This window comes from Stenotrophomonas sp. RIT309 (assembly GCF_000632045.1).
Lineage (GTDB): Bacteria > Pseudomonadota > Gammaproteobacteria > Xanthomonadales > Xanthomonadaceae > Stenotrophomonas > Stenotrophomonas indicatrix.
This window is the reverse complement of the sequence record NZ_JFYS01000042.1, coordinates 112,478-168,033: the sequence shown is the minus strand read 5'-3', so window position 1 is coordinate 168,033 and position 55,556 is coordinate 112,478. Positions and strand designations below refer to the sequence as shown.

General features: G+C 65.8%; 55 protein-coding genes and 1 riboswitch (1 of these 56 cut by a window edge). Of the genes, 15 read left to right on the top strand and 40 right to left on the bottom strand.

What is annotated here, in order from left to right:
* The first annotated feature begins 12 nt into the window (after positions 1 to 12).
* Positions 13 to 591: a hypothetical protein gene (locus BW38_RS02065; RefSeq protein WP_032978221.1), complete on the top strand. Its 579-nt coding sequence runs from the start codon at positions 13 to 15 to the stop codon at positions 589 to 591.
* Positions 592 to 648: 57 nt separating this feature from the next.
* Here the strand turns inward: BW38_RS02065 and BW38_RS21890 are convergent, their stop codons facing one another.
* The 23 genes from BW38_RS21890 to BW38_RS02160 all read right to left on the bottom strand — a co-directional run bounded on the left by BW38_RS21890 (position 649) and on the right by BW38_RS02160 (position 22,946).
* Entirely contained in the window at positions 649 to 3,417 is a 2,769-nt protein-coding gene (locus tag BW38_RS21890) for a peptidoglycan-binding protein (RefSeq protein ID WP_152543336.1), read from the bottom strand.
* Positions 3,418 to 3,458: 41 nt separating this feature from the next.
* The gene (locus BW38_RS02070) at positions 3,459 to 3,869 is read right to left on the bottom strand and encodes a lysozyme inhibitor LprI family protein (RefSeq protein WP_032978220.1); all 411 of its coding nucleotides are present in this window, start codon (positions 3,867 to 3,869) and stop codon (positions 3,459 to 3,461) included.
* A gap of 54 nt (positions 3,870 to 3,923) precedes the next feature.
* A complete protein-coding gene (locus BW38_RS21295) occupies positions 3,924 to 4,793 on the bottom strand; it encodes a lysozyme inhibitor LprI family protein (protein ID WP_051585146.1) in 870 nt (289 codons plus the stop codon).
* Positions 4,794 to 4,983: 190 nt separating this feature from the next.
* Entirely contained in the window at positions 4,984 to 6,444 is a 1,461-nt protein-coding gene (locus tag BW38_RS02075) for a SulP family inorganic anion transporter (protein WP_032978219.1), read from the bottom strand.
* 205 nt (positions 6,445 to 6,649) lie between these two features.
* On the bottom strand, positions 6,650 to 7,360 hold the full coding sequence (locus tag BW38_RS02080) for a hypothetical protein (protein ID WP_032978217.1): 711 nt from the start codon (positions 7,358 to 7,360) through the stop codon (positions 6,650 to 6,652).
* On the bottom strand, positions 7,360 to 7,638 hold the full coding sequence (locus BW38_RS02085; RefSeq protein WP_235190001.1) for a hypothetical protein: 279 nt from the start codon (positions 7,636 to 7,638) through the stop codon (positions 7,360 to 7,362). Before BW38_RS02085 ends, BW38_RS02080 begins: the two co-directional genes overlap by 1 nt.
* A gap of 38 nt (positions 7,639 to 7,676) precedes the next feature.
* The gene (locus BW38_RS02090; protein WP_032978208.1) at positions 7,677 to 11,165 is read right to left on the bottom strand and encodes a phage tail protein; all 3,489 of its coding nucleotides are present in this window, start codon (positions 11,163 to 11,165) and stop codon (positions 7,677 to 7,679) included.
* Complete coding sequence (locus tag BW38_RS02095; RefSeq protein ID WP_032978205.1) at positions 11,162 to 11,767, bottom strand: tail assembly protein; 606 nt, start codon at positions 11,765 to 11,767, stop codon at positions 11,162 to 11,164. Before BW38_RS02095 ends, BW38_RS02090 begins: the two co-directional genes overlap by 4 nt.
* Positions 11,760 to 12,500: a C40 family peptidase gene (locus tag BW38_RS02100; RefSeq protein WP_032978202.1), complete on the bottom strand. Its 741-nt coding sequence runs from the start codon at positions 12,498 to 12,500 to the stop codon at positions 11,760 to 11,762. The genes BW38_RS02095 and BW38_RS02100 overlap by 8 nt, the downstream gene beginning before the upstream one ends.
* Positions 12,501 to 12,561: 61 nt before the next feature.
* Positions 12,562 to 13,257, bottom strand: coding sequence for a phage minor tail protein L (locus BW38_RS02105; RefSeq protein ID WP_025875707.1), 696 nt, complete (start codon positions 13,255 to 13,257; stop codon positions 12,562 to 12,564).
* A 149-nt stretch (positions 13,258 to 13,406) separates the two neighbouring features.
* A complete protein-coding gene (locus tag BW38_RS02110; protein WP_152543335.1) occupies positions 13,407 to 14,543 on the bottom strand; it encodes a hypothetical protein in 1,137 nt (378 codons plus the stop codon).
* A gap of 10 nt (positions 14,544 to 14,553) precedes the next feature.
* A complete protein-coding gene (locus BW38_RS21290) occupies positions 14,554 to 15,024 on the bottom strand; it encodes a hypothetical protein (RefSeq protein WP_133119368.1) in 471 nt (156 codons plus the stop codon).
* Between the two features lies 1 nt (position 15,025).
* Complete coding sequence (locus BW38_RS02115) at positions 15,026 to 16,180, bottom strand: carbohydrate binding domain-containing protein (RefSeq protein WP_152543334.1); 1,155 nt, start codon at positions 16,178 to 16,180, stop codon at positions 15,026 to 15,028.
* A gap of 38 nt (positions 16,181 to 16,218) precedes the next feature.
* Entirely contained in the window at positions 16,219 to 17,370 is a 1,152-nt protein-coding gene (locus BW38_RS21285; protein WP_051585143.1) for a hypothetical protein, read from the bottom strand.
* Positions 17,371 to 17,438: 68 nt separating this feature from the next.
* Complete coding sequence (locus BW38_RS02120) at positions 17,439 to 18,587, bottom strand: hypothetical protein (RefSeq protein ID WP_032978197.1); 1,149 nt, start codon at positions 18,585 to 18,587, stop codon at positions 17,439 to 17,441.
* Between the two features lie 8 nt (positions 18,588 to 18,595).
* Positions 18,596 to 18,925, bottom strand: coding sequence for a phage tail protein (locus tag BW38_RS02125; protein WP_025875719.1), 330 nt, complete (start codon positions 18,923 to 18,925; stop codon positions 18,596 to 18,598).
* Entirely contained in the window at positions 18,922 to 20,199 is a 1,278-nt protein-coding gene (locus tag BW38_RS02130) for a phage tail tape measure C-terminal domain-containing protein (protein WP_235190000.1), read from the bottom strand. The genes BW38_RS02125 and BW38_RS02130 overlap by 4 nt, the downstream gene beginning before the upstream one ends.
* A 162-nt stretch (positions 20,200 to 20,361) precedes the next feature.
* Positions 20,362 to 20,619 (bottom strand): DUF1799 domain-containing protein, encoded by a 258-nt coding sequence (locus BW38_RS02135; RefSeq protein WP_032978329.1) that lies wholly within the window; start codon positions 20,617 to 20,619, stop codon positions 20,362 to 20,364.
* A gap of 50 nt (positions 20,620 to 20,669) precedes the next feature.
* On the bottom strand, positions 20,670 to 20,978 hold the full coding sequence (locus tag BW38_RS02140) for a phage tail assembly chaperone (RefSeq protein ID WP_032978191.1): 309 nt from the start codon (positions 20,976 to 20,978) through the stop codon (positions 20,670 to 20,672).
* A complete protein-coding gene (locus BW38_RS02145; protein ID WP_025875728.1) occupies positions 20,978 to 21,637 on the bottom strand; it encodes a phage tail protein in 660 nt (219 codons plus the stop codon). Before BW38_RS02145 ends, BW38_RS02140 begins: the two co-directional genes overlap by 1 nt.
* A gap of 78 nt (positions 21,638 to 21,715) precedes the next feature.
* Positions 21,716 to 22,072, bottom strand: coding sequence for a DUF3168 domain-containing protein (locus tag BW38_RS02150; RefSeq protein WP_032978188.1), 357 nt, complete (start codon positions 22,070 to 22,072; stop codon positions 21,716 to 21,718).
* A 14-nt stretch (positions 22,073 to 22,086) separates the two neighbouring features.
* Positions 22,087 to 22,437, bottom strand: coding sequence for a head-tail adaptor protein (locus BW38_RS02155; protein ID WP_032978185.1), 351 nt, complete (start codon positions 22,435 to 22,437; stop codon positions 22,087 to 22,089).
* Positions 22,434 to 22,946: a head-tail connector protein gene (locus BW38_RS02160; RefSeq protein WP_032978182.1), complete on the bottom strand. Its 513-nt coding sequence runs from the start codon at positions 22,944 to 22,946 to the stop codon at positions 22,434 to 22,436. Before BW38_RS02160 ends, BW38_RS02155 begins: the two co-directional genes overlap by 4 nt.
* A gap of 382 nt (positions 22,947 to 23,328) precedes the next feature.
* Between BW38_RS02160 and BW38_RS02165 the strand changes: the two genes are divergently transcribed.
* Both BW38_RS02165 and BW38_RS02170 read left to right on the top strand, forming a co-directional pair.
* A complete protein-coding gene (locus BW38_RS02165; RefSeq protein ID WP_032978180.1) occupies positions 23,329 to 24,285 on the top strand; it encodes a cation transporter in 957 nt (318 codons plus the stop codon).
* A gap of 111 nt (positions 24,286 to 24,396) precedes the next feature.
* On the top strand, positions 24,397 to 24,822 hold the full coding sequence (locus BW38_RS02170; RefSeq protein WP_004153735.1) for an organic hydroperoxide resistance protein: 426 nt from the start codon (positions 24,397 to 24,399) through the stop codon (positions 24,820 to 24,822).
* Positions 24,823 to 24,970: 148 nt separating this feature from the next.
* Here the strand turns inward: BW38_RS02170 and mmsB are convergent, their stop codons facing one another.
* From mmsB to BW38_RS02195, 5 genes are read right to left on the bottom strand one after another with little or no spacing between them, the layout of a single operon-like run.
* The gene (gene mmsB / locus BW38_RS02175; protein WP_032978178.1) at positions 24,971 to 25,861 is read right to left on the bottom strand and encodes a 3-hydroxyisobutyrate dehydrogenase; all 891 of its coding nucleotides are present in this window, start codon (positions 25,859 to 25,861) and stop codon (positions 24,971 to 24,973) included.
* A complete protein-coding gene (locus BW38_RS02180) occupies positions 25,858 to 27,033 on the bottom strand; it encodes an enoyl-CoA hydratase/isomerase family protein (protein ID WP_032978176.1) in 1,176 nt (391 codons plus the stop codon). Before BW38_RS02180 ends, mmsB begins: the two co-directional genes overlap by 4 nt.
* Positions 27,030 to 27,827: an enoyl-CoA hydratase gene (locus tag BW38_RS02185; RefSeq protein ID WP_032978174.1), complete on the bottom strand. Its 798-nt coding sequence runs from the start codon at positions 27,825 to 27,827 to the stop codon at positions 27,030 to 27,032. Before BW38_RS02185 ends, BW38_RS02180 begins: the two co-directional genes overlap by 4 nt.
* Positions 27,824 to 28,990 (bottom strand): acyl-CoA dehydrogenase family protein, encoded by a 1,167-nt coding sequence (locus BW38_RS02190; RefSeq protein WP_032978173.1) that lies wholly within the window; start codon positions 28,988 to 28,990, stop codon positions 27,824 to 27,826. The genes BW38_RS02185 and BW38_RS02190 overlap by 4 nt, the downstream gene beginning before the upstream one ends.
* Positions 28,991 to 29,005: 15 nt before the next feature.
* Positions 29,006 to 30,511 carry a CoA-acylating methylmalonate-semialdehyde dehydrogenase gene (locus tag BW38_RS02195; RefSeq protein ID WP_025875748.1) on the bottom strand — a complete coding sequence of 502 codons (1,506 nt, stop codon included), beginning with the start codon at positions 30,509 to 30,511 and terminating at the stop codon, positions 29,006 to 29,008.
* An 87-nt stretch (positions 30,512 to 30,598) separates the two neighbouring features.
* Here BW38_RS02195 and BW38_RS02200 point away from each other — a divergent pair, with 87 nt between their 5' ends.
* Positions 30,599 to 31,993: a short-chain fatty acyl-CoA regulator family protein gene (locus BW38_RS02200; RefSeq protein ID WP_189487054.1), complete on the top strand. Its 1,395-nt coding sequence runs from the start codon at positions 30,599 to 30,601 to the stop codon at positions 31,991 to 31,993.
* A gap of 277 nt (positions 31,994 to 32,270) precedes the next feature.
* On the top strand, positions 32,271 to 33,224 hold the full coding sequence (locus tag BW38_RS02205; protein ID WP_032978171.1) for a DUF1028 domain-containing protein: 954 nt from the start codon (positions 32,271 to 32,273) through the stop codon (positions 33,222 to 33,224).
* Between the two features lie 49 nt (positions 33,225 to 33,273).
* Here BW38_RS02205 and BW38_RS02210 read toward each other — a convergent pair whose 3' ends face one another.
* Entirely contained in the window at positions 33,274 to 35,124 is a 1,851-nt protein-coding gene (locus tag BW38_RS02210; RefSeq protein ID WP_051585155.1) for a patatin-like phospholipase family protein, read from the bottom strand.
* A gap of 154 nt (positions 35,125 to 35,278) precedes the next feature.
* Positions 35,279 to 35,496: riboswitch (cobalamin riboswitch) on the top strand.
* Positions 35,497 to 35,636: 140 nt separating this feature from the next.
* On the opposite strand from BW38_RS02210, the gene BW38_RS02215 reads away from it, so the two are divergent.
* The 4 genes from BW38_RS02215 (at position 35,637) to BW38_RS22135 (ending at position 37,859) form a co-directional block, all read left to right on the top strand.
* Positions 35,637 to 36,308 carry an epoxyqueuosine reductase QueH gene (locus BW38_RS02215; RefSeq protein ID WP_025875757.1) on the top strand — a complete coding sequence of 224 codons (672 nt, stop codon included), beginning with the start codon at positions 35,637 to 35,639 and terminating at the stop codon, positions 36,306 to 36,308.
* A 57-nt stretch (positions 36,309 to 36,365) separates the two neighbouring features.
* Complete coding sequence (gene pncA / locus BW38_RS02220) at positions 36,366 to 36,992, top strand: bifunctional nicotinamidase/pyrazinamidase (protein WP_032978166.1); 627 nt, start codon at positions 36,366 to 36,368, stop codon at positions 36,990 to 36,992.
* A gap of 145 nt (positions 36,993 to 37,137) precedes the next feature.
* Positions 37,138 to 37,644, top strand: a complete 507-nt coding sequence (locus BW38_RS21125) for an NYN domain-containing protein (protein WP_235189999.1) — start codon at positions 37,138 to 37,140, stop codon at positions 37,642 to 37,644.
* Positions 37,644 to 37,859 (top strand): hypothetical protein, encoded by a 216-nt coding sequence (locus BW38_RS22135; protein ID WP_235189998.1) that lies wholly within the window; start codon positions 37,644 to 37,646, stop codon positions 37,857 to 37,859. Before BW38_RS21125 ends, BW38_RS22135 begins: the two co-directional genes overlap by 1 nt.
* On the opposite strand, the gene purU is transcribed toward BW38_RS22135, so the two are convergent.
* Entirely contained in the window at positions 37,852 to 38,703 is an 852-nt protein-coding gene (gene purU, locus BW38_RS02225) for a formyltetrahydrofolate deformylase (protein ID WP_032978326.1), read from the bottom strand. The genes BW38_RS22135 and purU overlap by 8 nt on opposite strands.
* Positions 38,704 to 38,816: 113 nt before the next feature.
* Here purU and BW38_RS02230 point away from each other — a divergent pair, with 113 nt between their 5' ends.
* Complete coding sequence (locus BW38_RS02230; RefSeq protein ID WP_032978161.1) at positions 38,817 to 39,728, top strand: LysR family transcriptional regulator; 912 nt, start codon at positions 38,817 to 38,819, stop codon at positions 39,726 to 39,728.
* A gap of 3 nt (positions 39,729 to 39,731) precedes the next feature.
* Here the strand turns inward: BW38_RS02230 and BW38_RS02235 are convergent, their stop codons facing one another.
* The 3 genes from BW38_RS02235 to BW38_RS02245 all read right to left on the bottom strand — a co-directional run bounded on the left by BW38_RS02235 (position 39,732) and on the right by BW38_RS02245 (position 42,263).
* Positions 39,732 to 40,835, bottom strand: a complete 1,104-nt coding sequence (locus BW38_RS02235) for an NADH:flavin oxidoreductase/NADH oxidase (RefSeq protein WP_032978159.1) — start codon at positions 40,833 to 40,835, stop codon at positions 39,732 to 39,734.
* A gap of 167 nt (positions 40,836 to 41,002) precedes the next feature.
* Positions 41,003 to 41,809 (bottom strand): NAD-dependent protein deacetylase, encoded by an 807-nt coding sequence (locus BW38_RS02240; RefSeq protein ID WP_032978324.1) that lies wholly within the window; start codon positions 41,807 to 41,809, stop codon positions 41,003 to 41,005.
* A 43-nt stretch (positions 41,810 to 41,852) separates the two neighbouring features.
* Entirely contained in the window at positions 41,853 to 42,263 is a 411-nt protein-coding gene (locus BW38_RS02245; RefSeq protein WP_025875773.1) for an acyl-CoA thioesterase, read from the bottom strand.
* Positions 42,264 to 42,356: 93 nt separating this feature from the next.
* On the opposite strand from BW38_RS02245, the gene BW38_RS02250 reads away from it, so the two are divergent.
* Positions 42,357 to 42,992, top strand: a complete 636-nt coding sequence (locus BW38_RS02250; RefSeq protein ID WP_032978156.1) for a LysE family translocator — start codon at positions 42,357 to 42,359, stop codon at positions 42,990 to 42,992.
* Between the two features lie 144 nt (positions 42,993 to 43,136).
* On the opposite strand, the gene BW38_RS02255 is transcribed toward BW38_RS02250, so the two are convergent.
* The 4 genes from BW38_RS02255 to BW38_RS02270 all read right to left on the bottom strand — a co-directional run bounded on the left by BW38_RS02255 (position 43,137) and on the right by BW38_RS02270 (position 49,059).
* A complete protein-coding gene (locus BW38_RS02255) occupies positions 43,137 to 44,156 on the bottom strand; it encodes a ribonucleotide-diphosphate reductase subunit beta (protein ID WP_025875781.1) in 1,020 nt (339 codons plus the stop codon).
* Positions 44,157 to 44,283: 127 nt separating this feature from the next.
* Positions 44,284 to 46,695 (bottom strand): ribonucleoside-diphosphate reductase subunit alpha, encoded by a 2,412-nt coding sequence (locus BW38_RS02260; RefSeq protein WP_032978153.1) that lies wholly within the window; start codon positions 46,693 to 46,695, stop codon positions 44,284 to 44,286.
* Between the two features lie 595 nt (positions 46,696 to 47,290).
* On the bottom strand, positions 47,291 to 48,391 hold the full coding sequence (zapE, locus tag BW38_RS02265) for a cell division protein ZapE (protein ID WP_032978151.1): 1,101 nt from the start codon (positions 48,389 to 48,391) through the stop codon (positions 47,291 to 47,293).
* The gene (locus BW38_RS02270; RefSeq protein WP_032978321.1) at positions 48,388 to 49,059 is read right to left on the bottom strand and encodes an alpha/beta fold hydrolase; all 672 of its coding nucleotides are present in this window, start codon (positions 49,057 to 49,059) and stop codon (positions 48,388 to 48,390) included. Before BW38_RS02270 ends, zapE begins: the two co-directional genes overlap by 4 nt.
* 43 nt (positions 49,060 to 49,102) lie before the next feature.
* Between BW38_RS02270 and BW38_RS02275 the strand changes: the two genes are divergently transcribed.
* Both BW38_RS02275 and BW38_RS21280 read left to right on the top strand, forming a co-directional pair.
* Entirely contained in the window at positions 49,103 to 49,960 is an 858-nt protein-coding gene (locus BW38_RS02275; protein WP_032978146.1) for a membrane protein, read from the top strand.
* A 156-nt stretch (positions 49,961 to 50,116) separates the two neighbouring features.
* The gene (locus BW38_RS21280) at positions 50,117 to 50,494 is read left to right on the top strand and encodes a DUF3011 domain-containing protein (RefSeq protein WP_080277675.1); all 378 of its coding nucleotides are present in this window, start codon (positions 50,117 to 50,119) and stop codon (positions 50,492 to 50,494) included.
* Positions 50,495 to 50,541: 47 nt separating this feature from the next.
* Here BW38_RS21280 and BW38_RS02280 read toward each other — a convergent pair whose 3' ends face one another.
* The 3 genes from BW38_RS02280 to BW38_RS02290 form a co-directional block, all read right to left on the bottom strand.
* Positions 50,542 to 51,981, bottom strand: a complete 1,440-nt coding sequence (locus BW38_RS02280; RefSeq protein WP_025875791.1) for an ExeM/NucH family extracellular endonuclease — start codon at positions 51,979 to 51,981, stop codon at positions 50,542 to 50,544.
* A 228-nt stretch (positions 51,982 to 52,209) separates the two neighbouring features.
* Complete coding sequence (locus BW38_RS02285) at positions 52,210 to 52,728, bottom strand: c-type cytochrome (protein WP_025875793.1); 519 nt, start codon at positions 52,726 to 52,728, stop codon at positions 52,210 to 52,212.
* A 205-nt stretch (positions 52,729 to 52,933) separates the two neighbouring features.
* Positions 52,934 to 53,542, bottom strand: coding sequence for a TetR/AcrR family transcriptional regulator (locus BW38_RS02290; protein WP_025875794.1), 609 nt, complete (start codon positions 53,540 to 53,542; stop codon positions 52,934 to 52,936).
* Between the two features lie 159 nt (positions 53,543 to 53,701).
* Here BW38_RS02290 and BW38_RS02295 point away from each other — a divergent pair, with 159 nt between their 5' ends.
* Entirely contained in the window at positions 53,702 to 54,865 is a 1,164-nt protein-coding gene (locus BW38_RS02295; RefSeq protein WP_025875795.1) for an isovaleryl-CoA dehydrogenase, read from the top strand.
* 8 nt (positions 54,866 to 54,873) lie between these two features.
* On the top strand, positions 54,874 to 55,556 hold the start of the coding sequence (locus BW38_RS02300) for a carboxyl transferase domain-containing protein (RefSeq protein WP_032978141.1). The gene runs 928 nt beyond the window's last position; only the first 683 of its 1,611 coding nucleotides appear in the window; the start codon lies at positions 54,874 to 54,876; its stop codon lies beyond the right edge, outside the window.

The window sequence follows — 55,556 nt, the reverse complement described above, 5'->3', positions numbered from 1 at the left end:
AGGGAAGCCACAATGAAACCGACTGCATCCTCGCTGGCGGGCTCTGGCCTCGCCTGCCTCACCCTGCTGACGGTGTTGGCTTTGGGCAGTGGTTGCAGCAGCGTCCGCGACGCATGCCTCGCCGAAATCAGGCCGGGCCCACGATGCGACTTCACCGAAGGCGCCACCTTCGACAACCGGGCGTCCTACCTGTCGGCAGGACAGGAAAATGCGCCCATCGGCGCGCTTTCCAGGCTCTTTGGCGTCTACAACAAGGACATCCACCAGGTCACGATCCGCCAGGAGGCGAGCCGGCTGGTGGCCCGCTTCCATGCCGCCGACGGCCCCGGCATCGAGGCTGCAGGCAGCGCTGCCAGCAAGAGCTACAGCGCCGAAGGAGAACAGCTGGTCATCAACCGGTGGTCATCGTGCAAACCGGGCGAGGCCGGCGCCGGCTGCGTCTGGTCACGCGTGGAACTGTCCTGCACGGTGGAAAACGATCTGGTGGTGAAGCAGGTGGACGGAGGCGCGGTCCTGCTGGCCCTGATCATCCCGATGGGCCAGCGCAGGACCCAGTTCGGGGTGTACCGGCGGGTCGACCCTGCAGAATGAATCGACAGAAGGCCCCGGGTCGTTGGGCCCGGAGCCTTCGGCCACAGTGCAGCAGGCTTACAGGCCGCGGTTGCGCACCTGCTCCTGCTGCTGTTCCTGCGCGCGCTGGTTGAACTGGACATCCAGTTCCTCGGTCTGGCGGGTGCTGGCCTCGACCGACTGCGACACGGCCTGTCGACTGTCGACGAAGGTGCGCTGCGCAGCCGGGTCGCCGACATTGCCCTGCACGGCGAACAAGCCGCTGCCATCCGGGCGTGCGACCACATGGTCGATCTGGCGCATGCCGGCGACCTTGCTCTCGTAGGCCAGCTGGCCGGCGGCGCGTTCGGTTTCCTGCGCATTGGCGAACAGCGGGCACAGGCCAGCCTGCACGCGCTGCTGCTGCAGCTCCTGCAGTTTCTCCAGGGCCTGGTTGAAGCGCGGATTCTCGGCATGCGAAGGATCGCGCATGCTGGGCGCTGCCGGTGCGGTCGGTTCGGTGCGTGCCGGGGCGGCGGCGGTCTGTGCGCCGGCCTTCACTGCCGCCGGGTCGTCCAGGCGCGCCAGGGTCTGGCGGCCGGCCTTGCCATCCTGCTCCAGGCCATTGTTGGCCTGGAACTGCTTGACCGCTGCCAGCGTGTCCTTGCCGAAGATGCCATCGGTGCCCAGCGCCTTGCCGTCGGCGGCGGTGTAACCCAGCGCGGCCAGCTTGCCCTGCAGCGCCTTGACCTCATCGCCGCGTTCGTCCTTCACCAGCATGCCGTCGGCCATCGGCGCCTGCTGCGTGACGCGTGCGGCCTGCGCTGCTTCCGGCCCCTGCGCGAGTACCTTGCCGCCGAGGGTTATGCGGTCGTTGAGCATGTCGCCGAGGTAGCGGCGGAACTGCGCCGGCTCCACTTCGATATGCGCATGCACCGCACCAGGCGACCCCACATCGGACTGGCGAACCAGCGGCGCACCGTACTCGACGAAATCGCCGGTCTTGTACGGGATGGAGCCAACCGCGCCATGCAATACCTGGCCCACAAGCTCGCGGCGGGCATCGCCGGCCGGGTGGCTGTAGATGCTGATGGAATTGGTGCCGTCCTTGTTGAGCTGGACGTAGCCGGCCACCGGACTGGGAATCATCAGGCTGCGCCCGCCCGACCGATCGGTCAGGATCAGGTCCTTCTGCACCAGCGGAATGCCGTTGGTGTCCCCACGCTTGCGCACGGCCTCCAGTTCGCCGTCGACCATGTCCGCGGTGCGGTCAACCTTGCTGGCATCGCCCGCGCGCACGGCTGCGGCGTTGGTGTTGGGATGGTGGATCTTCAACTCACGGAACGCGTCCTCGCCGCTGATGCCGTGGCGAAGGACGCGGTTGCTGCTGCCGTTGCCGAAGGGTTCCACCACGGAAATGCGCTCGCCACCGGGCGCTGCGGCGCCTGCAGGGCCAGTGTGCTGCTGCGCTGCGGCTGGCGCAGCCCTCGTCGGGGCTGCCGGCACAGCCGGCGTGGCAGGGGTAGCAGGCGAAGGCGCGGCAGGGCGATGCTGTGCGGCCTCGGCATCGATCGTGCGACGCGTCTGTGCGTCGGCCATGCCGGTGGCCGGCAGATGGTGCTGCTGCTGGAACACATTGATGGCGTGCTGGCTGCCCGCCCCAAGGTAGCCATCGGCGGTGATCGCTTTGCCATGCGCATCGGTCAGGCCCAGCGCGGCCATGTCACGCTGCAGCGCGCGCGCCTCGCGGTCGATCGCACCCAGCGTGGTCGGCCCGGCCTTGCCGTCGACCGGAGTCAGGCCATGGTCACGCTGGAAAGCTTCGACGGCCTGCCGGGTGCTGGCATCGAACTGGCGATCAGGATGGATCGCCTGGGCACCCGCGCCGCCATAACCCAGCGCGTGCAGGTTGTGTTCCAGCTTTTCCACCGCGCGGCCGGTAGAGCCCTCTTTCAGCACCTGCGGGCCACCGCCACCGTGCTTGTGCGAGCGCGCCTGTTCCAGCGCTATGCGGATGTCGGGATCGTTGCCTTCGGTGGCCGGCGCGAAGTCGCGGCGCCCCACTTTCAGATGTGCGCGATCCATCTCCGCCGAGTGGCGGGGATAGGCATCTTCATAAGCAGCGGCGACGTCGGCGGCCGCCAAGCCGGCATAGTATTTCTTGTCCTGGCGGATCTCGGCCGCCTTGTCGCGCAGGTCCTGGTAATCACCACCCCGCTTCAGTACGGCTTCCAGCTGCGGCAGTGTCCCCGGCAATTGGTTGGCGGACTTGGCGATCAGCGCGATCGCTTCGAAACGCTTGTCTTCTGCAATACCACCACCGTGCTTGTCCAGCATCGTCATGGCGATGCGGGTGGCGTTGCGCACCTGCGGGTAGTCCACGTGGGTGTGGATCCACTGCTTGCCTTCGGGCGAACCGGCCCAGGCGTTGATGCTGTCGCGGGTCGGGACATCGATGAAGCGGATCGAGGAGCGTTTGCCCTGGCCGTCGCCGTGACTGAGCAGGTCCGCGCGCAGATCGGCGCGGTCGCTGGTGAAGGGCAGATGGTGCGCTTTGGCGTAGCTGCTGGCCTGCTGGATGACTGCGTCCACGTAGGTCGTCTCGCCGGGCTTCAGCGCACGCTCTTCGGTGGCGCCCAGCGGCCATTTGCCGCGCTGGCCGAAGTCGACCTGGATGGTCCCCAGCGAATAGCCACTGTTGGCGGCCACCGCGCTGACCGTGCCCCACTTCGGCTCATCCAGTCCCTTGGTGATGCCGGCGATGCTGAGGTGGTACGACGATCCGCCACCTTCGGTGCCGCGTCCGACAGCGAAAAACACCGCGCCAGCGGTTGCGTCAAGGTTACGGGTATCGATGTTGTTCGGCATGGCTCACTTCCTTGTCCGTGGAGGGATGACCGTGTTGCGGATTACGGACCGATCAGGCGCAGATAGGTTTCCAGCTGATCGGCGCGCGCGCGCAGGCGCTCGGTGTCATTCAATTTCTGCTGCAGGTTGCCCGGCTGCGAATCGTCGTACAGCACGGTTTCCAGTTCGCCATCGCGCTGGCGCGATTGCAGCCACGCCCGTTGCGCGGCCAGCAGGCGGGCCTTGGCCGAGGTGTCGAGATGTCCCTGCAACTGCTGGTATGCCTGGTTCAACCGGCGGTCCTGCCGGTCCGATTCGCTGGACAGGCAGGCGGCCTCTTCGATGGAGCCCTGCGCGCGGCCTGAGCACGCCTGGAAGGCCGCGCTCAGCGCGGGCGCTGCATGCACCTGGCCGGTGCACAGCACCGCCATCGCCATCGCCGCTAACACAATGCCCGAGGTCCTGCTCGCCATGGTCTGCTTCCTACCGGTCAATGCTTCAATGCGTTGCACACGACGAATGCCCCGTCAGGGGGCCAGCATGCGCTTCTGCAGCTCCACTGCGCGGTTGGCGTAGCGGTTGATACGGCACGACTGCGCGTCCAGCGCCTGGCCCACGCTCTCCGTGGCCACACTGCAGCGCTTGTCGGTGTCTTCGGCCCAGTTTGCCTGCTCGTCCATCCAGCGGTCCTTGGCCGGGCCGTCGGGGCTGTCCATTAGCCGCGCAACCTGTGCTTCCAGCAGCGCTTTGTGGTGGGCGAGCTCGGTCGTGTCGCAGACTTCCAGCTGATCGTCCATACCCCGGGCATCCTGCACGCACCGGGTGTATTCGGGCCGCAGCGTTGCCTGGGTATAGGAGGTATCGGGCGGGCCACTTTGCGCCATCAATGCGTCGGCACGGTTCGCCACGCGGAACAGGCGGCACTCCTGTGCCTTCTGCAGGTCATCCACACCGGCATTGGACGGAGCGGCGCAATGACGGTCGGTATCGCTGCGCCAGGTTGCCTGGGTGGCAAGGAACGCCTGCTTCGCAGCAGCGTCGAGCCCGGTCACAGCCTTGCTGGCACCCTCCTGCAGGCGCCCTTCCTGATAGGCCAGTTCATCCTTGCCGCAGGCCTGCAGCTTGCCCGCATCCTCCACGCCATCCACGCACCAGCCATAAGCCGGGCGCAGACGACCGTTCGTGTAGGACGCATCGGGGTACCCGGAGGAATCACCAGACGCTGGGGTGGGGGTCGCTGCCGGCGATGCCGCGGCGAGCGGTGCCGGGGTGGGCGCCGCTTCGGCCGACGCAGGGGAAGAAGGTGCCTGGCACGCGGTGAGCGCCAGGCACAGGGCCAGCACCTTCCAGTACCGACGGCCGAAGGCGATCTGTTCATTGCCCCGACGGGCATCCATTGCCTGCATTGCTTGTATCCCCCTTGCGTGTCGCCAGCGGTCGCCGGCCGGGAGGGGCCGTCCATCGGCCCCATCACGGTGGCAATCCTACGACAGCGGCGGTTTCAGATGGCTGACTGGATTCAGCTTGCGCGGACGGCGTCGCAGAAACTGCCTGGCCAGTTCGAGGCATGGAGCCGCGAGCGCGCGGTCAATGTGCGCTGCCCCTGCCCCCCACCTGTTCGATCAGCGTCTGGCTGGCCGCATTGAGGCCGACAACACTGACTTCGGCGCCATGCGCGGTCAGCTTTTCCTGCGCGCGTTGCAGCGCGGCGACGGCAGTCAGATCCCACAGGTGGGCCTCCCGCAGGTCGATCTGTACCTTCGGCGCCACGTGCTGGTAGTCGAACGCCGCACCCAGCTGTCCGGCGGAGGCGAAGAATACCTGGCCGCGCACGCGGTAGACCTGCATGTCCATGTCCGCAACGTCTTCGCGTTGCACGTCGAGCATGCGGCCCACCTTGCGGGCGAAGAACAGGGCAGACAACAGCACGCCGCTGAGCACACCCTTGGCCAGGTCGTGGGTGGTCACGGTGACCACCACGGTCAGCAGCATCACTGCCGACGAGCTGCGCGGATGCGTGCGCAGGTCGCGCAGCGAGCGCCAGCTGAAGGTCCCGATGCTGACCATGATCATCACCGCCACCAGTGCGGCCATCGGGATCTGCCGCACCAAGTGGCTGCCGTATACCACCAGCACCAGCAGCAGCACGCCGGCCACCAGGCAGGACAGGCGGCCTCGACCGCCGGAGGTCACGTTGATCACCGACTGACCGATCATCGCGCAGCCGGCCATGCCACCGAGGAAACCGGTGACCGTGTTGGCCAGGCCCTGGCCGACGCACTCGCGGTTGCGCTCACTGGGCGTCTCGGTGATGTCCTCGACAATCTGCAGGGTCATCATCGATTCGAGCAGGCCGACCACCGCCAGCGTGGCTGACACCGGCAGCAGGATGCGCAGCGTTTCCCAGGTGAAGGGCACATCGGGGATGAGGAAGTACGGCAGGCTGTCGGGCAGCTGGCCCATGTCGCCCACGCTGCGTACATCGATGCCGAAGCCGATGACCACGGCGGTGAGCACGATGATCGCCACCAGCGGCGAAGGCACTGCGCGGGTGATGCGCGGCAGCAGGTAGATGATCGCCAACGCGGCGGCGCACAGCACATACACGGTGGGGCCGCGACCGATCAGCTCGGGCATCTGGGCCAGGAAGATCAGGATGGCCAACGCGTTGACGAAGCCGGTGATGACCGAGCGCGAGACGAAGCGCATCAGCGAGCCCAGCTTGAACACGCCGGCCAGCACCTGCAGCAGGCCGGCCAGGATGCTGGCGGCAAACAGGTACTGCAGGCCGTGGTCCTTGACCAGGTCGACCATCACCAGCGCCATCGCGCCGGTGGCGGCGGAGATCATGCCGGGGCGGCCGCCTGCAATCGCGGTGATGACGGCAATGGAGAAAGCAGCATACAGGCCGACCTTGGGGTCTACGCCGGCGATCAACGAAAACGCGATGGCTTCGGGAATCAGTGCCAGGGCGACGACGGTGCCGGACAGCAGATCACCACGGAGGTTGCCGAGCCATTGCTGGCGCAGGGGATAAGAGGTTTGCATGGGAAAACTCCGCGCACACGTGGGCTGGGCCACGTGGCGCTGCAGTGAAAGACGCGGGTTCCTGAGCCGGTTGGGCCGGCTGCCGAGGGGCGGCAAGGGTCAGGGTGGCGTGATCACTGCAGTGCGTCGTCGGGGAGCGTGGAAGGGGCGCAGTCTACGGGAAGGGGCCGGGCGGCTCAAATGGCCGCCCGGCTGCGCGGCCGCGTCAGTAAGTGTGGGCCGCGATCAGGAAATTAGGTAGCTGCCCGGCAAAGCTCTGATAGGACGCTCCATTCAACGATCGTGGTCGGTTTTCCCGGCGGCGGCAGTAGTTCAAGCGTAGCTGCGAGCTATTCGGGGTATTGATGAAAGGCTGGTAGCGCATGTTGCCGCGCAGGGTTGGACCACTGCCATGGAAGGCATAGATGTCGTGGCAAAGGCCAATGTCGGACATGAGGTAGGCAAGGTTTTCCCCAGGGCCGTTGAACAGGGGCCCCTGACGCAAATTGTCGGTTGACATCTCGGTGAAGCTAGGCACGCTGGCGCCGGACTTGTCGATCAGGCCGGCTATGCGCAAAGGGCGATTGGACATGTCCCATTGAATGGAGCCATCTGGATTGAACACTTGCATACCGGTGCTCCCACTGACCGTTGCACGCCCCCAGGCCCACCAGTCAAAGCTGGTGGTGCCTTGTGCCATGTTCCAGGAAAAACCATTCGTGGAAGATGCCACCTGCGCGGATCCGCCATTGCAGCGGATGAACACAAGATACGGAACGCTCTGAGGCGGAAGGCTGACGTATCCGCCCACGCCATAAACAGATGGGTTGCTTGCAACCGCCTGCGTCCCCTTGGCGATAGCGAAAAAGACGAAAGAGTGCGCGTTCACCAGCACGGGGACGCCACTATCGTTGGTGACTTCAAGACCGACGGACATCAGAAGGTTCCATAGAAAATGTAAGTGGAGGGATTGGCGATCGGTGAGAACGTGAACCGCATCATCAGCGTGTTGCCCCCATCAATGAACGACATGACGCCCATGTTCGGGGCGGAGAACTGATTTCCGTTCTGGTCCTGCCAGCTGTCGGACGTCGGACTGGGAAGAATGGCAAATGGCTGCCCCAGCCCCGCCAGGCCGACCGGACTCTGGGAATTGCCGGTGATCGTCATGCCACCCATCACCTTTCCGGCCCGATCATTGGTGTCGAACCACATCTGCCCATCCGGGCCGAAAATCTGCATACCTGTTGCCATCACCAGATCCCCATGCGGACGCGCACGCGACCGCTGCTGTCGTAAACGTGGATGACACTGTCATTGATGGTCAGGCGGCCACCGTTCTCGGGGCCACTCATCGTCAACGTGCCGTTCTTGTCGAGTCTCCATCGGGGCTGACCATCGGCCCCCACGGCGTTGGACTGGATCACATCGCCGATCATCGCGTTCTGGATCCAGCCAGTGCCGATCAGTGCCTGGCTGATGAAGGTCTGCCCGCCCTGTACCACGAACGGCGCACTGACCTGGCCACTGTTGGTGTTGAACAATGCGAAGCGATCGGCCTGCATCAGGATCTGGCTCTGGTAACTGCCATCGGGCTGCTGCTCCACGCCCAGACCCATGCCGGCCATGTAGATCTGACCTGCACTGCTGATCTGCGCCTTGACCGTATAGGTCGCGCTGACCTTGCCATCCAGATTCACCACGGCCTGCGAGACCTGCTGCACGGCCGCGCTGACGCCTTCGATCTTGCCAGGTACGCCATCGATGGAGGCTTCAACCGTGTCCACGCGCTTGGCCAGCGCCGCGTCCTTTTCGGCCATCACGCTGTAGACGGTGATGGCGCCGGCGGTAACGTCGTTCTCACCGACGTTGTAGTCCTCCTCGCCCGCACTGTGGTCGCTGACCTGGGCGAACAGGCCATCGACTTTCTGCCCCTGCGCAGCCACCTTGCCATCGACCTCGGTGACATCCATCTCAAGCTGATCGACCCGACCGACAATGGCACCGGCATCGGCGATCGCATCGCCCACATCCTTCCAATGCGTGCCCGGCGGCGTTTCGTTGCCCGCTGCAGTGTCCTGCCAGCTCCAGATCCGGCCGTCATGGATGACGGTCTGGCCCGCGGTATAGGTCGCCTCCGCATCCCAGACCAGCGGCAGCACCTCGCTGACGCGCTCGATCTTCTGCTGCAGTTGCTGGCCAAGTGCACTTTCGTTGATGCGACCGGCGAAGTAGGCGTCATAGTCCGCCTGGTTGCTGCTGGACTCTCCCAGTACGCCAGCGCCCACCGGGTGCCATGGACCTATGTTGCCGCTGCGATCAACCAGGCGACCCCAGAACCAGAAACGTGCGCCGGCCGCCAGGCCATTCATCTGGTGCCGTGCCTGCGGATAGGCAAAGTCACCGAGTTTGATGGCCGCTGCACGGTCAGGACTGGTGCTGTACCAGAGCTCGGTACGCTCGGTATCGGTAGCACCAACAGGGAACTGCCAGTCCAGCTCGATGCCGAAAACGCGACTGCGGACCGTGAGCGAAGACAGCGCTGGCGGTGGCGTGGTCTTGCCCTCAATCGTCGTCAGCGCGCTGACCATCGGCTGCGACACCGCTCCCAGCGCATTGACTGCACGAACCCGGGCCAGGTACTGGCCGGCGTAGATGCCGCGCACTTCCAGGCTCTGCGTACCCACGCGGCCGGCACGGACCCAGTTGAGATCACCACGACGCCATTCCACGTCATAGGCAATCGCCTTGTCCGCCGCGTCCCACTCGATGGTGAGTACGGAAGTGGCGATACCCTGGTCGACGACCACATGCGAGGCCATCCGCACGTTCGCTGGCGGAGGCTGCACACTGGGTGGCACGATGCTGATCGGCGGCTGCTCCAGGCGCGTGCCATCGTCGATGGCGGCGTACTTGCCCGGCACATGCTTGAGCGCGGTGATCTGGTAGGTCAGCTCTTCGCCTTCACTGATCGACAGCACGCGGTACTGCTGCAGCGCCAGCTCCGGCGACTCCAGTGCCCAGACCGACTGCGCGACCGGTACTGCCGACCACGGCGCGGTGACGGTGACCGTCTCGCCATCAACCGACTGCACGGTACGTGCTTCGGAATGCCCATTGGGCAGCGTCGCACGCAGGGTATCACCGGCTTCAATCTTCTCCGGCGGCTGGTCCAGCACCAAGGTGCGCGCACCCGCGCTGCGGATGCGCCCTGCATTGCGGCGACCGGCGCGGTTCGGGTCGGCCACCTGGATGATGTCGCCGGGCATGCAACCCAGGGCATCCAGCCCCACCGAGAAGCTGATCGTCTCGGTTTCCAGCATCTCGGTGTGCAGGATGTGGTTGCCCACGCGCTGCGCCTGCGAACGCGAATGGCAACCCACCGCCGTCACTTCGGTCTGGTTGATGCCATAGCGGGCGACCCCCGGCAGGTGCTGCACCACTTCGACCTTCTGCCGGCCGAAATCATCCGGATCGATCCAGGACACCAGAGCGACGGTGTGCCGCGCCGTGCGGCTGCTTCCCGCATAGTGGAAGCGGCCCTCGATGACATTGGCCTGGCTGTAGGTCAGCAGCGGGTCCTTGGGCATGTCGGCCGAAGCCATGACCTGGCCAGCTGCATAGAAGCTGATGCCGCGGAACATGGTGGCGATGTCCTGCAGCACCCTGTATGCCTCAGCGCGGGTCTGCAGGTACAGGCTGCAGGTGAATCGTGGCTCCCTGCCGCCCTGGCCATCGCTGACCAGTTCGTCGCAGTAGCGGGCGATCTGGTAGAGGCGCCACTTGTCCACCCAGTCCAGCGGGATGCGATGACCCAGGCCGAAGCGATCGTTGGTGACGATGTCGAAGAATACCCACGCCGGATTGTTGGTCCAGCCGCTCTTGAAGGTGCCATCCCACACACCGCTGTAGACGCGGGTGAGCGGGTCATAGTTGGACGGAATGCGTACGATGCGCCCCCACAGCTGATACGAGCGCGTGGGAATGTTCTGGAACTGGCTGGCGTCGACCTGCACCGCCGCCAGCGCGCAGTTGGGATAGCGCAGCTTGGCATCGATGATCTCGGTCATCGACAGCACGTTGACGGTATCGGCGATGGTGCTGCTGTTGGCGTTCGCGGTCAGCCGTCGGATGCGCACCTGCCACTGGCTGCCTGCCGGAAGATCGATGCGGCGGCTGCGTTCGTACTGGCTGGTGGTCTTGCCACTGAAAGCGTCGTTCAGCACGGTGCTGAACGGGCCGCCGTCCGTGGACAGGTCCACCGCATACATGATGCGATAGCCCTCGGTATCACCGTTTTCGGTGTTGGTCTTCTGCAGCGCGGGCACCGCAAAGCGGATGCGCACCGCCGACAGATCGGCACCGGACACGGTGCGAACCACCGGCGCGTCGCTGCGCAGTTCGACGTTGACGCCGACTTCGTTCTCGATCGAGGGGAAGCCGCTGATGTGCTCCTGGTCCTGGGTACCGGAACGCGTCTGCACGTCCACGCCGGAGAAGTTCAGCGTGCCGTCCGGGTTCTCGATCGGCACCTGGTCCAGGTAGATCGACTGCTTGCCCGCTACCAGCCCGCGGATCTCGCCTTCACTGGCCAGGTCGATGATGCGGGCCACTGCCATCGAGTGCAGGCTGTCCGGCGTTTCCACCGGCGTGCGTGCATTGCTGGCGCCCTTCTTTGCACCCACCAATGTGGGTATGGGTGCACTGCGCTCACGCTGTGCGGAATGAATGATCTGGTTCAAAACTGGTCCTCCGCCAGGATGCCGCCGCTGATCACGGCCGAGCCGATGAACATGCCTTTCTTGTCATGGCCGCCGTAGGCCACCGGGACAGGATTGCCTTGCGCCTGGGTGTTGACGGTGCCGTTCATGCTGTAGCTGGGGGCGTTGTCTGGCGAGTCTTTGGCGCCCAGGCCTTTTGGCTGGGGGGAGAGCATTTGCACGACACCACCGGCAATCATGCTGGCGCCGGCGACGATGACGTTGGGTCCGTATGCTGCGGCAGGCGTGTAGAGCATGATCACACCTACTACAACCATGACGACGCCCATGATCGTCTGCAACACACCACCCCGCTTGCTGCCCACCATCACCGGCGCGATGCGGATGTCATCCTGTCCCGGCGGATCGTGCAGCTGATCCCGCGACAGGTTCTGCTTGCCGTTGAACACGGCAAACTCCATGCCCTTGGACTTGGCGCCCATCAGGTACTGCTGGAAGCCGGGCACCAGCACGCACAACGCATGCACGGCCTCGGCCGGGCTGTTCACCGCCAGCCGGAACTTGCGCCCGAAGCGCGCGCCCAGCTTGCCGTACAGGCGGATGGTACGAAGACGGTCAGTCATGGCGCACCTCGCGATGGCGGACGATGCAACGGGTGCGCTCGGCCCACATGCCGCCGTAGGGCACGGACTCGGAAAGACGACCGTGCAGGTGATGCAGCATCTGCCCGTTGCCCAGGTAGACGCCGGCGTGATTGGTCACCGGCGAGCGGATCTGCATCAGGATCATGTCGCCACGCCGCGGTTCGCCTTCGATCAGGTCGAAGCCTTCCGCATGCAGTCGTTCAAGGCTGTACAGGTCCTGGCCCTTGTCCCACCAGTCGTCGTCGCGGGTGTAGTCGGACAAGGAAATGCCCAGTTCGCGCGCGTGGAAGTCGCGCACCAGGCTGTAGCAGTCCAGCACGCCGTGGGCGAACTGGCGGCCGACCAGCGGCGCAACATAGCCGTTCGGCTGGATGGTCTGCAGGTCACCGCATTCGGGTGCCTCGCCATCCACCTGACCGACGCTGACGATGTGCCAGGTCAGGCCACTGTGCTCGCACATCACCCGATCCGCGTCGGACGGTGTGGCGGCTGCGTCCGGATGGCTGTGCACCAGGGCCAGCACCTCGCCCTTGTCCTCGGCCACGGCATAGTCCTCGGCCGGCAGGCGGAAGTGTTCACTGGGCGTACCCGCGAGGTTGCGGCACGGCAGATAGTGCTCGTGGCCTTCGATGGCCACGATCAGCCCGCAGCACTCGCGCGGGTACTCGGCCACGGCATGTGCCTGGATGGCCTGCAGGGTTGTTGGTTGCATGTTTCACCCATGAAAAAAGCCCGCGCGAGCGGGCCTTGAAGTGGAAAGTCGGAGAGCGGGATCAGGAACGAAGCAGGCCAGCGGCCGGGAAGCCGCCGTAGGGCAAGGGTTTGTCCTGGCCGAAACGCATCTTGCAGCTGCGCACACGGCCCCCGCACTGGTCGCGGGCGGGATCATCGGTGGCCACGTCGTCGCCATCGGCAACCGCCGGACCGTTGTAGCCGCAGTAGGGGCCGCGGTAGCCACCCCGCACCAGCCAGCCACACATGCCGGCGATGATCTGCCGACCAGGCAGCTGTTCGCCGTTGAGATCGATGGCCGTGGTCAGTTCGAACTCCACCGTCTGCTTGTCCTCACCGACCTTGCGCTCGATGAACCAGACCTCGTCGGGGAAGTGCTCTGCCGGATCGGCGCTGGAATTTCCCTCTTCGAAGTTGGCTGCATCCAGGTACTTGGCGAGCGTCTGCCGACGGATGACACGGGCGCCGACCAGATCATCGAACAGCAGGCACATCGCGGTGATGCGGCCATCGATGTTGCTGACCCGGAGTTTCGGGTTCGGCGGCTGGTCGCTGGTTCGTTCAAAGCCGCTGGCTTCGATCGGCCAGGGGCCGTACTCCTGCCCCTGCCAGATGATCACACCGCTCTGCAGGTGCGCGTGGAAGAACAGCTGGTCGGCACCGAAACTGCTGGCGTCCAGTTCGAAGACGGTAATGCGGCCACCCGGCTCGAGTTGCTGGGCATCGGCGGTGATCATGAGGTGCGCTCCTGAGCGGTGGCGGGATAAGGCGGTACGGGATGGGACGGCTGACCGCAGGGCACGATCACACGGTGTCCGGGGCGCAGTGACGCATTGGTGGTGAAGCCGCTGACGCGGCCGGTTTCGGTCGTGATTGCGCTCATGGCTCAGAGCTCCGCGTCTGCGTGCACCAGAACCTGGGAGGTGGTCGACCACACCACGACCGCTCCGTACTGCTGCATGTTGTTGGACATCGAGGACAACACGGCCGCGTCCACGGTGGACTGCCAGCCCGGATCGCCGCCGTTGAAGTTGATGAGACTGCCTTCGGATCCGAAGCCCACCAGGTTGAGCGCGGTGGAGGGCGAGGTGATCCTGGGCGCCACGCGCTTGCGTACCTTGAACGGGATGCAGGCGCGCGAATCGCCGTTGGCGGTGTAGGTGATTCCCAGGATCCGGTTCACATCAACTGTTTCGTAGTAGCGCTGGCACAGCAACAGTTCAAGCGCTTCGGGCCGGCGATCGAAATCGGTCGCGGTGTCACCCTCCTCGACCTGCATTTCAGCCAGATAGACCACGCCACTCTTCTGTCCCGCCCCGAACGCGCGACCGGCGAAGTTCGCGCCCGCGTCCATCCACAGGCTGAGCTGTAGATAGCTGTCGGCGCCCAGGGTCTGCCCTGCGATGCCAGGCACATCCACGGTCAACTGGTGCCAGCGCCACATCGTATCGAGCGTGACGCCGCCGCCGATGCTGTCCCTTGCCGTTGAGCCGCCGGTGCCGAACGACTGCTGGAATTCCAGGCCCACCTTGAAGTTGTCGACCGTGGCCCTCGCCTTGAAGCTGACGGTGACCCGCTTTCCCGCGAACGTACGCACGTCTTCGATGCGCTGCTGCACCAGTGCCATGCTGTCGGCGCCGGCAACACTTTCGACGACGAGCTTCAGCAGGTGACGGGAACCTGCAATCAGCCTTCCCGCCGCACCACCGCCTGCCGCAATGTCGTCGCGCGATGCAGAGAGAGTGGTCGCGTGCGCGTTCGCCAGCCAGCGATCGGCGGTAGGACGGGCACCGGTAGATGCGGAAAACGCCGTACCCCTTTGCCAGACCCGGAAGTCACCGTTGATAAGGCGATTGCGGCCTGCCATTCGGCTTTCCAGGCCGTCCACGGCGTCTTGTACGCCGTCCAGGCCTGCGTAGACGTCGGCGAAGTTGTCGTTGACCTTGGTGAATGCCGGGCGCTGTGTTTCACCCCGTTTACCATTCGCTTGAATGGTATCTAGGTCGATGATTTTTCTTGCCATGAACGCTCCTCTAGATTCCTGCGGGCCCGCGCTCCGGCGGACCGCTGTCGGAAGTCCCGCACACCCAGTCGAATGTCTCCGGCTGCGGTAGTTTCTGCCTGATCTGTTCCCAGGTCTGCGCATCTTCGGGCGATGCGATGGTCAGATTTGTCAATGCCAGATTGACTGCATCGCGCCACGCCACCATCGCTCGGGCCTCGCAGGAGAGTCCCGAGATCACGCTGCTGATGTAGCTACAGCAGCTTTCTATGGATGTATGCCCCAGTGTCTGGACGTACTCGCACATCCATTGCTCCGCCTGGCGGCGCAGCAGATGGAGGTGCTCGGTGGATCCCGCCGGGTAGGGCGGCGGCGCTGGCGAGGGCGCGTTGCCAGCCAGGATCCACGTCTCATAGTCTCGCCACATCCAGTGGCCACGCGGAATGAACGCTCCGGTGTCTGTGCACTTGATGATGTCCGGATCGTGCGTCAGTTGATACATGTCAAAGCTCCGCATCTGCAGTCCAGTGGAAGGAGGAACCCCAGTTCCCGGGTGCCGACACATAGTTGACCTGGGCTCCGGACTGGCCTGGGTTGACGATCGACGTCACCGTGCCGGCACCACCAGATGCACCAGAGACCTGGCTGACGGCACCGGTTGTGTCGTTGTAGACGGTGTAAGCAGGCGTCGCCCGCTTCAGTACGCGGCAGCGGATGTGCGAGGTACTGCCCACGCCGACCGAGCGGTCATAGAACTGGTTGTCCCGACCGGCCCCATCAGCGGTGCCAGGCGGTACATCTATGTTGTAGCTCTTCTCGAAGTAGCGCTGGCACAGCAGCAGCTCCAATGCGTCTGGTCTACGCTCGAAGTCGGTGGCTGCAGCGCCATCTTCCAACTGCACCATCGCGATGTCGAAGTTGCCTGTCTGATGCCCCAGGCCTGGAACCCGATTGCTGAAGTCCGGACCGGTGGACATCCACAGCGAGACCCATGTGCAGTGTCCGGCACCGTTGGTGTTCTTTCCGGAAACATTGGGTACATCGAACGTCATCGTGTACCTGCTCCAGGTTCCTGTCAGCGTGGCGATGCCAGCAAACATCTGTGTCGAGGAGTCCTGACCACGGAAATCCTGCTCGATTTCCACGGCAATCTTTGATCCGGGCGCTGCCTTCGCATAGAAGGAAAGCGTCAGCTTCCTGCCACTGAGCAGTGTTACGTCTTCGATCAATTGCGAAACGCGCTGGTAGCTGTTCCTGGCCGAAGAGGCGCCTACGTTGACATTCATGTACCAGCGCGGATTGCCAGGAACTGCGGTCTGCCCCGGCTCCAGCGGGAAGCGCGCCATTGAAAGCGTTCCGTTGCCGTTGTCACGCTTCCAGCGATCGGCCAGATAGTTCGAACCTGTGCCCTGTGCCAGGCCCCACCCGCGCTGCCAGAAGCGGAAGTCACCATTGACGAGGTAGTTCCTGGCCAGTGATCTACCGGCCAACGCTGCATCCAGGGCTGCTGGAATTGCCGTGACGGCCTCTTGAGCGTCCTTCAAGCCGCTATACACCTCGGCAAAATTGTCGTTGATCTTGGTGAACGCCGGCCGCTGTGTCTCGCCTCGTTTTCCATTCGGTTGAAGGGAATCGAGGTCGATAATCTTTCTTGTCATGTCGGGATCCTATTGTTCTGGCGAGAGACCGCTACGGATCAGAACTCAGCGTCGGCCCACCAATGCCACCAGCCGCCCCATCGGCCCGGGTTGTTCGACCAACTCACTTCATAGCTGGATGGCGAGGCGTAGTTCACTACGCAGGGAACACGGGAGATGTTGTCCTCGGCGATGTGTCCATCCTGCTGGGTGGTATCAGCCGAAATGATCATCACGTAGGGGTGCGCACGTTTTGCCACCAGGAAGCGCACGCTCTGGTAGTGGGCAACCCCCGGGTTGTTCAACGAGAATGCCTCGCGTCCTTCGTTGTGCGGCGTATTGGGCGGGACATCCAGGTTGTAGCTCTTCTCGTAGTAGCGCTGGCACAGGGCCAGCTCCACGCCGGGCGGCCGCCAGTCGAAGTTCGTTGCATTGAGCCCAGGTTCGACCTGGAACTGGGTAAAGCCGAAGGATCCATTCTGGCCTGCCAACGCCCCGCCATATCCACCGGCGCATAGATCGAAGACCACGTAAATGTGGTCGTTGCCGTTGGTTCCCAGCTTCTTCCCTTTCGTACTCGGCAACGTCACGGTGAGTGACTGACGCGACGCTCCAGTGCTCAACGTGAGGACGCCCGCCTCGGTGGAAACCTGAGGCGAAGGCGTCCCACCGGTTCCAAAGTCCTGGATGACACGCACACCCACCTTGCGCCCGGCTACGTCGCTGTTCGCCCAGACCGAGATCGTGACGGCGCCGCTGGCGCTTCGCACACCTTCGATTCTCTGGCCCATCCAGGCGCCGCTGTTGGCGACTGCACCGGATACCGTGCACACGAGGATGGCGCGGGTGTCTTCGGGATAGCCCAACTGTCCCTCGTACGGTACACGCTGGATGTCATGACTGCAGCTCAACGCGGAGTTGGAGAAGCGATCAGCAAAGAGCGTTTCTGCACCCAGTGTTCCCGAGCCGCTGCCGACACGTCCAGAAGTGCGACGCTGCCAGAACTGCAGGCCGCCATTGATGAAGAGATTGCGCCCGGGCAACCGCCCACTGATCGCGTGGTCCACCGTCTCTGGAAGCTTTTCCACCGCGGCCAGGGCATCGTAGACCTCTGCGAAGTTCTCGTTGATCTTGGTGAAGGCCGGGCGCTGTGTTTCACCCCGCTTTCCATTCGGTTGAATGGAATCGAGGTCGATGATTCGTCGTGACATTTCTGCTGTTTCCTTGTCTTTTCGGGGATTGCACCAAGCAGCGCATTCCGCAGCGGTGCTCGCGGATCTCAGATTTCCGCGTCCAGGATGATTCCGGTACCCGCGTCGGCGGAGTCTGCGCTCTGCAGGATCCCGGCCTGACCGGCAGCGGCTTCGTTCAAGGACCCGATGATGGTCATCCTCGTCGAAGACACTTCGACCGCGTTGAGCGCCGTCAGGCTCGTCGCCCCCGATCCCGTAAGGAGTCGCCACTGCGGCAGGTTTGAGAATCCGACCGTGGGGATGGTCCGCATCCGCTGGCTGAATGGATAGATCAGGTACACCTTGTTGTCACCACGGATGAGGCCGACACCGGCGTTGAAGCGAACTCCGCCGTCAAAGTAGGAACCCGTGGCATCGGCCTGGTAGTAGCGCCGACAACGCTGCACTTCTTCGTCCAGCGGACGCCACTCGAAAGCCGTGGCCGTAGCGCCGCGCTCCCACTGGAATTCTCCGAAGTAGACCTGGCCATGCTGCGCACCAAGGCCGGCGGTGCGGTTGGCAAACTGCGTGCCCGCAGATACCCACACGCACATCACGGCGGCACCTTCATCAGATAGTGTTTTTCCCGAGATGGAGGGCAGCGTCACTGTCTTGCGGATTCTGTTCAGGCCAGGAGCGAGCTCGAAAATCTCAGGTGCAACGGCGAGTACCGGAGCGCTCCCCGTTGCGCCGAAGGTCTGCGCGAACTCCAGTGCGATCCTGCGCCCCCCCGCACCTGCATTGAATACCAGGAAGGACACCGTGCTTGGGGTATCGGCGAAGGTTCGCACGTCCTCCACACGTTGCTCGAACACGAAGAAATGCTTCTCTGCGTCGGTGTTTCCACTCGAGCTGACGGACAGCGTGTACTTGCTCCGGGGAAAATTGTTGTCCCCCATAGCCGTGGGGTTCCGCCTGAATACCGGATCGGCGATGCCCTGCATCTGAAGGAACCAGCGATCGGCCGTGTACCTTCCCGATGTGTTGAAGCTGGCACCCCGCTGCCAGCAGTCGAAATTGCCATTGATCAGGCGATTTCTTCCCGAGACCGCACGTGCGACCGCCTCGGGTACTGCATCCACCGCCAAGGCCACTTCCTTGAAATTCTGATTGATCTTGGTGAAAGCGGGGCGCTGCGTTTCGCCCCGCTTGCCGTTGGGCTGGATGGTGTCCAGGTCGATCTGCTGAAGATCCATGTCCGCTCCTACGGCTGGTACGTCTGTTCGAACGTCGCAGTGATGCTGAACACCGATCCACCCAGATGGCTGTCGGTATAGGTGTCGCAGCCATACAGACCGGTGCCCAGCGGGCCCCGCCAGAAGAAACTCTGGCCCACATGGCCATCCAGGAACGCAACGATCTCGTTGATCGTGCTGCGATTACCGACGAACTGCAGCTGGTAGCTGCGCAGGCGGGCATTGAGCCCATCCGGCGCGGCTTGTGCGTATCCATCGCCGAAGCGCGCGCGCTTGACGGTGGCAGTGGTGGTGCCAGTGCTCTGGCTGGTTGCTGCCCAGGTAAAGGTGTCGGTCATCGTGCTGCACTCCTGCTGAGGACGCCGCCAGCCTTCATGTCACGCATCTGCAGATCACGGTATTTTCGCTCCACGAACTGGCCGATCTCGTTGCCGAACTGCTGCAGCATGCTTTCGTTGCTGGTGACTTCCTTGCCACCGTTGTTGTCGATGCGGATGTTCACACCCACCCCGCCACCGCCGCCGGCACCGTGTGCCGCCACTCCCAGGCGGCCATCGGGCCCGCGCTGCAGCGGCATGATCGCTTCAGGCCCCGCTTCACCGAACACGCCGGCGCCCTTGGCGAATGCGAACAGCTGTGGGGTGTTGTAGATACCGCCGGAGTAGGCCGACAGACTCGGCGATTGGTAGACACCGCCCTTGGCGTTGGCCTCCACCCCCGTGCCATAACCGAGCATGCCCGTGATCTTTTTGACGCCCCAGACGATTGCCTGCTGGATGGCGATCATCTTGAGGTCGGCGATGATCGACTTGGCCAGTTCCTTGTAATTGGACTTGCCCGTCTTCACGAAGCTCTGCAATGCGGCCTCGGCTCCGGTGAATGCCTTGGAAAATGCATCCTGGGTGGTCTTGGCGGAGTTCTCGGTTTTTTCCATGTACTCGCCGAGCGCGCTGCCGAAACCCTTGCGGAACCCCGAAAACCCCTTGGCGTCCTTGTCATCCTTGCCGCCCTTGGTATCACCTGCCTTGGCATCGCCGGCCTTGGCATCCTTGGGAGCTGCCACGCCTGCTGCAGCTGCCGCCGCGTCCGTCGCAACGTCCTTGGGCGCCAGGTCGACCCCCATCAGGCCGGCGATCTTCCTCGCTCCCCAGACCAGAGTCTGCTGTGCGGCAATCATCTTCAGGTCGGACAGGATGGACTGGGCCAGCTCCTTGTACTTGGACTTGCCGGTGGTCACAAAGCTCCGCAGCGCCTCGTCGGCGCCAGTGAATGCCTTGCCGAAGGCCTTCTTGGCGGCCGTGGCGGCGTTCTCGGTCTTGCCGATATAGTCGCCGAGCGCGCCGCCCAGACCCTTGCGGATGCCCGCCAGGCCCATGTCGTCCTTTCCCGCCTTCTCCTCCGTCTTCGCGGCCTTGCCGGCGTCACCGCCCGCTGCGGCCGTAGCAGACTTCGCCACCGCCTGCATTTGCGTGTTCAAGGCAGTCAGTTGCGTGGACAGGGCGGTGACCAGCGAGGCGCTGGTTGTCAGCACGGCGTTGAATGCCTGCTGCACCGTATTGATCTTTTCCAGCTGCCGCTGGAACTCCTGTGTGGTGCCGGTCATCTCGGTCATGCTGCGCCTTGCTGCCTGCATGGCCGTTTCCAGTGCATTGCTGGCGTCCACGGTGGCCCGTGTGCTGCCAGGCGATGTAGTGCTCATTGAGTGTTCCTCGGGAGAGTCGGCTCCGCATCGGCGGAGTCGGGACCGGGCATCGGCGTTGCCGCGATGGCCGGCTCATTCCTGCTGCATCTGCTCCAGGGCAGCGCGTTCGATGACGCGGATGGCCGCCATCACCTCGTCGTACTGGTCGCCATCGAGCGCTTCGCGCTCCAGCTCCCGGTAGACCACGTTGTAATCCAGCCCGATCGGGCCACCTGCGCCGACGCGCCACTGGGTGGCAACCCGCGAAAAGAGTTCGATGGGAAGCACGCACTCCGGCCACAGCTCAACCCGTGGCGGCGGAAAATGCTTGGCCTTCAATCCAAGCTGCATCAGCTCGGACTCGGTGGGGGCCCGCCAGTACAGGGCCCCCACCGCCTCGATCAGTTTCCCTTGCGTGCGACCTGCAGGGCCTGGGTGTAGCCACCGATGATGGCGCCATCCAGGCCGGCCTGCTGCTGCAGGGCCAGCTCGACGCCGGCAGTGTCCAGCGGCACGTCGGCATCCCAATCCACCACGATGTCCAGGATCGCCTGTGCCACGCTCAACGTGTCATCGCCCAGGCGCTCCAGCAGCTGCGCATAGTCGGCCACCGGCAGGTGCCGGTAGGTCAGGTTGAGCTTCTGCTCGCGACCATGACCGATGATGGTCAGGGTGCTCTTGAAGCTCTCTGGCGCCTTTACCTGGAACATCAGGCGCCCTCGACCAGGATGGAGTCGGCCAGCGCGGTGAACGTCGCGGTGGTGCCCATCGGGGTGTTGGCGGCCATCGTCGGGTCGCCGTTGTAGCTCAGGTAACCGTACCAGTACAGCACGTCGCCACCGACCAGCTTGGCGCGCAGGATCACCGGTTCGCCCTTGGCGTCGACGTTCTTCAGGGCCGAGTACCACGGCTTCTTCGGATCGTAGAACAGCGGCAGGGTGATGGTCTTGGCGTTCTTGAAGGTCGGCATCTGCACCTGGCGACCGGTCGGGTCCTCCAGCAGGGTGCCGCTCCAGTACTGCTGCTCGCCACCTGCGGTGGTCGGGTCGCCCTGCTGGTCCAGGTCGACGAAGGCACCGGCCTTGCGCAGCACGCCGGCACCGCTGGTGGCGGGGAACAGCACGTTGTCGGTGGTATCGATGCCCAGCAGTTCAACGCTGCCGGTGGCTTCGGCACCGGCGCGGGTGGCGCGGTTGTTCAGGGCCGGCCAACCCGGCAGCTCGATGACCACCACATCGCCGGTGTCGACGCTGTTGGCGGCGACGCTGGCCAGTGCCGGCGCAGCCTTGGAGATCGCGCTCGTGGCGATGGCGGTGGAGACGACCGGTGCGAAGCCGAACTGGGTGCCCTTGGGAAGCTTGAGTGCCATGTTGCATTTCCTCATGTGGATTGAAAAAGACGAAGCCCGGCGTGTGCCGGGCTTCAGGTGGTACGTGGAGCAGTGGAACTACGGGTTGGCGTACCACAGCCCGAAATCGAGCCGTGCGCCGTACTTCCTGAGTGCCGGTTCATGCACGGCAATGGCGGCGCCATAGGATTCAGACTTCGGCAGACCCGCGCAGACCTGATCTTCGATGTCACGGATCAGGGTGTTGGCCTGGGCACGGGTGTCTGCCCAGACGGTCAGCTGCACGCGAGCGTGCTTCTGGTCGGGGATGGACCCTTCGTTGAACCACAGCGCCTGCCCACCCACCTGCTGGTAGACCGCGCAGGGATAGGTGACTCGGTCCGGTGGAACATCCGGGTACAGGCGCCCCTGCAGCAATCCGCCAAGCAGTTGCTGCAACTTCGGTTCGTAACTCATCGCAGTGTCCTCGCTCAGGCGGTTGCAGCCAGCTGTTCGGTGAACAGCACGGCGGTGTGTCGCGTGCCAAGGTCGGGCACCACACCGGTAATATCGAACGCGTGGCCGTCGTGCACGATGCGCATTCCGATGCCAATGCCGGCTCGCTGCGCCGGCGCCAGGCGCACCTGGAAGCACTGGCGGCGGATCGCTGCGGACAGCCCGCTGTCCAGCTTCACCCGCTGCACCGTGTCGGCACGTTCAAGAGGAATTGCCGCCCACAGATCGGCAACGCTCACCCACGCATCCAGAGGTTGGCCCCAGGCATCGACGCGCCCATCCTGGCGCTCGATACGGATGCGACGGTTGAAGTGACCGGCGTTCATGGGGTCGCCGCCAGTCGGTAGGGATCGAGCAGTGCGGCGACGCCAAACGGCAGCTCCATCGCGATGGCGGCAGCACCGACCGGTACATCCAAGGCGTGCGTGGAAACCACCACCGCTTCCCGATGCGCATACAGATGGCCCAATAGCAGGCGCACCGCAGCGCGGATGCTGTCGTTGGCCGGCAGGCCCTGCAGCAGCTGCGCGCTGCGTTCGGTGGCCACGGCCAGGCGACGATCAGCGACGTCACGCATGGCCTTGGCCTTGGCCGCGTTGGTCTCGGCATTGGCGGCGGCGACCGCGGCTTCATGCCCGGTCACCGCCGCCGCCATGTCCTGCGGCAACTGGTCCAGCGCCAGATCCAGTGCCGCCTGGTCGGCAAACAGCGCCCGCCGCAGGTAGGCCGACGCCGCGTCGGTCGCCGCGGCCAGCAGGTCGTCCAGAATGGCGTCGTCGTAGTCGCCGTCGATACGGCAGTGCATGCGGCACTGCTCAAGTGTCAGCAGGGGCATCGAATCCTCCTTCGTTGATGGATGTTGGATGCCCCGACCCTGCGCACGCGGCTACGCCGCACGCTGTCATCAAGGACGGTGCGAGAAGGGCAGGGTCGGGGCGGAAACAGAAACGGCCCCACCAGGACTGGCAGGGCCGCAAATACGATGACAAGGCACCGACGGGCGGCGTAAACGCAAAAAGCCCCCGGCGGTCGCCAGAGGCTTGTATGTCATCGTGGTTGAAAAGATACGCCTGAGGTGTGCACCCGTCAATCCGTAAACCGTCACCAGTCTGGTGACTTTTCCGGGCCCTGCGCCGGTGCAGTCACAGAGGCGTGCGGTGGTCTGGATAGAATGGTGCGGCACCGCTTCCGCGGCGCTTTCCCAGCCGGATTTCTGCATGTCTTCCCGTTCCGAACGTTTCCTCGATCCACGTACCGAGCAGGGTGTGCTGCGGCTGTCCATCGCCGCCTCGCTGCTGCTGGCCGCCGCCGCAGTGGTATTCGGCCTGCTGGCCAATTCGTCGCTGATCATCTTCGATGGCATCTACGGCCTGATCGACGTGGTGATGACGTGGCTGTCGCTGCTGGTCGCGCGGCTGATCGCGCTGTCCACCCAGACCGACGCTGTGCAGTCGCGTTTGAACCAGCGCTTCACCATGGGCTTCTGGCATCTGGAACCGATCGTGCTGGGAGTCAGTGGCACGCTGATGATCGGTGCGGCGTTGTACGCACTGGTCAATGCGGTCGATGCGCTGATGTCGGGTGGGCGACAGATCGCGCTTGGCCCCGCAATCATCTTCGCGGCACTGTCGATCGTGGCTGAAAGCGCGCTGGCCTGGTTCGTGCTGCGTGCGAACCAGCGCATCGGTTCGGAGTTCATCGCACTGGATGCGAAGAACTGGGTGATCGCCGCGAGCATGTCGGCCTGCTATCTGCTGGCCTTCCTCGGTGGCGTGCTGGTGCGTGGCACGTCGCTGGCGTGGGTCGGGCCGTACATCGATCCGGCCATCCTCGCCTTCGTCTGCGTGCTGGTGATGATCGCGCCATTGGGCACGGTGCGGCGCGCGCTGGCCGGCATCCTGCTGGTTACGCCGCCGGAACTGCAGGCGCATGTGGATGCGGTGGCGCGGGCGATTGTTGCAAAGCACGGTTTCGTCGAGCACCGCAGTTACGTGGCGCAGGTGGGCCGTGGCGAGCAGATCGAGCTGTTCTTCGTGGTGCGTGAGGACGATGCGCCGCGGCCCCTGCTGGAGTGGGATCACCTGCGTGACGAGATCGGCGATGCGCTGGGCGAATCGTCGCCGGACCGCTGGCTGACCATCATGTTCACCACCGACCGGGAATGGACGATCTAGGCCGGCAGGACGTTCAATCAAATTTTTCGGATTTATTGCAACCAAAGGTGTGCAGAATCCGGGCAGAGTAAGCTCCAACGCACTACCCACCCACTGACCAGGAGCATCCCGATGTCCATCGAAAAGGTTCTGTACACCGCCCAGGCCACCTCCACCGGCGGCCGTGAAGGCCGTTCCGTCTCGTCCGACAACGTGCTGGACATCCAGCTGTCGACCCCGCGCGAGCTGGGCGGCGCTGGTGGCCCGGGCACCAACCCGGAACAGCTGTTTGCTGCCGGCTATTCGGCCTGCTTCCTGGGCGCACTGAAGTTCGTCGCCGGCCAGGCCAAGGTCGCGCTGCCGGCCGACACCACCGTGACCGGCAAGGTCGGCATCGGCCAGATCCCGACCGGTTTCGGCATCGAAGCCGAGCTGACCATCAACGTGCCGGGCGTGCCGCGCGAGCAGGTGGAAGAGCTGGTGCAGAAGGCACACATCGTCTGCCCGTACTCCAACGCGACCCGCGGCAACATCGACGTGACGCTGATCGTTGCCTGATGCGGTGATGCCGGCCAGCGGCCGGCACTACCAAGCGGCTGGGCAAAAAAATGGGCGGATGCCGGTCGAAACCGGGCATCCGCCCATCCCACCTTCGTTGTCCCGCAAGGGGGCATGAGGCTGCCGGCCAGCGGCCGGCATTACCAGGTCACTTTTCGTTCGTAATGAGCTGCACGACGCTGGAGAAATCCAGCTTGCCGCGGCCGGCCTGGTGGTTCATCGAGTACAGGTTGCGGGCCACTTCGCCCAGCGGGATCGAGGCGCCGACGCTCATCGCCGCCTCCACCGCCAAGCCCATGTCCTTCAGCATCAGATCGCTGCCGAAGCCGCCGCTGTAACCGCGCGACGCCGGCGCGTTTTCCAGCACGCCCGGCCACGGGTTGCACACTTCGGTGGCCCAGCTGCGGCCGGTGCTGACCGCCATCATCTGCGACAGCACCTTCGGGTCCAGCCCGTGTGCCACGCCCAGGGCGATGGCTTCGCCGGTGACGGCCATGATCACGCCCAGCGCCATGTTGTTGCACAGCTTGGCGACCTGGCCGGCGCCACTGGCGCCCACATGGAAGATGTTCCTGCCCATCGCCTGCAGCACCGGGCGGGCGCGTTCAAGCGCGTCCTCTTCGCCACCGACGATGAAGGTCAGCGTGCCGGCCTGTGCGCCGGCAGTGCCACCGGACACCGGTGCGTCGATCATCTGCAGGCCACGTGCGGCGGCCGCTTCGGAAACCTTGCGCGCGCTGGCCGGGGCAATCGTGCTGCAGTCGATGACCAGCGCACCGGCGGGAATCGCGGCAAGGATGCCGTCATCACCCAGGTACACGCCTTCAACATGGCGACTGGCCGGCAGCATCGAGATCACCACCTCGGCATCGGCCAGGGTCTCGCGTGCCGATGCCGCTGCGCTGGCACCCGCGTCGACCGCCGCCTGCACCGCGGCAGGCACCAGATCGAACACACGTACGGTGTGGCCGTTCTTGACCAGATTGGCGGCCATCGGGCCACCCATGTTGCCCAACCCAATGAATGCAACGCGGCTCATGCAAGGCTCCTTTCAGCGACAGGGGTACCCAGGTCGGCCAGCGGATGCGCGGCATCGGCCCAGGGAGAAGCGAAGAACGTATCGGCCCATGCGCGGTCGGCATCGGCCAGCGTGGCCGGGTTCCACGAGGGATTGCGGTCCTTGTCGATCAGCAGCGCGCGGATGCCTTCAGCAAAATCACCATGCGCAGCGCAATGCAGGGCGGTGATGTATTCCAGCCGGTACACGCTGGCCAGATCCTGGCCGGCGCTGCGGCGCTGCAGTTCGAAGGCCAACCGTGCCGAACCCGGCGCACCGGCGGCAAGGGTCTTCTGTGCGGCCTGCAGCCACGCGTCATCGGTCTGCAGGGTGCTGATGCGTTCGACGATGGCGGCCAGGTCATGGCCTGCGCACAGCGCATCGACCTGCGTAGCATTGGCCAGCAGCGGGCCGGTAGCCGCATCGCTGGCAAACGACAGCAGCAGCTGTGACAGGCGCTCATGGTTGCGTGCGGCATCGGTCGACCACGCGACCTGCAGCAGCGCGTCGAACACCGCACTGCGGCGTTCCTCGGCCACATGCACGTCGGCCAGGCCGGCATAGATCGCATCGCCCGGGTTGAGCAGCGCACCGGTCAGGGCAAGGAACAGGCCACCGTTGCCCGGCACGCGCGGCAGCAGCCAGCTGCCACCCACGTCAGGGAACAGGCCCACGGTGATTTCCGGGAAGGCCAGCTTGGAACGCTCGCTGACAACGCGATGGCTGGCGCCGGACATCAGGCCGATGCCCCCGCCCATCACGATGCCGTGACCCCAGCACAGGATCGGCTTGGCGTAGGTATGGATCAGGTAGTCGACGCGGTACTCGACGTCGAAGAACTCGGCGGCGTAGTCGTTCCCGCGGATATCGTTCTGGCCGGCGTCGCGGTAGGCACGCATGCTCTGGTACAGGCTGTGCAGGTCACCGCCGGCGCAGAACGCCTTCTCACCGGCGCCCTGCAGCACCACCATGGCGATGGCATCGTCGTCGGCCCAGGCATTCAACTGCTGCAACAACAGGTGCGCCATCGGCAGCGAGAAACCATTGAGCGTGCGCGGTGCGTTCAGCGTGGCGATGCCGATGCGCGTGCCGTTGCCGGCCACGCGCTCTTCGAACAGCACCGGTGCTTGTTCGGCAACGGTTTCGGTGGTCATGCGTTCTTCCACTGCGCGGCGCGCTTTTCAAGAAAGGCACTCACGCCCTCGACCTGGTCGGCAGTGTCGAACAGATCGACGAAAGCCTCGCGCTCGGCCACCAGCGCCGACGCATGGGTGCCGGTGCGGGTGGACTGCACCAACGTCTTGCAGGCGGCAATGCTGGTCGGGCTCTGCTTGCCGGCCTTCTTCGCCCATTCCAGTGCCAGCGCCTTGGCTTCGCCCTTGCCGACCTTTTCTTCGGCAAGACCAATCCGCACGGCGGTTTCCGCGTTGATGCGCTCGCCGAGCAGGATCATGCGCTTGGCCCAACCCTCGCCGACCAGGCGCGGCAGGTTCTGGGTGCCACCGGCGCACGGCAGCAGGCCGACGGTGGCCTCCGGCAGCGCAACCTGGGCATGGTCTTCGATGATGCGCAGGTCGCAGGCCAGCGCGCACTCCAGGCCGCCGCCCATGGCGTAGCCGTTGATCGCAGCGATCGACACCCCACGGAACCCGGACAGCGCCTCGAAGGCTTCGCCGAAACGGCGTGCCGCTTCGCGGGCAGCGGCCTTGTCGCCGGAAGCGAACTGGTTGAGGTCGGCCCCCGCGGAGAAGAACTTCTCGCCATCACCGGTGATCACCAGCGCGTAGATGTCGCGGTCTGCATTGAGCGCGCCCACCAGGTCGCGCAGCGCCGACAGGCTGTGCACGGTCCAGGTATGCGCCGGCGGGTTGTTCAGGGTGACCACGGCGGTGTGGCCATCGGCCTCGACCTTCAGGCCAACGTGCTCCTGGGTACGCCAATCCTTCATCGCAGTTCCTCTTCGGTATTGAGCAGGTGACGGGCAACGATCACCCGCATGATCTCGTTGGTGCCTTCCAGGATCTGGTGCACGCGGCTGTCGCGCAGCAGGCGTTCGATCGGATATTCACGGATGTAGCCGTAGCCCCCGTGGATCTGCAGGGCTTCGTTGCAGATGGTGAAGCCGGCATCGGTGGCGAAACGCTTGGCCATCGCGCACCACACGTTGGCATCGCTGGCACCGGCATCGAGCTTGCGCGCAGCGGTATGCACCATCTGCCGCGCGGCAACCAGCTCGATGGCCATGTCGGCCAGCTTGAACTGCAGCGCCTGGAATTCGGACAACGCCTTGCCGAACTGGCGGCGCTCGCCCATGTAGCGGCGTGCGGCATCCAGCGCACCCTGCGCAGCACCCAGCGAGCACGCGGCGATGTTGATGCGGCCACCATCGAGCCCCTTCATCGCCAGCTTGAAGCCGCCGCCTTCCTCTCCCAGAAGGTGGCTGACCGGTACGCGGACGTTTTCGAAGGTGATGCCGCGGGTGGGCTGGCTGTTCCAGCCCATCTTCTCTTCCTTGCGGCCATAGCTGATGCCCGGCAGGTCGGCCGGCACCGCGATCGCGCTGACCCCGCCTGCACCGGCACCGCCGGTACGTGCCATCACCACCAGCAGCTCGGTGGCACCGGCGCCGGAGATGAAGGCCTTGGAGCCATTCAACACGTAGAAATCGCCATCGCGCACGGCGGCGGTCTTCAGCGAGGCCGCGTCCGAACCGGCGCCCGGCTCGGTCAAGCAGTACGAGGCCAGTTTGCTGCCAGAAGACAGGTCATTGCCCCACGCGTCGCGCAGCGCCGGCTGGCCCCACTTGGACACCATCCACGAGGCCATGTTGTGGATGCTGATATAGGCCGCGGTCGACGGGTCGACGTTGGCGAGCTCCTCGATGACGACGGCGGCGTCCAGTCGGCTCAGGCCGCTGCCGCCCACTTCCGGGTCCATGTACAGACCGCAGAAGCCCAGTTCACCGGCCTTGGCGATCGCCTCGCGCGGAAAGATGCCCTCCGCATCCCATCGCGCGGCGTGCGGCGCCAGTTCGGCCTGTGCGAAGTCACGCGCCGCTTCGCGGTACGCCTGCTGCGCTTCTTCCTGTTCCGTCGTCATCGAGTGGCTCATGGCTGCTCCCTGCGGTTACTTCAGGCTGATCGTGGTGTTGACGCCATGGCTCAGCGTCTCGTCGTCGAACCAGCGCGCGGTGACGGTCTTGGTCTGCGTGTAGAACAGCACCACCTGCTTGCCGTACGGACCCAGGTCGCCCAGCTTGGAAGCGCGCGAACCGGTGAACGAGAACAGCGGCACCGGCACCGGGATCGGCACGTTGATGCCGACCTGGCCGACGTCGATGTCTTCCTGGAACCGGCGTGCTGCGGCGCCGGACTGGGTGAACAGCGCGGTGCCGTTGCCGTTCGGGTTGCTGTTGACCATGGCGATGGCCTCATCCAGCGTTTCCGCTTCGAGGATGACCAGCACCGGCCCGAAGATTTCTTCCTGGTAGATGCGCATGTCGGTGGTGACACCGGCAAAGATGGTCGGGCCAACGAAATTGCCCTTCTCGAAACCATCGACCTGCGGCTTGCGGCCATCGAGCACCAGCTTGGCGCCCTGCTCCACGCCCGACGCGATCAGGCCTTCAACGCGATCACGGGCGCTGCAGGAAATGACCGGGCCGACGTCGGTGCCGGCGACCGTGCCACCGCTGACCTTCAGGGTCTTGGCCTTTTCGACCAGGTCCTGCACCCAACCGCGCGCTTCACCGACCAGCACCAGGGTGGAGGCGGCCATGCAGCGCTGGCCCGCCGCACCGAAGGCCGCGCCGACCATCGCATTGAGGGTCTGCTCCTTGTTGGCGTCCGGCAGCACCACGGCGTGGTTCTTGGCGCCCATCATGCACTGCACGCGCTTGCCGGCCAGCGAGGCGCGGTTGTACACGTGGGTACCGACGCGGGTGGAACCGACGAACGACACCGCCTTGATGTCCGGGTGGTCGCAGATGGCGTTGACCACTTCCTCGCCACCGTGGACCACGTTCAGCACGCCCTTGGGAATGCCCGCTTCCAGCGCCAGTTCGACCAGGCGCATGGTGACCATCGGGTCCTGCTCGGACGGCTTGAGGATGAAGGTGTTGCCGGTGGCAATGGCCATCGGGAACATCCACAGCGGAATCATCGCCGGGAAGTTGAACGGGGTGATGCCTGCGCACACGCCCAGCGGCTGCATGATCGAGTAGGTGTCCACGCCGTTGGCCACGTTGTTGGCCAGTTCGCCCAGCTGCAGGTTGCCGATGGCGGCCGCGTGCTCGACCACTTCCAGGCCGCGGAACACATCGCCTTCGGCGTCCGGCAGGGTCTTGCCCTGTTCGGCGGTGAGGATGTGCGCCAGCTCGCTCATGTTTTCGCGGATCAGCTGCTGGTACTTCAGGAAGATGCGCGCGCGGGTACCGATCGGGGTCTTGCGCCAGGTCTTGAAGGCTTCCTTGGCGGCAGCCACGGCGGCATCGACTTCACCCGTGGTGGCGAACGGCACCTGGGCCAGCACGTCCTGGGTGGCCGGGTTGATCACGTCCTGCCAGTGGGAGGTGGCCGATTCAACGAACTGGCCATCGATCAGCATGCGGATACGGGGCGCTGCAACAGTCATGACGACAATCCACGGGGTGCGAAAGATACTTGGCATTATTCACAGGCCACACCTCGATTTCCGGCCTGAATCCGCTTAATCTGGCCAATGCCCGCCACGATTCCTGTTAATCCTGTGAATTATTCAGCCCCCCAGCGCCAGCTCGGCCTGCGTCTTCTGCGCCTGCGCGAGCAGCGCGGCTACAGCCAGGCCGAGCTTGCCCGCGCCCTGGGGCTGTCGGCCAGCTACCTGAACCAGATCGAGCGCAACAAGCGTCCGCTGACGCCCGCGGTGCAGAAGAAGCTGGGCGAGGTGTTGGGCGATGTTTCCACCCTGTTCGACGACGATGAGCCCGCCGCGCTGCAGGAGTCGCTGGGCGAGACGCTGCGCGATCTGGGCCTGGCCGACGTCAGCGCCACCGAACTGCGCGCGCTGGCCGGCAACCTGCCGCAGGTCAGCCGCGCCCTGCTGGACCTGCATCGCCGCCACCTGGCGCTGCGCGAGCATGCCGCCGCGCTGGAGTTCCAGTTGGGCGAGCCGGGCGCGGGCAGCACGTTGCCGGCCGGCGACCAGGTGCGCGAGTTCTTCAACCGCATGCACAACCACATCCCCGAGCTGGACGAACTGGCCGAGCAGTTGTTCGCCGAATGGGGGCTGGCGCCGGGACACGTGGCGCCACGGCTGCGCCAGCTGCTGGCCGACCGCCACGGGGTGCTGGTGGAAGTGGCTGCACTGCAGGCCGGGCGCGAGAAGCGCCAGTACGATGCCGGCAGCCGTACGCTGTGGCTGCCCGACTATCTGGAGCCGGGCCAGCAGGCGTTCCAGATGGCGGTCGAGCTGGCGCTGCGCGGCTACCTGCCGCAGATCGATGCGGTGATCGCGCGCACCGGCTTCACCGACGAGGCCCGCATCGCACAGGCGCGTATCGGCCTGTCCAACTATTTCGCCGGTGCGCTGGTGATGCCGTACATGCGCTTCCTGCGCGCGGCCGAGGCCAGCGGTTATGACATCGAGCTGCTGGCGCATCAGTTCGGTGTGGGATTCGAGGCGGTCTGCCATCGATTGAGTACGCTGGCACGCCGCAGTGCGCCGGGGTTGCCGTTCTTCTTCATCCGCGTGGACCGCGCCGGCAACGTGTCCAAGCGCCACTCGGCCACCGATTTCCACTTCTCGCAGGTGGGCGGTTCCTGCCCTTTGTGGATTGTCTATGAGGCGTTCAACCAGCCCGGACGCATCCTCACCCAGACCGCGCGCATGCCCGATGGCCGCCGCCATTTCTGGCTGGCACGGCAGGTCAGCAGCGGCCCGGTGGGACACGGCCAGCCACGCAAGACCTTCGCGGTGGCACTGGGGTGTGACCTGCAGCATGCGGATCGGCTGGTGTATTCGCTGGGGCTGGACGTGCAGAGCCCGGGCAATTCGGTGTCGATCGGGCCGGGCTGCCGGGTGTGCCCGCGCGAGGACTGCATGCAGCGCGCGTTTACCCAGTTGCCGGGGCGGTAGGGGGCGGTCCGGCAGGGCTGCGCCCTGCACCTGCTTCAATCCAAGGCAACAGCAAAAGCAACAGCGGGCATTCCGTGGGATGGCGGGGTGGCATGGCCTGCTTTTGGTGGGTGTCGACCTTGGTCGACACGGTAGATCCACGCCATGCGTGGATGCTCTTCGACGAATTGTCGAAATATTCGATTTCGATGGGGATTCATCCACGCATGGCGTGGATCTACTAAACCTTCCGCGCGTAGGCTGCATCCCATTGCATTGCCTGCCCTGGAGATGCCCCATGTGCCTGTTGCGTTCTTGCCTGACCTTGCTGCTCGCTGCTGTCGCTGCGCCGGCATGGGCGACCTTTTCCATTGCCGCCTGCAACGAAGCCGGTGACTGCGGGGTGGCTGTCGCCACGCACAATCTCGCCGTCGGCGGTGTCGGCGTGCCGTGGGCGCAGGCGAAGGTCGGCGCGGTCGCCAGCCAGTTCGAAACCAACCCGACCTACGGCTCGAAGGGGCTGGCGCTGCTGGCCGAAGGTCGCACCCCGGCGCAGGTGCTCAAGCAGTTGCTGGACGAGGATGGCGACTTCGATGGCACCACCATCGCCGAGCGCCAGGTCGGGCTGGTCAGTGCGCGAGGCGGCAACGCGCAGTACACCGGCGTGACCGCGCAGCGGGCCGATTGGGCCGGTGCCGTTGGCGAGGGCAAGGTGAGCGTGCAAGGCAACGGACTGGCCGGGCCGGACGTGCTGGCGGCGATGCAACGCGCGTTTACGACCACCCACGGTGCGCTTGCCGCGCGCCTGTTGGCAGCGCTGGAAGCGGGACAAGCGGCGGGTGGACAACGCAGCGGGCAATGGTCGGCGGCATTGCTGGTGCGCACGCCTGGCGGCGACTGGCAGGACACCGACCTGCGCGTGGATGCCGATCCGCGTGCCGTGGCGCGCCTGCGCGAGCTGTACGACATGCGGCTTTCGAATGAAGCGATCATCCGCGCCGAACAGCAGTGGGAAAAGGGCGACGTGGCCGGCGCACGTGCGTCGCTGGCCACCTCGCTGGCGCTGGCGCATGGCTGGGACCGGACGTGGGCACGCGCGGCGCGGCTGGCGATGTCGCAGGGTGAAACCGCATTGGCCCGCGAATACCTGGCGGGATTGCGCGCGCTCAACCCGGGATGGGTGAAGCAGGAATTGGCCTTGCCGTTGTATGCGCCATTGCGCGGCGATGCAGTGGTCGAGGCGTGGCGATAGCCAACGGTAGCGCCGGGCCATGCCCGGCGAGCGCAGCGGCGCACCGCGATCAATAGATCGGCGTCACCTTCATCTGTGGCAACGGCCGTGGCGAGCCGTCGGTGAGGTCGGGGCCAAGGTCATCCCAGCTGCGGCCCTGTTCCACCATCAGCCCCCACAGCTGCTGCGACGCCAGCCGCTTGTCTTCCGAACCCAGCTTGTACGACGGCGGTGGCGGTGTGCCGGTGGCCACCATCGCATAGGCCGCGCGATAGGCCAGCACCTGCTGCGCCGGATCATCGGTGCGCGATATCTCCAGCGTGTAGCGCTGGTAAGCCGAGGCCAGGTTGCGCCAACGGATCCAGTAATGGTTCTCGAACGAGAACGAACAGAAGCGTGCACCGGCCAGGCTGCCCTTGTCGGCGATGCGGGTCAGCACCTCCTGTGGCATGTCCAGGTTCATGCCACCCTCGTCGCCCTGCAGGCTCACATGCACGATGCGGTCGCGATACCCCGGCGCACGTGCCTGCAGCAGGTCGCGCCAGTTTTGCATGGTGGCCACCACCGCGAACAGGAAGCGGCCCAGCTCACCGGCCGCCAGCGGCGTGGCGATGGACTGGTAGTGCCGTTGCCATCCATGCCGGTTCTCGGTAGGCAGGAACACCGCGCGTTCCAGCGCCTGGCGGCTGTCGCTCTCGCGCACCACCGGCTCGGGGCGTTGCGGATAGACCAGGTTGATGGCGAAGGTCGGCCAGCGCGGCAGTGCGGCATCGAACAGGTGGATCGGGAAGTTGCTGCTGATGCCGCCATCGGAGAACCAGCACACCCGGAACGCGGTGATCACCGGACCACAGGCCTGGCCCGCGCTGGTCAGCCCTTCCATGCTGTCGGCCACGTTGTGCCCGGCCTCTCCTGCAGCCGTCGACGTCGGCTCGCAGCGACGTTCGCGACGCGAAGGCTCATGCAGTGGCACCGCGCTGATCAGCAGCGGGAAGCTGAGGCTCATGCGCGTGGCCACCAGTACCGGCAGCGACGCGCCCTGCGGCAGGTGGTAGTAGTTGCGGCCTTCAACCTCGCGCGGTGGGCCGGCACGGTCGACCATCCACTGCACCACACTGGCCGGGAACAGCTGCTCGAACTCCTCGCGCAGGAACCAGAACTGCGCCCCACCCAACGGCAGCGTGCGCGGCTCGTTGTGCGATACGCAGGTGGTGATCATCTGCAGGGAGATCGCATGCGGGCTGTCCGGTTCGCCTGAATAGCGCGGCGCGTCGTGCAGATCGGCGAAGGTCAGCGGTGCATCCATCGGCTTGCCCGCCAGCTGCTGCAGGCTTTCATGCAGCCATTCGGTCAGCGCCGGCTTGCCTGCATCCCGGCTAAGCCCGCTGCACAGGCCCAGCAGGTTGCGCCGCGCCACCCGGGCCACCCTTAGCGCAGCGGCGGCCACGCCTGCGCCGTAGGCACACAGCAGCGACGGCAGCAGGGTCGCCGCCACGCCGCTCCAGCCACCGCCCCACCAGCCCAGGCCGAGCAGCAGTGCCAACGACACCAGCACTTCCAGCGGCGCGATCTGGAACACCGCGATGGCCAGGCACAGCAGCTTGCGTGGCCAGCCGGCGTTGCCGGTCAGCACCACCAGCAGCCGATACGCAGCGCGCGCGCCGGCGGCGGGCTGGAACAGGCTGTAGATGAATCCACGCCGCGACAGCTGGGCCGACACCGCCGACAGGCCGCCATAGCCTGCGTCGCCAGGCAGCTGTTCGCCCCGTTGCTGGTGGCGGTCGCCGTATGCCGCAGCGGCGGCCACGGCAGCGGCGATCGCACCGGCCGAAGTGCCGCCGATGCTCTTGAAACGGTATTCGCGAGCCAATGCGAGCACCGCGTTGGGATACACGATGCCGCTGGTGATGCCGCCTTTCATGACCAGATCGCAGTACTTCGCCGCCACGAGCCACCTCCCGTCTGTCGGTGCCCAGTATGGCAAGAGGCACTCTCACAGCCTGAGAAACGCGCCACAGCCCTGCGTTTTCATCGGCCCTTGACCATTGCCGCCAACGCGTCCACCGTGGGCACGCCGAAGGTATCCCTGCCGTGGCTTCGATGGCGGCAGGGATTTAAACGGGAATCCGGTGAAGGCGCCTTGCGCGCCCATTCCGGAGCTGCCCCGCAGCGGTGAATGGAAACGAATCCTGCCAACAGCACTGGGCTCGCGCCTGGGAAGCGGCAGGTAGTAGGTGGGCCAGCCGGCCCGTGTCCATCAGCCCGAATACCGGCCCCGGCCGGGGGACGCGACCGTCCCCTGACTCGACCTGGAATCTCCGCGGGGAGGTTGCCGGGGCCGTCGTCGTCCTGCGCGTGCAGGCGATGTGGCCGCGCGCGTCCTGTTCACGGTTTCCGTCCAGACCTGCTGCCCACGCCCAGATGCACCCCACGATGACCGAGCTCCAACGCCCCACCCTGACCCTTCCCGACAACGGCCAGCGCCTGTTGCTGCACTCGTGCTGTGCGCCATGCTCGGGCGAAGTGATGGAGGCGATCACCGCCTCCGGGATCGACTACGCGATCTTCTTCTACAACCCCAACATCCATCCGGTGAAGGAATACGAGCTGCGCAAGCAGGAGAACATCCGCTTCGCCGAACAGCACGGCATCCCCTTCATCGACTGCGACTACGACACCGACAACTGGTTCAGCCGTGCGCGTGGCATGGAGAACGAACCCGAGCGTGGCATCCGCTGCACCATGTGCTTCGACATGCGCTTCGAGCGCACCGCGCTTTACGCGCACGAGCACGGCTACGACACCATCAGCTCCTCGCTGGGCATCTCGCGCTGGAAGAACATGGCGCAGATCAACGACTGTGGTGTGCGCGCCGCCTCGCGCTACGAGGGCCTGCAGTACTGGGACTACAACTGGCGCAAGGGCGGCGGTGCCAGCCGCATGATCGAGATCAGCAAGCGCGAGCAGTTCTACCAGCAGGAGTACTGTGGCTGCGTCTACTCGCTGCGCGATGCCAACCGCCATCGTCGCGAGAACGGCCGCGAGCGCATCAGGATCGGCCTGCTGTATTACGGGCAGGACAACGACACCGCCAGCGGCGATTGACGTGCGCGCGAGGGGCGGCCACGCTGGCCGCCCATCTTCCGTTGTGCTGGACCTGCCATGACCGCCCTGCCCGCTGATGTCGCCCTGCTGGTGATCGACCTGCAGCCGGACTTCATGCCCGGTGGCGCCCTCGCCTGCGAACAGGGCGATGCGCTGGTGGCACCGATCAACGCGCTGCTGGCCGAGCGCCGCTACCGCACCGTGGTGGCCACCCAGGACTGGCACCCGGCCAACCACGCCTCGTTCGCCAGCCAGCACCCGGGCCATCTGCCTTTTGAAGCCATCCTGCTGCATGCACAGCCGCAAACCCTGTGGCCGGACCACTGCGTGCAGGGCAGCACCGGCGCCGCCCTGCACCCCGGCGTGGACTGGACCGTGGCCGACCTGATCCTGCGCAAGGGCAGCCGCCAGCAGGTGGATTCCTACAGTGCCTTCCGCGAGAACCACGGCCCGGACGGCACGCGCCCGGCCACCGGGCTGGCCGGCTGGCTGCACGAACGCGGCATCCGCGAGGTGCACGTGTGCGGGCTGGCCCGCGACTACTGCGTGCTGTGGAGCGCGCAGGACGCGGTGAAGTCGGGTTTCCGGGTGAAATTCCTGTGGGAGCTGACCCGGCCGGTGACCGAGGCCAATGACGGCATGGTGCGCGAGGCCCTGGCGAAGGCGAGGATCGCGATCCTGTAGGCAGCGTGTCGCCTCTGCCGCTTGTGCGCCTGATTCGCCCCCTGCAGAATCAAGACCATCCAGCCCTCCAAGTACGCCCCCCAACAGATCGCGGGACGGCCGAACCGAGGGCTTTTTCATTGGACGAAGCCAGGAGGGCAACGGTATGCCGACGGCAGTTCTCATTGATGGCGGCTATTTCATCAAACGCTTTCGCCGCATCGAGCCCCACAACGCCTACAACGCTCAACGCGCCGCCGAGGTCGCTCACCGATGGGCCATCGCCCATCTGAAGCATGCAAGTGGCGAGCAACGCGATCTCTATCGCATCTTCTTCTACGATTGCCCGCCGCTGCGCAAGAAGATGCACAACCCGATTTCGGGGCTGTGCATCGACTACTCGCGATCCGACGAAGCATTGTTCAGATCCAGCCTGCACGAGGCGCTGAAGCAGAAGCGGAAGGTCGCCCTGCGTCTTGGCCACCTCACCGACTTCAGTTCGTGGACGACCGGATCGCGAACCTTCGACGACCTGCTCAAGGGCAAGCGGACCTTCGGCGATCTTCAAGCCGATGAGCTGCAGCCCGATGTGCGACAGAAAGGCGTGGACATGCGCATCGGCATCGACATTTCCTCACTCGCCCTCAAGCGCCAGTCCGCCAGATCATCCTGATGGCCGGCGATGCCGACTTCGTGCCCGCCGCGAAGCTCGCCCGGCGTGAAGGGGTCGATTTTGTATTGGATCCGATGTGGTCATCCATTCCCAAAGGGCTGATGGAACATATCGATGGCGTGCGTTCCACCTGTCCCAGGCCAGTCCAGCAGCAGCAGCGGGCGCATCGTGGGCAATTGCCGGGCTCCATCCCGGGCACTGCCCGCGTTACCTGAACACCACCGTGCGGTGCCCGTTGAGCAGGATGCGGTGCTCCACATGCCGGCGTACCGCCCGCGCCAACACCTGCGATTCGGTATCGCTGCCCAGCCGTACCAGCTCGCGCGGGGTCATCGCGTGGTCCACGCGGGCCACGTCCTGTTCGATGATCGGGCCTTCGTCCAGGTCTTCGGTGACGTAGTGCGCGGTGGCGCCGATGATCTTGACCCCGCGCGCGTGCGCCTGGTGGTACGGCTGCGCGCCCTTGAAGCTGGGCAGGAAGCTGTGGTGGATGTTGATCGCCCTGCCCGCCAGCGCACGGCACAGCGTGGGCGAGAGAATCTGCATGTAGCGCGCCAGCACCACCAGGTCGATGCGCTCGCGCTCGACCAGATCGATGATCTGCTGTTCCTGCGCCGCGCGCGTGTCGGCGTTCACCGGCAGGTGGTGGAACGGCACCTGGTAGGACGCTGCCAGTGCTGCGAAGTCGGCATGGTTGGAGGCCACCGCAGCGATGTCCACCTTCAACTGGCCGCTGTGGGCACGGAACAGCAGGTCGTTCAGGCAATGGCCCTGCTTGCTGACCAGCACCAGCAGGCGAGGCCGGCGGCGGCCATCATGCAGCTGCCAGTCCATGCCGAAGTCTGCGGCCAGTGCGGCCATCGCCGCGTGCACGGTGTCCAGCGGCAGGCCCGCATCGCGGTCGAAGTGCACGCGCAGGAAGAAGCGACCGCTCTCCTCGTCGCCGAACTGCTGGGCGTCGAGGATGTTGCAGGCGTGGTCGAACAACAGGCCCGACACGCGGTAGACGATGCCGGTACGGTCGGGACAGGAGAGAGTGAGGATGGAATCGGGGCGCATCGCCGGAGTGTAGGGCAGCGCCGCTGCGCGGTGAACGATGGTCACCGATGCAACCGACTGCTTGGGACAGACCCAAGCGATACTTGGCCTTCCGCATGGCAAGCTGGTCGGTCATGAACCTGTTGCAGCTCATCCGCAGCTTCACCCGCACCGCAGAGACCGGCAGCATTGCCGCTGCGGCGCGCACCCTTGGCATCAGCGCCACCGCCGTGGGCCAGAACATCAACCGGCTGGAGGCCCACCTGGGCGTGCGGCTGCTGAATCGCAGTACGCGCCAGCTGGCGCTGAGCGAGGCCGGCACGGTGTATCTGGCGCAGGTGCGGCATATCGAAGCCGACCTGGCGCGCGCGCAGGCGATGGTGACCGCCGGCGACGTGGAGCCGGCCGGGCCCCTGCGCATTGCCAGCAGCAGCGCGTTCGGCCGGCACGTGCTGGCACCGCTGCTGCCCTCATTGCAGCAGCGCTACCCGCAGCTGCAGCTGGAGCTGCGCCTGACCGATCGCGCCGTGCAGCACGGTGCCGAGGCGGTGGATGCCAGTATCCGCATCGGCGCGCAGCTGGAGGACGGGCTAGTGGCACGCCCTCTGGCACGCATCCCGTTCGTGTTCTGCGCCTCGCCGGCGTACCTGCAGGCGCACGGCACGCCGTTGCAACCGGCGCAGCTGGCCGCCCATCGCGGCCTGCTGCATCGCTTTCCCACCGATGGCCGGCCACTGCGCTGGGGCCTGCTGAAGGACGGCGAGCGGGTGGATGCCGCGCTGCCGCCGAGCATGGTCTGCGATGACATCGACGCGCTGGCCGAGCTGGCCGCCGCCGGTGCCGGCATCACCCGGCTGGCGGCGTTCGTGGCCGAGCCCTACCTGCGCGATGGTCGCCTGCAGTGCGTGTTCGGTTACGGCACCGACTGGCAGCCGGAACCGATGGACGTCTACTTCTGCGTGAGCGACCGCCGCGATTTCACCGCCAAGATCCGCGCGCTGTTCGAGCACCTGCAGGCCGGCCTGCCGCCGGCCTGGCAGGTGTAGTGCTCAGCGCGGGCTGAACACGCCGCGTGCGTCGCGCGGTTCGCAGCGCAGGTACTGCGGTGCCGGCACCACGCTGTCGCCCAGTGCAGCAGCGGCATGCCAAGGCCAGCGCGGGTCGTACAGGATGCCGCGGGCCAGCGCGATGGCATCGGCCTGGTTGTGGCGCAGGATCGATTCGGCCTGCTCCGGCTCGGTGATCATGCCCACCGCGATCACCGGCATGCGCACCTTCTTGGCCTTGATCGCCGCCGCGAACGGCACCTGGTAGCCCGGGCCGACACTGATCTTCTGGCGCTCGTGCAGGCCGCCGCTGGACACATGCAGGAAATTGCAGCCGCGCGCGTCCAGCACCTGTGCCAGCGCCTCGCTCTGCACGATGTCCCACCCCCCCTCGACCCAGTCGCTGGCGGAGATGCGCACGCCTACGGCGACCTTGTCCGACACTGCGGCACGCACCGCGTCGAACACTTCCACCAGCATCCGCAGGCGGTTCGGCAGCGAGCCGCCGTAGCCATCGGTGCGGCGGTTGCTCAGCGGCGACAGGAACTGATGCAGCAGATAACCGTGCGCGGCGTGGATCTCGATCAGCTCGAAGCCCAGGCGCTCGGCGCGCACCGCACTGGCGGCGAAAGCGGCAACGACTTCGGCGATACCGGCCTCGTCCAGTTCCTGCGGTGCCGGATCGGCGGCATGGAACGGCAGCGGCGAGGGGGCCACGGTCGCCCAGCCCCGGGCATCATCGGCCGGCAGCTGGCCACCGCCGTCCCAGGGACGATTCACCGACGCCTTGCGGCCCGCATGGCCCAGCTGCACGCCCAGCGGCATCGGCGACCAGCGGCGCACGCTGGCCAGCACCTGCGCCAGGGCCGCTTCGGTGCCGTCATCCCACAGGCCCAGATCGGCCCAGCTGATGCGGCCGCGCGCTTCGACCGCGGTGGCCTCCAGGATCAGCAGGCCCGCGCCGGACTGCGCCAGGTTGCCCAGATGCATGACGTGCCAGTCGCTGGCGCGGCCGTCTTCGGCGGAGTACTGGCACATCGGCGCGACGACGATGCGGTTGGACAGGGTCAGGGGGCCGAAGGAGATCGGCGAAAACAGCTGGCTCACGGCAGTGGGGGGTGTACCAAAGGGGGTGCGTATTGCACCGCTGTGCGGCCGATAGATCAACCGTGTGGGTGGATCGCTGTTTCGTGGGGGCGCGTTGTGGGTAACGCCGGGCCACGCCCGGCGAGCGCACAGCGCGGCAGCCCGTTTCCGCCGGGCATGGCCCGGCGCTACCCGATGACGAACCCGGCCAGCGCCTCGGCGCAGTCGCGCTCGTCCTTGAACTGCAGCAGGTCGTCGGCACGGGTGCGGCCACGGTTCAGCGCGGCCACCGGCAGACCCGCCTTGGCCGCGGCCTGCACGAAGCGGAAGCCGGAATAGACCATCAGCGAGGAACCCACCACCAGTACTGCATCCGCCTGCTGCAGGTGCTCATGCACCGCAGCCACGCGTTCACGCGGCACGTTTTCGCCGAAGAACACTACGTCCGGCTTCAGCAGGCCACCGCAGTGCGGGCAGTCGGGCACCGCAAATGCGGAGAAGTCGGTTTCCAGATCGGCGTCACCGTCGGGCGCGATACCGGCCTGCAGCAGTTCCCAGCCGGGGTTGGCCTGCAGCAGCCGCTGCTGGAACGCCTCACGCTCGCTGCGGCGTTCGCAGCCCATGCAGCGCACCAGGTCCAGGCGGCCATGCAGGTCGATCACGTTCTGGCTGCCCGCGCGCTGGTGCAGGCCATCCACGTTCTGGGTCAGCAGCACCTGCAGCTTGCCGCTGTCCTCCAGTGCGGCCAGCGCATGGTGGGTGCCGTTGGGCCGGGCCTGGCCGAAGCGCGGCCAGCCCAGCAGGCTGCGCGCCCAGTAGCGCTGGCGGGTGGCGGCCTCGCCCATGAAGGCCTGGTAGGTCACCGGCGGCGTGCGCTTCCACTGGCCATCGGTATCGCGGTAATCGGGGATGCCCGAGGCGGTGCTGCAGCCGGCGCCGGTCAGCACGAACAGGCGCTGGGCGCGGTCGATGAAGTCGGTGAGCGGCGGGGTCATGGCAGCCAGATGGGGGCGCACCGGCGCCCCCGCAAGCATCGGCTCAGGCCGCCGGCGCGCCGGGCAGCTGCGGCACGGTCACCGGGTGGCCATCGTCGCCCAGGGCGATCATCACGAAGTGGCCACGGGTGCACAGCTTGCGCTCGCCGCTGTGCAGGTCCTCGGCGATCAGCTCCACCTCGACCTTCATCGAGCTGCGGCCGACCTCGACGATGCGGCCGATCGTTTCCACCATCTGGCCGATGCGGATCGGCAGCTTGAAATCGACCTGGTCGCTGCGCGCGGTCACCACGGTGCGGCGCGAATAGCGGGCGGCGGCGAGGAAGGCGGCCTTGTCCATCCATGCCAGTGCCTGGCCACCGAACAGGGTGCCCATGTGGTTGGTGTGGTTGGGAAAGACGATTTCGGCCATGCGCACTTCGGTCGGCGGCACGGTCTCGGGGATGGGGGTCATGGGGGCGGTTCGGGTGTGGGGTGAGACGGATTTTAAGGCAGGTGGTGTGCAGGCGGCGCTACACTTCGGCACCCCCCACTGCGTGAACCCACCATGCCCGCCACGTCCGACCTGCTGGCCTTCGCCCTTGTCTCGCTGGCCATGGTGCTGACGCCCGGGCCGAACATGATCTACGTGATCTCGCGCTCGATCTGCCAGGGCCGCATGGCCGGGCTGATCTCGCTGGGCGGGGTGGCGCTGGGCTTCGTGTTCTACATGCTGTGCGCGGCGCTGGGCATCACCGCGCTGCTGATGACCGTGCCGTTCGCCTACGATGCGCTGCGCATCGGCGGCGCGCTGTACCTGCTGTACCTGGCGTGGCAGGCGCTGAAGCCCGGCGGCCGCTCGCCGTTCGCGGTGCGTGACCTGCCGGTGGACGGCCCACGCAAGCTGTTCGCGATGGGTTTCCTGACCAACGTGCTGAACCCCAAGGTCGCGGTGATGTACCTGTCCCTGCTGCCGCAGTTCCTGCACCCGGACAGCGAGGGCAGCGTGCTGATGCAGTCGCTGGTGCTGGGCTCCACCCAGCTGCTGGTCAGCGTGAGCGTGAACGCGGTGATCGCGATAATGGCCGGCAGCATCGCCGGCTTCCTGTCTGCGCGCCCCACCTGGCAGGCGGTGCAACGGTGGTTCATGGGCACGGTGCTGGCCGGCCTGGCCGTGCGCATGGCGGTGGATGGGCGGCGGTAGCGGTAGGCCATGCCCGGCGGAATGCGCACGGCACCATGAATAACCTTCCGCGCTGCGCGCTCGCCAGGCGTGGCCCGGCGCTGCCGTAAAAACGAAAAACCCCGGCGTTGGCCGGGGTTTTCGCGACAGACCTGATTGGATCGATCAGAAGTTCATGTCGAAGGCAACTTCGCCCTTCACGCCCACCTGGTAGGCCGAGGCGCGGCGTTCGAAGAAGTTGGTCAGTTCCTGCACGTCCTGCAGTTCCATGAAGCTCAGCGGGTTGCGCACGTTGTACTTGCGCTCCATGCCCAGGCGATGGAAATGGTTGTCGGCGCAGTGCTGCAGGTACTGGCGCATGTCACGGGTGGAAATGCCAGCCACGCCACCGGACAGCACGTCTTCGGCGAACTGCACTTCACACTCGATGGCCTCGGCCAGCATGTCGTAGACATCCTGCTTCATCTTGTCGTCAAACAGGTCCGGCTCTTCCTCGCGGATCACGTCCACGCACTCGAAGGCGAACTCCATGTGCGCGCTTTCGTCGCGGAACACCCAGTTGGTGCCCGAAGCCAGGCCGTTGAGCAGGCCGCGCGAACGGAAGTAGTACACGTAGGCGAAGGCAGCGAAGAAGAACAGGCCTTCGATGCACGCCGCGAAGCAGATCTGGTTGAGCAGGAACTGGCGGCGCTCTTCGCGGGTCTCGATGCGCTTCAGGTCCTGGATCGAATCGATCCACTTGAAGCAGAAATCGGCCTTCTTCTTGATCGAGTCGATGTTCTCCACCGCGGCGAAGGCTTTGACGCGCTCGTCCGGATCCGGCAGATAGTTGTCCAGCAGGGTCAGGTAGAACTGCACGTGCAGCGCTTCTTCATACAGCTGGCGCGACAGGTACATGCGCGCTTCGGGCGCGTTCAAGTGCTGGTACAGGTTCAGCACCAGGTTGTTGGACACGATCGAATCGCCGGTGGCGAAGAAGGCGACCAGGCGGTGGATCAGGTGGCGCTCGCCCGGCGACATCTTGCTGTGCAGGTCGCTGATGTCGATCTGGAAGTTGATCTCTTCCACCGTCCAGGTGTTCTTGATCGCATTCCGGTACATGTCATAGAACTGCGGGTAGCGCATCGGGCGCAGGGTCAGTTCAAAACCGGGATCGAGCAGCATCTGCTTGGGCTTGTCGGCCATGGGTGTTTCCTTGTCTTCTCGGGTCAAAACGCCGGGCATGGCCCGGCGCTACCTTGGTATTTCCGTAGTCGGGCAGCAGTGCCGACCAACGGTCGGCACCCACCGCGCGTTAATCCACCGCGCGGTGTTACTGGCAGGCTTCGCAGGCTTCCGGGTTCTCCAGCGAGCAGGCGATGGCCTCCTCCGGGCTGAACACCTTTTCCGGCGCAACGCTGGCCGTGTGGCTGACAGTGGTCTTGGCGATCTTGGTGGCCGGACGCGAACGCAGGTAGTAGGTGGTCTTGATGCCCTGCTTCCAGGCGTACATGTACATGGAGGACATCGCGCCGATGCTCGGGCTTTCCATGAACAGGTTGAGCGAGGCGGACTGGTCGATGAAGGCACCACGGTCGGCGGCCATGTCGATCAGCGAACGCATCGGCAGTTCCCATGCGGTGCGGTAGACGTGGCGCAGCGTTTCCGGAATCTGGGTGATGGCCTGGATCGAACCGTCGGCCAGCTTGATTGCATCGCGCATTTCCGGGGTCCAGTGGCCCAGCTTCTTCAGCTCGTTCACCAGATAGCGGTTCACCTGCAGGAAGTCACCGGACAGGGTCTCGCGCTTGAACAGGTTGGACACCTGCGGTTCCACGCACTCGTAGCAACCGGCGATGGAGGCGATGGTGGCGGTCGGGGCGATCGCGATCATCAGCGAGTTGCGCAGGCCGTGTTCCTTGATGCGTTCACGCAGGGCATCCCAGCGCGCGGCATCTTCCGGCACCACGTTCCAGGCATCGAACTGCAGCTCGCCGCTGGCCGCACGGGTGTCGGCGAAGGACGGGTGCTTGCCGCGCTCCTGGGCCAGTTCGACCGAGGTTTCCAGCGCGTTGAAGTAGATGGTCTCGGCAATCTTCTTCGACAGCGCGCGGGCTTCGGCGCCATCGAACGGCAGGCGCTTGCGGAAGAACACGTCCTGCAGGCCCATGCAGCCCAGGCCGACCGGACGCCAGCGCAGGTTGCCGCGGCGCGCCGATTCGATCGGGTAGAAGTTCAGGTCGATCACGCGGTCCAGCTGGCGCACGGCCAGGCGCACGGTGTCGGCCAGCTTGTCGAAATCGAACTCGCCGTTGCCGTCGAAGTGGTTGCCCAGGTTGATCGAACCCAGGTTGCACACCGCGGTTTCTTCAGCCGAGGTGACTTCCAGGATCTCGGTGCACAGGTTGGACAGGTGGATCACGTTGCCGGCGCGCAGGGTCTGGTTGCTGGCGCGGTTGCACTTGTCCTTGAAGGTCATCCAGCCGTTGCCGGTCTCGGCCAGGGTGCGCATCATCCGCGAGTACAGCTTGCGTGCGGAGATGGTGCGGTTGGCCTTGCCCTGTGCTTCGGCCTGCAGGTAGGCGGCCTCGAAGGCTTCGCCGAACAGGTCGGTGAACTCGGGCACCACGCGCGGATCGAACAGCGACCATTCCTGGTCCGACTCGACACGCTTCATGAACAGGTCCGGGATCCAGTTGGCCAGGTTCAGGTTGTGCGCACGGCGCGATTCGTCGCCGGTGTTGTCACGCAGCTCGAGGAAGTCCTCGATGTCGGCGTGCCAGGTTTCCAGGTACACACAGGCCGCGCCCTTGCGCTTGCCACCCTGGTTCACCGCAGCCACCGACGAATCCATGGTCTTCAGCCACGGCACGATGCCGTTGGAATGGCCGTTGGTGGACTTGATGAGCGAGCCACGCGAACGCACGCGGGTGTAGCTGACGCCGATGCCGCCGGAGAACTTCGACAGCTGGGCGATGTCGCCGTACTTGGAGTAGATCGATTCCAGCGAATCCTGCGGCGAGTCCAGCAGGAAGCACGAGGACAGCTGCTCGTGGGTGGTGCCGGAGTTGAACAGGGTCGGGCTGGACGGCAGGTAGTCCAGGTTGCCCATGCGCTTGTACAACGCCAGGGTTTCCGGCACATCCTCGCTCAGCGCGCTGGCGATGCGCAGGAAGAACTGCTGCGGGGTCTCGATCACCTTGCGGGTATGCGGGTGGCGCAGCAGGTAGCGGTCGTACAGGGTACGCAGGCCGAAGTAATCGAAGTTCAGGTCCAGCGAGATGTCGATGGCATCGTTGAGCTTGCGTGCGTTGGTCTGCACGAAGTTCAGCAGGCGGTCGTTGATCAGGCCCACTTCGTGGCCACGACCCACCGACTGCGAGAACGCGTGGATTTCCTGGTTGGACACTTCCTTGGCGATGAAGTTGGCCAGCAGGCGCGCGGCCAGGCGGCCGTATTCGGGTTCTTCGCCGATCAGCAGCGCCGCGGTGCGGATGGACAGTTCGTCCAGCTCCTGGGTGGTGGCGCCGTTGTACAGGCCGGAAATGGTGCGGGTGGCCACGCGCATCGGATCGACGGCGTGCAGGCCCTCGGAGGAACGCTGTACCGCGCGGACGATCTTGTTCAGATCCACCAGCTCGGTCGTGCCATTGCGCTTGGTCACACTCATCGCGTTGGACGTCGGCGGCGACGTCAACAGGAATTCGCTTTCCTTCTCGATGGTGGCGCTGGTCTCGGTGGTCACGGCGTGTGTCCTCTTGGCGTGATGGATGGTGGCTCGGAGCATCGGGTGACGCGGCCCGGGACATGACAGCCCAGGGTGGCAGACCGGTGTCGCAGGAATTGAGACCCTGCGCCTGTGGCTGCCGCTGGCAGTGCTGACCGGTGCCGCTGCGGGCATGGAGGGCGTATCACCGGAGGGTCCGGCGATCCATTCCATGGACCCGGCGGCTTGGGGTCCCCACAACCGACAGCCACAAGATAGTGGGGGTAGTTGGGTCCGTCAACGCCAAATGTAGTGAAATTCGGCAATCCCTTGCGCCGCAAGGATCGTGCCATCGGCGCCCGGTTTGGACGCTTTGGACCTGCTGGAACGGGCTGCGCAGTCAAGCCCGAAACACGTCATCGCGGTGGCAATCAGCGCCCCACCAGCGGAACGATGACAGCTTCACATGACAGGACCACGCAGGCGAGGGACAAGTCTGTGGATAGGTGGTGGGCAGACAGTGGGCAGCCGGTGGACGGGGCAGCATCAGGTAGTGCCGACCGCTGGCCGGCAGCCCATGACCTGCGGAAGCACCAGGCGGATGCCGGCCAGCGGCCGGCATCCGCCCCGGTTGTCACGCCCGGTGCGGGGTACCCAGGTACTCGGCGCTCTGCATTTCGATCAGGCGCGAGGCCGTACGCTCGAATGCGCCCTGCAGCCGGGTACCGGTGTACAGCTCGACCGGCGAGGTGCTGGCGGTGCAGACCAGGTTGACGTGGCGGTCGTACAGCTCGTCGATCAGGTTGACGAAGCGGCGCGCGGCATCCTCGTTCAGGCGATCGAAGGCCGGAATGCCCCCCAGCAGCACGGTGTTGAACTCGTGCGCGATCTCGATGTAGTCCGACGGCCCGCGCGGGCCTTCGCACAGGGCGGCGAAGTCGAACCAGGCAATGCTCTTGCCGCGCGCGCGCACCGGAATCTTGCGGCTCTCGATTTCGATGTTGCCCGCCTTGGCCGGCTGGCCACCGCTCAACTCGCCCCAGCGCGTGGCCAGCCAGGTGTCACTGTCGGCGGCCAGCGGCGCGCGGTACACCGGCGAACGGGTCAGCGCGCGCATGCGGTAGTCCTCGGTGCCTTCGGCGTACAGCTCCACGCAGTAGCGCTGCAGCAAGCCGATGGCCGGCATGAAGCTCTCGCGCTGCAGGCCGTTGAGGTACAGGTTTTCCACCGCCGTGTTGGAGGTGGTGACCAGGGTCACGCCCTCGGCGAACATCCGCTCCAGCAGGCGCGCCAGCAGCATGGCATCGCCGATGTCGGTGACGAAGAATTCGTCCAGCACCAGCACGCGCAGGTTGCTGCGCCATTCCTGGGCGATCTTTGCCAGCGGGTCGCTCTGGCCCTGGTGCTCGCGCAGGCGCTCATGCACGCTGCGCATGAACCGATGGAAGTGGGTGCGGTACTTCTGCTTGATCGGCAGGCCGTCGTAGAACAGGTCGACCAGGAAGGTCTTGCCGCGGCCGACGCCGCCCCAGAAGTACAGGCCCTTGACCGGCTCGGGCTTCTTCCAGAACGAGGACAGGCGGTCCAGCCAGCCGTCCTCGGCGCTGTCCACCAGGGCCAGATGGATCCGGTCCAGCTCGGCCAGGGCCGCATGCTGGGCCGGGTCGTTCTGCCAATCGCCGCGTTCCACCCCGGCCGCGTAGCGCTGCGTCGGGGTCAGTTCCGCCTCGCTCATGCCGCCGTGCCCAGCCAATGCTTGACGCCGTGGGTGAGCGCGCCGCGCAGGTCGATCAGCTTGCGGTGGAAGAAGTGGCTGGTTTCGGGCATGCGCACCAGTTCATGCGGGGCATCGAGGGTGTCCAGCCACTGGTACACGGCCTGCGGGTCGACGATTTCATCCTGCTCGCCCTGGATCACCAGCCAGCGGGCCGGCGGCGCGATGCCATCGAAGTCCCAACGGCCCGCCGGCGGCGCGATCGAGATCAGCGCTTCGGGCTGCAGCTCGGCGGCAGCCTTCAGCGAAACGAACGCGCCGAAGCTGAAACCGGCCAGCCACAGGCGGTCGTCCGGGCGCTGCTGGCGGACCCAGGCGGTGACGGCCTTGAGGTCCTCCTGCTCGCCCAAGCCATGGTCGAATTCACCGGCAGAGCCGCCGACGCTGCGGAAGTTGAAGCGCACCGTGGCAATGCCCAGCTCGCGCAGGGTGGTGGCGGTCATGGTGACCACCTTGTTGTGCAGGGTGCCGCCTTCGGTGGACAGCGGATGGCAGATGATGGCCACGATCGGCTGCACCGGCACATCGGCCTTGGGCAGGTCGACGAGCACTTCCAGCGGGCCAACCGGGCCCTCCAGTGCAATGCAGGCGGTTTCGCCGGGGGCGACGGGGAACGAGGGCGTGTGCATGGCACCATGATAGCGTCCCCCGCCGCTGCCCTGTGCCCGCCCCATGCTCTACCTGTCCCTGGCCGTGATCTGCAGTGTGCTGGTTTCGGTGTTGTTGAAGCTGGCTGGCCGTCGCCAGCTGGACGTTGCGCAGATGGTGACCTGGAACTACCTGGTGGCCGCGACGATGACGGCGGTGGTGCTGCAGCCGCCACTGGACGCACTGCGCGGACCGCATGCGCCGTGGCTGTCATTGCTGGCGCTGGCGGTGGTGCTGCCCTCGATCTTCCTGGTGCTGGGCCGCGCGGTGGCGGTGGCCGGCATCGTCCGCAGTGACGTGGCGCAGCGCTTGTCGCTGCTGCTGTCGCTGGCGGCGGCGTTCCTGTTCTTTGGCCAGAGCGCCAGCACGTGGAAGCTGGTGGGGCTGGGCCTGGGCCTGCTGGCGATGGTGGCCATCAGCCTGCGTCCGCGCGGCCCGGCAGTGGCCGCTTCCGCCGGCGGCTGGGGCTGGCTGCTGGGTGTGTGGGCCGGGTTCGCGGTGGTCGACGTACTGCTCAAGCAGGTGGCGCTGTCGGGCACGCCGTCGATGGCGGCGGTGCTGGCCAGTTTCAGCGTGGCCTTCGTGCTGATGCTGGCGCTGCAGTTGTGGCGGCATTTCAGTGGGCGCAGCCGCCTGGCCTGGCGCAACCTGGGTGCGGGTGCACTGCTGGGCCTGCTCAACGGCGGCAACATTCTTTTCTATGTGCATGCGCACCAGTCGATGCCGGACAGCCCGGCCACCGTGTTCGCCGGCATGAACATCGGCGTGGTGGTGCTGGGTGCGCTGGTTGGCGTATTCGCCTTCGGCGAGCCTATGAGCCGGTGGAACCGCCTCGGACTGGCGCTGGCGGTAGTCGCGATCACCCTGATCGCGCTGGGTTGATGCGCACAGTTCGCGCCGTTGCCGATAGCCGGTGCAGAAGATTCCGATCCTGCTGCGCATTTCGATTGATACGTTGACGCCGCTCACAGTGCAGCTCCGTCGTGATGGGCATCCCGCTGCCTAGACTCGACCGGACCTGCATCTGGAGAGAATGTGATGAAACACGTGTGCGCTCTCATGCTGCTGGCCGCAACCCTGACCGGTTGCAGCAGCATCGGAGGCTATCCCGATTTCAGCGGCGGGATCGGCTATCCATCACATGAACCGGCCTATCCGCGCTATCCCGCCTATCCGCCCCCCGTACAAACCCATCGCGGCGATTCAAGCTCGGAAGTGGTGAGCTGCAGCAGCCGCGACCAGCGTCGCGCGCATTGCCATGTACAGGTCTCACAGAAGGACAGCGTGCACCTGATCAACCGCGAGTCACATGCCTCCTGCCTGCAGGGACGCGACTGGGGCGTGGACCGCGGCACGATCTGGGTCGACAACGGCTGCCGTGCAACCTTCCGCATCGAGCGCTACTACTGGCGATGAGCAGCAGGCCGTCCGGCCGGTCCGCACAGGGCCGGCCGGGCACCCATTCAGCGATCGAAGCCCAGCAGCAGCGGGTCGTGGTCGGAGCTGCGCCACGGGCCCTGCACGTTGCGGCCCTGGTAACCGCTGGCGTCCTGCTCGTCGGCATTGCTGTGCCACTCGGCGGCGCCGGCGAGGCGCTTGGCCATGGTCGGGCTGAGCAGCGCATGATCGAGGCGGCCGGTGTAGCCGTTGTAGACGTAGCTGTAGGGCTGTTCGACCTTGGCCACCTTGAAGGCATCCTGCCAGCCGAGGTCGTGCAGGGTGCGGATCGGATCTTCCATGGCGTAGGCGTTGAAATCGCCCATCAGCACCACGTCCTTCACCTTCAGGCGCGCGGCTTCGGCCTGCACCCAGGTGTTGAGCTGCCTGGCCGATTCCACGCGGGTGGCGTTCCAGCAGCCCTGCCCGTCATTGCGGTCGGCGTCGGCGCCGCTGGCATCGCGGCAGCCCTTGGACTTGAAGTGGTTGGCGACCACCATGAACGGTGCGCCCTTGCCCTGGAAGGCCTGTGCCAGCGGCGCACGGCTGTGTTCGACGAAGGGGCCGTCGAGCTTGGTCAGCGGCGTGCCGAGCGGCTTGAATTCGCTCTTGCGGTAGATGATGCCGACGCGGATCGGATTGCTGCCGGGGCCTTGGCCGGCATCGACGAACGCCCACTGTTTATCTGCGGCGAGGCCGGCATTGAGCGCATCCACCAGTTCGGCGATGGCCGACTGCGGGCCGTAACCGTCGTTCTCCAGTTCCATCAGCGCGGCGATGTCGGCGCCCAGCGCGTTGACGGTGGCGACCAGCTTACCGACCTGCGCCTTGTGCTCGTCCAGCGTGCGCGCGCCGCGCAGGGTCGGGAACCCACCGCCCTTGCCGTCACCATTGAAGAAATTCTCCAGGTTGAACGCAGCGATGTGCAGGCGGCCGGGCACGCTCGGCACGGCCGGGCGCTGCAGGTCCGGCAGCTTCAGTACACCATCCACCTGCAGGCTGGGCCGGCCCTGCGCGTCCACGCGCACGGTGCCTTCCACGTTGCGCAGCTGCATGCCGGTACGCAGCACCGGGTTGCCCGGCAGGTAGGCGACGCTGGCCGGATCACGCACATCGCTGCCATCGTCCAGCAGCAGGCGGCGGCGCTGGTTGTCGGCCATCACCTGTTCGATCCCGGCACTGCCGGGCGCGGCCACTTCGGTCGGCTGCCACAGGCGGCCATCGAAGGCGACGGTGAGCTGGCCGAAGCGTTCCAGGCCATCGGTGCCGGCCAGGGTGAGCGGCGCGGCGATGCGCACGTGCTGCCCATCCAGTGCACGCCAGTCGGCCGGCGCGGCGGCCAGGGTGACGGTAGCTGGGCTGCGTGGCGCAGGCGCCGAGGTCGGCGCAACCTGTGGCTGGGCCTGGGCGAAAGCGGATGCCGGCATCAGCAGGGACAGGGCAAGGGCGAGGGAACGGCGACGCATCGACAGACGACTCCACGGAAGAGGCGCACAGACTAACCCTGAAATGCGAAACCCCGCCTGCGCAGCGGGGTTCCGGCCTTGGTGGGCAAAGCCGGGTAGTGCCGGCCGCTGGCCGGCAACCTCATGACCTTCATGCGATGCGTGGTTGCCGGCCAGCGGCCGGCACTACCAAAGATCATGAGGCTGCCGGCCAGCGGCCGGCACTACCAGCGGACGCGGCGGCGTCCGCTATTTCAGATTGCCCAGCATCCAGTCCACGGTGGCGTGGATCTGCTCCTCGGTGAGCGCCGGGTTGCCGCCCTTGGGCGGCATGATGCCGCCGTCGGGGCCGGTGTAGCCCTCGATGGCGTGCTTGTAGAGGGTGTCCTTGCCCTGCGCCAGGCGCTTGTCCCAGTGCGAGTGGTCCAGCGTCGGCGCCATGCCCACGCCGGTGGTATGGCAGGCGGTGCACAGGTTGTCGAAGATCACCTTGCCATCCTTGGTACCGCCGTAGGCCACCTGCGAAGCGGCCTTGGCCAACGCTGCGGCCTTGGCCGCGGCCTGCGCGGCGGCGCCGGTGCTGCCGGCGTATACCGCGCCAGTGGGCGAGATGCGCTGTTCAGTGCGTTTGGCGGCGGTGGGCGACACCTCAGGCGGAATCCGGGTGTGGATGAACGCGGCCAGCAGGATCAGACCGAGGGTGATGGCCATCAACAGCGCGATCACCATGGAGAAGCGTTTCAGGAACTCCAGATCGTAATTCCGCACTCTTCGTTACCCCTGGCTGATAGTCGTTGGACCACGGCTGAGCGACTGCGTGATGGGCCGAGTATAGAACGCACGCCACGCACGACAACAGGCATCACGGCTGGTGCGGCGCAGCATGCGGCCGTGGCCGCGTGCGGGTGGCGCCGGACCGCGCCCGGCGAGCGCGAAGCGCGGCAGAAGCCGCCCGGCACGCGCAACGGCGGCATCACCCTGCGCCAACAGCCCGCAGGCAGAAACTGCAGATGGCCTCTACCAGTGCGTCCTCGTCGCGGTGCGCTTCGCGGCTGGGTGCGGTCGGGCCCACCATCGCTTCGGTGAAGGCACCCACCAGGCAGGCGGCGGCAGCGTGCGCGTCCTGTGCCGGCAGTTCACCGGCCGCCACGCCCTCTTCCACCAGGCGCAGGAACACGTCACCGAAGGCACGGCGGCCGCGCATGCGCTCGGCTTCCACGTCCGGGTCCACCGGTTCGACGATGAAGGCATGGGCCAGGCCCGGGCCGGCCAGGGCACGGCGGACGAAGGCGGTGATGGCCTGGCGCAGGCGCACGCTGGCCGGCTGCGGCGCACTGGCGATGCGCTCCATGATCGCCACCTCATGGGCCACGGCAGCGTTGAGCACTTCCACGAACAGCTCGGCCTTGGACGGGAAGTGGCGGTAGATCAGGCCGGTGGAGACCCCGGCCTGGGTGGCCACGGCGGTTACCGGCGCGTTGCGCCAGCCGCCGGTGGCGACCAGTTCGCGGGTGGCCAGCAGGATCCGTTCACGGGCCCCGGCCAGGCGTTCTTCCATCAATGCTGAGCGTTTGTAGGCCATGTTCTGAGTCTGGTTTCAATTTTTGAATTTGTATTCACTTCTTACCCGAACCCCGCTACGCTGGGGTCCAATCGCCCGCGCGGGCCGCTGCTGTGAACAGCCGCCCGCTTCCCCTTCCGGGTGCGTCCATTCCCCACCTTCCCTCGTGGAGCCATCGCAATGCACGTGCCATCCCTGAACTTCGACCTCGGCGAAGATATCGACCTGCTGCGCCAGAGCGTGGCCCATTTTGCCGCTGCCGAGATCGCGCCGCTCGCGGCCGAGGCCGATGCAACCAACCAGTTCCCGTTGGCACTATGGCCCAAGTTGGGCGAACAGGGCCTGCTGGGCCTGACCGTGGAAGAAGAATACGGCGGCACCGGCATGGGCTACCTGGCCCACGTGGTGGCGATGGAAGAAATCTCCCGCGCCTCCGGCGGCATCGCCCTGTCCTACGGCGCGCACTCGAACCTGTGCGTGAACCAGCTGCGCAAGAACGGCACCGAAGCGCAGAAGCAGCGCTTCCTGCCGGACCTGTGCAGCGGCGCCAAGGTCGGCGCGCTGGCGATGAGCGAACCGGGTGCGGGTTCGGACGTGGTGTCGATGAAGCTGCGCGCGGACAAGCGCGGCGACCGCTACGTGCTCAACGGCAACAAGATGTGGATCACCAACGGCCCCGACGCCGACGTGCTGGTGGTGTACGCCAAGACCGATGTCGAAGCCGGCGCCAAGGGCATCACCGCGTTCCTGGTCGAGAAGGGCATGAAGGGTTTCTCCACCGCGCAGAAGCTGGACAAGCTGGGCATGCGCTCCTCGCCCACCTGCGAACTGGTGTTCCAGGACTGCGAGATTCCCGAAGAAAACGTGCTGGGCGCGGTCGGCGGCGGCGTGCGCGTGCTGATGTCCGGCCTGGACTACGAGCGCGTGGTGCTGTCCGGCGGCCCGCTGGGCCTGATGGCTGCAGCCATGGACGTGGTCATGCCGTACGTGCACGAACGCCACCAGTTCGGTGAGCCGATCGGCAGCTTCCAGCTGATCCAGGCCAAGATCGCCGACATGTACGTGGGCCTGGGTGCCTGCCGCGCCTATGTGTATGCCGTGGCGCGCGCCTGCGACCAGGGCCGTACCACCCGCCAGGATGCGGCCGGCGCGATCCTGTACGCCGCCGAGAAGGCCACGTGGCTGACCGGCCAGGCGATCCAGATCCTCGGCGGCAACGGCTACATCAATGAATACCCGACCGGCCGCTTGTGGCGCGATGCCAAGCTGTATGAAATCGGCGCCGGCACCTCGGAGATCCGCCGCATGCTGATCGGCCGCGAACTGTTCCAGCGCACCCTGTAAGGCACCCCATGAGCATCCTAGGCAGCCAGCTGCAACCGGGCAGCGAAACGTTTGAAAGCAACCGCGCGGCGATGCAGGCCGTAGTCGACGACCTGCACGCCACCCTCGCCCGCACCGCCCTGGGTGGAAGCGAGGCGGCGCGCGCCAAGCACACCGCACGCGGCAAGCTGCTGGTGCGTGACCGCATCGATGCGCTGCTCGACCCGGGCAGCGCGTTCCTGGAGATCGCACCGCTGGCCGCGCACGGCATGTATGACGATGCCGTGCCCGCCGCCGGCGTGGTCGCAGGCATTGGCCGGGTGAGCGGCGTGGAGTGCGTGATCGTGGCCAACGATGCCACGGTCAAGGGCGGCACCTATTACCCGGTGACAGTGAAGAAACACCTGCGCGCGCAGGAGATCGCCGAGCAGAACCACCTGCCGTGCATCTACCTGGTCGATTCCGGTGGCGCCTTCCTGCCGCTGCAGGACGAGGTGTTCCCGGACCGCGACCATTTCGGCCGCATCTTCTACAACCAGGCCAATCTCTCCGCGCAGGGCATCCCGCAGATCGCCTGCGTGATGGGCAGCTGCACCGCCGGTGGCGCCTACGTGCCGGCGATGAGCGACGAGACGGTGATCGTGCGCGAGCAGGGCACCATCTTCCTCGGCGGCCCGCCGCTGGTGAAGGCGGCCACCGGTGAAGTGGTGAC

Excerpts from the sequence above, each read along its gene's own strand:
- BW38_RS02065 (WP_032978221.1), top strand. The coding sequence starts at position 13 with ATGAAACCGACTGCATCCTCGCTGGCGGGCTCTGGCCTCGCCTGCCTC.
- BW38_RS21890 (WP_152543336.1), bottom strand. The coding sequence starts at position 3,417 with ATGCCGAACAACATCGATACCCGTAACCTTGACGCAACCGCTGGCGCG.
- BW38_RS02070 (WP_032978220.1), bottom strand. The coding sequence starts at position 3,869 with ATGGCGAGCAGGACCTCGGGCATTGTGTTAGCGGCGATGGCGATGGCG.
- BW38_RS21295 (WP_051585146.1), bottom strand. The coding sequence starts at position 4,793 with ATGGATGCCCGTCGGGGCAATGAACAGATCGCCTTCGGCCGTCGGTAC.
- BW38_RS02075 (WP_032978219.1), bottom strand. The coding sequence starts at position 6,444 with ATGCAAACCTCTTATCCCCTGCGCCAGCAATGGCTCGGCAACCTCCGT.
- BW38_RS02080 (WP_032978217.1), bottom strand. The coding sequence starts at position 7,360 with ATGTCCGTCGGTCTTGAAGTCACCAACGATAGTGGCGTCCCCGTGCTG.
- BW38_RS02085 (WP_235190001.1), bottom strand. The coding sequence starts at position 7,638 with ATGTGGTTCGACACCAATGATCGGGCCGGAAAGGTGATGGGTGGCATG.
- BW38_RS02095 (WP_032978205.1), bottom strand. The coding sequence starts at position 11,767 with ATGACTGACCGTCTTCGTACCATCCGCCTGTACGGCAAGCTGGGCGCG.
- BW38_RS02100 (WP_032978202.1), bottom strand. The coding sequence starts at position 12,500 with ATGCAACCAACAACCCTGCAGGCCATCCAGGCACATGCCGTGGCCGAG.
- BW38_RS02105 (WP_025875707.1), bottom strand. The coding sequence starts at position 13,257 with ATGATCACCGCCGATGCCCAGCAACTCGAGCCGGGTGGCCGCATTACC.
- BW38_RS02110 (WP_152543335.1), bottom strand. The coding sequence starts at position 14,543 with ATGGCAAGAAAAATCATCGACCTAGATACCATTCAAGCGAATGGTAAA.
- BW38_RS21290 (WP_133119368.1), bottom strand. The coding sequence starts at position 15,024 with ATGTATCAACTGACGCACGATCCGGACATCATCAAGTGCACAGACACC.
- BW38_RS02115 (WP_152543334.1), bottom strand. The coding sequence starts at position 16,180 with ATGACAAGAAAGATTATCGACCTCGATTCCCTTCAACCGAATGGAAAA.
- BW38_RS21285 (WP_051585143.1), bottom strand. The coding sequence starts at position 17,370 with ATGTCACGACGAATCATCGACCTCGATTCCATTCAACCGAATGGAAAG.
- BW38_RS02120 (WP_032978197.1), bottom strand. The coding sequence starts at position 18,587 with ATGGATCTTCAGCAGATCGACCTGGACACCATCCAGCCCAACGGCAAG.
- BW38_RS02125 (WP_025875719.1), bottom strand. The coding sequence starts at position 18,925 with ATGACCGACACCTTTACCTGGGCAGCAACCAGCCAGAGCACTGGCACC.
- BW38_RS02130 (WP_235190000.1), bottom strand. The coding sequence starts at position 20,199 with ATGACCGAGATGACCGGCACCACACAGGAGTTCCAGCGGCAGCTGGAA.
- BW38_RS02135 (WP_032978329.1), bottom strand. The coding sequence starts at position 20,619 with ATGCAGCTTGGATTGAAGGCCAAGCATTTTCCGCCGCCACGGGTTGAG.
- BW38_RS02140 (WP_032978191.1), bottom strand. The coding sequence starts at position 20,978 with ATGTTCCAGGTAAAGGCGCCAGAGAGCTTCAAGAGCACCCTGACCATC.
- BW38_RS02145 (WP_025875728.1), bottom strand. The coding sequence starts at position 21,637 with ATGGCACTCAAGCTTCCCAAGGGCACCCAGTTCGGCTTCGCACCGGTC.
- BW38_RS02150 (WP_032978188.1), bottom strand. The coding sequence starts at position 22,072 with ATGAGTTACGAACCGAAGTTGCAGCAACTGCTTGGCGGATTGCTGCAG.
- BW38_RS02155 (WP_032978185.1), bottom strand. The coding sequence starts at position 22,437 with ATGAACGCCGGTCACTTCAACCGTCGCATCCGTATCGAGCGCCAGGAT.
- BW38_RS02160 (WP_032978182.1), bottom strand. The coding sequence starts at position 22,946 with ATGCCCCTGCTGACACTTGAGCAGTGCCGCATGCACTGCCGTATCGAC.
- BW38_RS02165 (WP_032978180.1), top strand. The coding sequence starts at position 23,329 with ATGTCTTCCCGTTCCGAACGTTTCCTCGATCCACGTACCGAGCAGGGT.
- BW38_RS02170 (WP_004153735.1), top strand. The coding sequence starts at position 24,397 with ATGTCCATCGAAAAGGTTCTGTACACCGCCCAGGCCACCTCCACCGGC.
- mmsB (WP_032978178.1), bottom strand. The coding sequence starts at position 25,861 with ATGAGCCGCGTTGCATTCATTGGGTTGGGCAACATGGGTGGCCCGATG.
- BW38_RS02180 (WP_032978176.1), bottom strand. The coding sequence starts at position 27,033 with ATGACCACCGAAACCGTTGCCGAACAAGCACCGGTGCTGTTCGAAGAG.
- BW38_RS02185 (WP_032978174.1), bottom strand. The coding sequence starts at position 27,827 with ATGAAGGATTGGCGTACCCAGGAGCACGTTGGCCTGAAGGTCGAGGCC.
- BW38_RS02190 (WP_032978173.1), bottom strand. The coding sequence starts at position 28,990 with ATGAGCCACTCGATGACGACGGAACAGGAAGAAGCGCAGCAGGCGTAC.
- BW38_RS02195 (WP_025875748.1), bottom strand. The coding sequence starts at position 30,511 with ATGACTGTTGCAGCGCCCCGTATCCGCATGCTGATCGATGGCCAGTTC.
- BW38_RS02200 (WP_189487054.1), top strand. The coding sequence starts at position 30,599 with ATGCCCGCCACGATTCCTGTTAATCCTGTGAATTATTCAGCCCCCCAG.
- BW38_RS02205 (WP_032978171.1), top strand. The coding sequence starts at position 32,271 with ATGTGCCTGTTGCGTTCTTGCCTGACCTTGCTGCTCGCTGCTGTCGCT.
- BW38_RS02210 (WP_051585155.1), bottom strand. The coding sequence starts at position 35,124 with ATGAAAGGCGGCATCACCAGCGGCATCGTGTATCCCAACGCGGTGCTC.
- BW38_RS02215 (WP_025875757.1), top strand. The coding sequence starts at position 35,637 with ATGACCGAGCTCCAACGCCCCACCCTGACCCTTCCCGACAACGGCCAG.
- pncA (WP_032978166.1), top strand. The coding sequence starts at position 36,366 with ATGACCGCCCTGCCCGCTGATGTCGCCCTGCTGGTGATCGACCTGCAG.
- BW38_RS21125 (WP_235189999.1), top strand. The coding sequence starts at position 37,138 with ATGCCGACGGCAGTTCTCATTGATGGCGGCTATTTCATCAAACGCTTT.
- BW38_RS22135 (WP_235189998.1), top strand. The coding sequence starts at position 37,644 with ATGGCCGGCGATGCCGACTTCGTGCCCGCCGCGAAGCTCGCCCGGCGT.
- purU (WP_032978326.1), bottom strand. The coding sequence starts at position 38,703 with ATGCGCCCCGATTCCATCCTCACTCTCTCCTGTCCCGACCGTACCGGC.
- BW38_RS02230 (WP_032978161.1), top strand. The coding sequence starts at position 38,817 with ATGAACCTGTTGCAGCTCATCCGCAGCTTCACCCGCACCGCAGAGACC.
- BW38_RS02240 (WP_032978324.1), bottom strand. The coding sequence starts at position 41,809 with ATGACCCCGCCGCTCACCGACTTCATCGACCGCGCCCAGCGCCTGTTC.
- BW38_RS02245 (WP_025875773.1), bottom strand. The coding sequence starts at position 42,263 with ATGACCCCCATCCCCGAGACCGTGCCGCCGACCGAAGTGCGCATGGCC.
- BW38_RS02250 (WP_032978156.1), top strand. The coding sequence starts at position 42,357 with ATGCCCGCCACGTCCGACCTGCTGGCCTTCGCCCTTGTCTCGCTGGCC.
- BW38_RS02255 (WP_025875781.1), bottom strand. The coding sequence starts at position 44,156 with ATGGCCGACAAGCCCAAGCAGATGCTGCTCGATCCCGGTTTTGAACTG.
- zapE (WP_032978151.1), bottom strand. The coding sequence starts at position 48,391 with ATGAGCGAGGCGGAACTGACCCCGACGCAGCGCTACGCGGCCGGGGTG.
- BW38_RS02270 (WP_032978321.1), bottom strand. The coding sequence starts at position 49,059 with ATGCACACGCCCTCGTTCCCCGTCGCCCCCGGCGAAACCGCCTGCATT.
- BW38_RS02275 (WP_032978146.1), top strand. The coding sequence starts at position 49,103 with ATGCTCTACCTGTCCCTGGCCGTGATCTGCAGTGTGCTGGTTTCGGTG.
- BW38_RS21280 (WP_080277675.1), top strand. The coding sequence starts at position 50,117 with ATGAAACACGTGTGCGCTCTCATGCTGCTGGCCGCAACCCTGACCGGT.
- BW38_RS02280 (WP_025875791.1), bottom strand. The coding sequence starts at position 51,981 with ATGCGTCGCCGTTCCCTCGCCCTTGCCCTGTCCCTGCTGATGCCGGCA.
- BW38_RS02290 (WP_025875794.1), bottom strand. The coding sequence starts at position 53,542 with ATGGCCTACAAACGCTCAGCATTGATGGAAGAACGCCTGGCCGGGGCC.
- BW38_RS02295 (WP_025875795.1), top strand. The coding sequence starts at position 53,702 with ATGCACGTGCCATCCCTGAACTTCGACCTCGGCGAAGATATCGACCTG.